General features: G+C 61.7%; 52 protein-coding genes and 1 tRNA gene (2 of these 53 only partly in view). 38 read left to right on the top strand and 15 right to left on the bottom strand.

Going from position 1 to position 56,761, the window contains the following annotated elements:
• From der to WG899_RS07950, 9 genes are all read left to right on the top strand, one after another.
• Window positions 1-725, top strand: the 3' portion of a protein-coding gene (gene der, locus WG899_RS07990; RefSeq protein WP_339595089.1) for a ribosome biogenesis GTPase Der. Its footprint begins 610 nt before the window's first position; the window shows 725 of its 1,335 coding nt (coding positions 611-1,335); its start codon lies off the left edge, out of view; its stop codon occupies window positions 723-725.
• Between the two features lie 98 nt (window positions 726-823).
• Window positions 824-1,069, top strand: coding sequence for an RNA chaperone Hfq (gene hfq / locus WG899_RS07985; RefSeq protein WP_263537065.1), 246 nt, complete (start codon window positions 824-826; stop codon window positions 1,067-1,069).
• 102 nt (window positions 1,070-1,171) lie between these two features.
• A complete protein-coding gene (gene hflX, locus WG899_RS07980) occupies window positions 1,172-2,446 on the top strand; it encodes a GTPase HflX (RefSeq protein ID WP_444718825.1) in 1,275 nt (424 codons plus the stop codon).
• Between the two features lie 2 nt (window positions 2,447-2,448).
• A complete protein-coding gene (hflK, locus tag WG899_RS07975) occupies window positions 2,449-3,765 on the top strand; it encodes an FtsH protease activity modulator HflK (protein WP_339595088.1) in 1,317 nt (438 codons plus the stop codon).
• Window positions 3,766-3,785: 20 nt separating this feature from the next.
• The gene (hflC, locus tag WG899_RS07970; protein ID WP_339595087.1) at window positions 3,786-4,685 is read left to right on the top strand and encodes a protease modulator HflC; all 900 of its coding nucleotides are present in this window, start codon (window positions 3,786-3,788) and stop codon (window positions 4,683-4,685) included.
• 12 nt (window positions 4,686-4,697) lie between these two features.
• On the top strand, window positions 4,698-4,886 hold the full coding sequence (locus WG899_RS07965; protein ID WP_339595086.1) for a DUF2065 domain-containing protein: 189 nt from the start codon (window positions 4,698-4,700) through the stop codon (window positions 4,884-4,886).
• An 89-nt stretch (window positions 4,887-4,975) separates the two neighbouring features.
• The gene (locus WG899_RS07960; protein ID WP_339595085.1) at window positions 4,976-6,139 is read left to right on the top strand and encodes an ATP phosphoribosyltransferase regulatory subunit; all 1,164 of its coding nucleotides are present in this window, start codon (window positions 4,976-4,978) and stop codon (window positions 6,137-6,139) included.
• Window positions 6,140-6,184: 45 nt separating this feature from the next.
• Entirely contained in the window at window positions 6,185-7,522 is a 1,338-nt protein-coding gene (locus WG899_RS07955) for an adenylosuccinate synthase (RefSeq protein WP_339595084.1), read from the top strand.
• 53 nt (window positions 7,523-7,575) lie between these two features.
• A complete protein-coding gene (locus tag WG899_RS07950; protein ID WP_339595083.1) occupies window positions 7,576-8,097 on the top strand; it encodes a phosphoribosyltransferase in 522 nt (173 codons plus the stop codon).
• A gap of 250 nt (window positions 8,098-8,347) precedes the next feature.
• On the opposite strand, the gene WG899_RS07945 is transcribed toward WG899_RS07950, so the two are convergent.
• Window positions 8,348-8,432, bottom strand: a tRNA-Leu gene (locus WG899_RS07945).
• A 79-nt stretch (window positions 8,433-8,511) separates the two neighbouring features.
• Between WG899_RS07945 and rnr the strand changes: the two genes are divergently transcribed.
• Complete coding sequence (rnr, locus tag WG899_RS07940; protein WP_339595158.1) at window positions 8,512-10,827, top strand: ribonuclease R; 2,316 nt, start codon at window positions 8,512-8,514, stop codon at window positions 10,825-10,827.
• Between the two features lie 69 nt (window positions 10,828-10,896).
• Here rnr and WG899_RS07935 read toward each other — a convergent pair whose 3' ends face one another.
• The 3 genes from WG899_RS07935 to WG899_RS07925 are packed head-to-tail and all read right to left on the bottom strand — an operon-like array spanning window position 10,897 to window position 15,148.
• Entirely contained in the window at window positions 10,897-12,468 is a 1,572-nt protein-coding gene (locus tag WG899_RS07935) for an NAD(P)H-hydrate dehydratase (protein ID WP_339595082.1), read from the bottom strand.
• Window positions 12,469-12,480: 12 nt separating this feature from the next.
• Complete coding sequence (locus tag WG899_RS07930) at window positions 12,481-13,785, bottom strand: FAD-dependent oxidoreductase (RefSeq protein ID WP_339595081.1); 1,305 nt, start codon at window positions 13,783-13,785, stop codon at window positions 12,481-12,483.
• 4 nt (window positions 13,786-13,789) lie between these two features.
• Entirely contained in the window at window positions 13,790-15,148 is a 1,359-nt protein-coding gene (locus tag WG899_RS07925; RefSeq protein WP_339595080.1) for an amidase, read from the bottom strand.
• Window positions 15,149-15,374: 226 nt separating this feature from the next.
• Here WG899_RS07925 and rpsB point away from each other — a divergent pair, with 226 nt between their 5' ends.
• The 16 genes from rpsB to WG899_RS07845 all read left to right on the top strand — a co-directional run bounded on the left by rpsB (window position 15,375) and on the right by WG899_RS07845 (window position 30,466).
• Window positions 15,375-16,121: a 30S ribosomal protein S2 gene (gene rpsB, locus WG899_RS07920; protein ID WP_339595079.1), complete on the top strand. Its 747-nt coding sequence runs from the start codon at window positions 15,375-15,377 to the stop codon at window positions 16,119-16,121.
• A gap of 119 nt (window positions 16,122-16,240) precedes the next feature.
• Window positions 16,241-17,137, top strand: coding sequence for a translation elongation factor Ts (tsf, locus tag WG899_RS07915; protein WP_339595078.1), 897 nt, complete (start codon window positions 16,241-16,243; stop codon window positions 17,135-17,137).
• A gap of 129 nt (window positions 17,138-17,266) precedes the next feature.
• Entirely contained in the window at window positions 17,267-17,977 is a 711-nt protein-coding gene (pyrH, locus tag WG899_RS07910) for a UMP kinase (protein WP_339595077.1), read from the top strand.
• 46 nt (window positions 17,978-18,023) lie between these two features.
• A complete protein-coding gene (gene frr / locus WG899_RS07905) occupies window positions 18,024-18,584 on the top strand; it encodes a ribosome recycling factor (RefSeq protein ID WP_263537053.1) in 561 nt (186 codons plus the stop codon).
• A gap of 34 nt (window positions 18,585-18,618) precedes the next feature.
• Window positions 18,619-19,350, top strand: coding sequence for a polyprenyl diphosphate synthase (gene uppS, locus WG899_RS07900; protein ID WP_339595076.1), 732 nt, complete (start codon window positions 18,619-18,621; stop codon window positions 19,348-19,350).
• A gap of 9 nt (window positions 19,351-19,359) precedes the next feature.
• Window positions 19,360-20,211 (top strand): phosphatidate cytidylyltransferase, encoded by an 852-nt coding sequence (locus WG899_RS07895; protein ID WP_339595075.1) that lies wholly within the window; start codon window positions 19,360-19,362, stop codon window positions 20,209-20,211.
• Window positions 20,208-21,407: a 1-deoxy-D-xylulose-5-phosphate reductoisomerase gene (ispC, locus tag WG899_RS07890; protein WP_339595074.1), complete on the top strand. Its 1,200-nt coding sequence runs from the start codon at window positions 20,208-20,210 to the stop codon at window positions 21,405-21,407. Before WG899_RS07895 ends, ispC begins: the two co-directional genes overlap by 4 nt.
• Window positions 21,404-22,768, top strand: a complete 1,365-nt coding sequence (gene rseP, locus WG899_RS07885) for an RIP metalloprotease RseP (protein ID WP_339595073.1) — start codon at window positions 21,404-21,406, stop codon at window positions 22,766-22,768. The genes ispC and rseP overlap by 4 nt, the downstream gene beginning before the upstream one ends.
• A gap of 40 nt (window positions 22,769-22,808) precedes the next feature.
• Complete coding sequence (gene bamA / locus WG899_RS07880) at window positions 22,809-25,085, top strand: outer membrane protein assembly factor BamA (RefSeq protein ID WP_339595072.1); 2,277 nt, start codon at window positions 22,809-22,811, stop codon at window positions 25,083-25,085.
• Window positions 25,085-25,594 (top strand): OmpH/Skp family outer membrane protein, encoded by a 510-nt coding sequence (locus WG899_RS07875; RefSeq protein ID WP_339595071.1) that lies wholly within the window; start codon window positions 25,085-25,087, stop codon window positions 25,592-25,594. The genes bamA and WG899_RS07875 overlap by 1 nt, the downstream gene beginning before the upstream one ends.
• 3 nt (window positions 25,595-25,597) lie before the next feature.
• On the top strand, window positions 25,598-26,665 hold the full coding sequence (gene lpxD, locus WG899_RS07870; RefSeq protein ID WP_339595070.1) for a UDP-3-O-(3-hydroxymyristoyl)glucosamine N-acyltransferase: 1,068 nt from the start codon (window positions 25,598-25,600) through the stop codon (window positions 26,663-26,665).
• Complete coding sequence (gene fabZ / locus WG899_RS07865; protein ID WP_263537045.1) at window positions 26,662-27,105, top strand: 3-hydroxyacyl-ACP dehydratase FabZ; 444 nt, start codon at window positions 26,662-26,664, stop codon at window positions 27,103-27,105. Before lpxD ends, fabZ begins: the two co-directional genes overlap by 4 nt.
• A gap of 24 nt (window positions 27,106-27,129) precedes the next feature.
• A complete protein-coding gene (lpxA, locus tag WG899_RS07860) occupies window positions 27,130-27,924 on the top strand; it encodes an acyl-ACP--UDP-N-acetylglucosamine O-acyltransferase (RefSeq protein WP_339595069.1) in 795 nt (264 codons plus the stop codon).
• Between the two features lie 16 nt (window positions 27,925-27,940).
• Window positions 27,941-29,089 (top strand): lipid-A-disaccharide synthase, encoded by a 1,149-nt coding sequence (lpxB, locus tag WG899_RS07855; protein ID WP_339595068.1) that lies wholly within the window; start codon window positions 27,941-27,943, stop codon window positions 29,087-29,089.
• Window positions 29,058-29,687, top strand: a complete 630-nt coding sequence (gene rnhB, locus WG899_RS07850) for a ribonuclease HII (RefSeq protein WP_339595067.1) — start codon at window positions 29,058-29,060, stop codon at window positions 29,685-29,687. Before lpxB ends, rnhB begins: the two co-directional genes overlap by 32 nt.
• Window positions 29,684-30,466: a TrmH family RNA methyltransferase gene (locus tag WG899_RS07845; RefSeq protein WP_339595066.1), complete on the top strand. Its 783-nt coding sequence runs from the start codon at window positions 29,684-29,686 to the stop codon at window positions 30,464-30,466. Before rnhB ends, WG899_RS07845 begins: the two co-directional genes overlap by 4 nt.
• 8 nt (window positions 30,467-30,474) lie before the next feature.
• Here the strand turns inward: WG899_RS07845 and ppsR are convergent, their stop codons facing one another.
• On the bottom strand, window positions 30,475-31,296 hold the full coding sequence (gene ppsR, locus WG899_RS07840) for a posphoenolpyruvate synthetase regulatory kinase/phosphorylase PpsR (protein WP_339595065.1): 822 nt from the start codon (window positions 31,294-31,296) through the stop codon (window positions 30,475-30,477).
• Window positions 31,297-31,527: 231 nt separating this feature from the next.
• On the opposite strand from ppsR, the gene ppsA reads away from it, so the two are divergent.
• The 9 genes from ppsA to WG899_RS07795 all read left to right on the top strand — a co-directional run bounded on the left by ppsA (window position 31,528) and on the right by WG899_RS07795 (window position 42,812).
• Entirely contained in the window at window positions 31,528-33,936 is a 2,409-nt protein-coding gene (ppsA, locus tag WG899_RS07835; RefSeq protein WP_339595064.1) for a phosphoenolpyruvate synthase, read from the top strand.
• Between the two features lie 117 nt (window positions 33,937-34,053).
• Entirely contained in the window at window positions 34,054-36,195 is a 2,142-nt protein-coding gene (locus WG899_RS07830; RefSeq protein ID WP_444718820.1) for a sodium:solute symporter family protein, read from the top strand.
• Window positions 36,196-36,373: 178 nt separating this feature from the next.
• A complete protein-coding gene (rpsF, locus tag WG899_RS07825) occupies window positions 36,374-36,736 on the top strand; it encodes a 30S ribosomal protein S6 (RefSeq protein ID WP_339595063.1) in 363 nt (120 codons plus the stop codon).
• A gap of 107 nt (window positions 36,737-36,843) precedes the next feature.
• Window positions 36,844-37,158 (top strand): primosomal replication protein N, encoded by a 315-nt coding sequence (gene priB, locus WG899_RS07820; RefSeq protein ID WP_339595062.1) that lies wholly within the window; start codon window positions 36,844-36,846, stop codon window positions 37,156-37,158.
• 17 nt (window positions 37,159-37,175) lie between these two features.
• Window positions 37,176-37,466: a 30S ribosomal protein S18 gene (rpsR, locus tag WG899_RS07815; protein WP_263531959.1), complete on the top strand. Its 291-nt coding sequence runs from the start codon at window positions 37,176-37,178 to the stop codon at window positions 37,464-37,466.
• Between the two features lie 13 nt (window positions 37,467-37,479).
• The gene (rplI, locus tag WG899_RS07810) at window positions 37,480-37,932 is read left to right on the top strand and encodes a 50S ribosomal protein L9 (RefSeq protein WP_339595061.1); all 453 of its coding nucleotides are present in this window, start codon (window positions 37,480-37,482) and stop codon (window positions 37,930-37,932) included.
• A gap of 170 nt (window positions 37,933-38,102) precedes the next feature.
• Entirely contained in the window at window positions 38,103-39,542 is a 1,440-nt protein-coding gene (dnaB, locus tag WG899_RS07805; protein WP_263537035.1) for a replicative DNA helicase, read from the top strand.
• A gap of 38 nt (window positions 39,543-39,580) precedes the next feature.
• A complete protein-coding gene (locus WG899_RS07800) occupies window positions 39,581-41,533 on the top strand; it encodes a 3'-5' exonuclease (protein WP_339595060.1) in 1,953 nt (650 codons plus the stop codon).
• A 112-nt stretch (window positions 41,534-41,645) separates the two neighbouring features.
• Window positions 41,646-42,812: a PA0069 family radical SAM protein gene (locus tag WG899_RS07795; protein WP_339595059.1), complete on the top strand. Its 1,167-nt coding sequence runs from the start codon at window positions 41,646-41,648 to the stop codon at window positions 42,810-42,812.
• A gap of 27 nt (window positions 42,813-42,839) precedes the next feature.
• Here WG899_RS07795 and WG899_RS07790 read toward each other — a convergent pair whose 3' ends face one another.
• The 7 genes from WG899_RS07790 to WG899_RS07760 all read right to left on the bottom strand — a co-directional run bounded on the left by WG899_RS07790 (window position 42,840) and on the right by WG899_RS07760 (window position 51,261).
• Entirely contained in the window at window positions 42,840-44,462 is a 1,623-nt protein-coding gene (locus WG899_RS07790; protein ID WP_339595058.1) for a response regulator, read from the bottom strand.
• Window positions 44,463-44,669: 207 nt separating this feature from the next.
• Entirely contained in the window at window positions 44,670-45,818 is a 1,149-nt protein-coding gene (dnaJ, locus tag WG899_RS07785; RefSeq protein ID WP_263537031.1) for a molecular chaperone DnaJ, read from the bottom strand.
• Between the two features lie 129 nt (window positions 45,819-45,947).
• Window positions 45,948-47,900, bottom strand: a complete 1,953-nt coding sequence (dnaK, locus tag WG899_RS07780) for a molecular chaperone DnaK (RefSeq protein ID WP_339595057.1) — start codon at window positions 47,898-47,900, stop codon at window positions 45,948-45,950.
• Window positions 47,901-48,027: 127 nt separating this feature from the next.
• On the bottom strand, window positions 48,028-48,543 hold the full coding sequence (grpE, locus tag WG899_RS07775) for a nucleotide exchange factor GrpE (protein WP_339595056.1): 516 nt from the start codon (window positions 48,541-48,543) through the stop codon (window positions 48,028-48,030).
• 90 nt (window positions 48,544-48,633) lie between these two features.
• Complete coding sequence (locus WG899_RS07770) at window positions 48,634-49,083, bottom strand: RNA-binding S4 domain-containing protein (RefSeq protein WP_339595055.1); 450 nt, start codon at window positions 49,081-49,083, stop codon at window positions 48,634-48,636.
• A 25-nt stretch (window positions 49,084-49,108) separates the two neighbouring features.
• Complete coding sequence (locus WG899_RS07765; protein ID WP_339595156.1) at window positions 49,109-50,533, bottom strand: sensor histidine kinase; 1,425 nt, start codon at window positions 50,531-50,533, stop codon at window positions 49,109-49,111.
• Window positions 50,534-50,574: 41 nt separating this feature from the next.
• Window positions 50,575-51,261: a response regulator transcription factor gene (locus WG899_RS07760; protein ID WP_339595054.1), complete on the bottom strand. Its 687-nt coding sequence runs from the start codon at window positions 51,259-51,261 to the stop codon at window positions 50,575-50,577.
• Between the two features lie 101 nt (window positions 51,262-51,362).
• Here WG899_RS07760 and WG899_RS07755 point away from each other — a divergent pair, with 101 nt between their 5' ends.
• The 3 genes from WG899_RS07755 to WG899_RS07745 are packed head-to-tail and all read left to right on the top strand — an operon-like array spanning window position 51,363 to window position 54,370.
• Window positions 51,363-52,322, top strand: a complete 960-nt coding sequence (locus WG899_RS07755; RefSeq protein ID WP_339595053.1) for a Bug family tripartite tricarboxylate transporter substrate binding protein — start codon at window positions 51,363-51,365, stop codon at window positions 52,320-52,322.
• 1 nt (window position 52,323) lies between these two features.
• Complete coding sequence (locus WG899_RS07750) at window positions 52,324-52,836, top strand: tripartite tricarboxylate transporter TctB family protein (RefSeq protein WP_339595052.1); 513 nt, start codon at window positions 52,324-52,326, stop codon at window positions 52,834-52,836.
• A gap of 10 nt (window positions 52,837-52,846) precedes the next feature.
• Window positions 52,847-54,370 (top strand): tripartite tricarboxylate transporter permease, encoded by a 1,524-nt coding sequence (locus WG899_RS07745; RefSeq protein ID WP_339595051.1) that lies wholly within the window; start codon window positions 52,847-52,849, stop codon window positions 54,368-54,370.
• 44 nt (window positions 54,371-54,414) lie between these two features.
• Here WG899_RS07745 and hemH read toward each other — a convergent pair whose 3' ends face one another.
• The 3 genes from hemH to rpoD form a co-directional block, all read right to left on the bottom strand.
• On the bottom strand, window positions 54,415-55,509 hold the full coding sequence (gene hemH, locus WG899_RS07740) for a ferrochelatase (RefSeq protein WP_339595050.1): 1,095 nt from the start codon (window positions 55,507-55,509) through the stop codon (window positions 54,415-54,417).
• A 31-nt stretch (window positions 55,510-55,540) separates the two neighbouring features.
• Window positions 55,541-56,509 carry an adenylate/guanylate cyclase domain-containing protein gene (locus WG899_RS07735; RefSeq protein WP_339595049.1) on the bottom strand — a complete coding sequence of 323 codons (969 nt, stop codon included), beginning with the start codon at window positions 56,507-56,509 and terminating at the stop codon, window positions 55,541-55,543.
• 179 nt (window positions 56,510-56,688) lie between these two features.
• Window positions 56,689-56,761 carry the end of an RNA polymerase sigma factor RpoD gene (gene rpoD / locus WG899_RS07730; protein WP_339595048.1) on the bottom strand. The gene runs 2,156 nt beyond the window's last position, so only the last 73 of its 2,229 coding nucleotides appear in the window; its start codon lies beyond the right edge, outside the window; its stop codon occupies window positions 56,689-56,691.

The following is a 56,761-nucleotide window of genomic DNA, read 5'->3' as shown; positions in this document are numbered from 1 at the left end:
TGGTCGCCTTCGATATGCCCGGCACCACGCGCGACGCCATCAGCGTGCCGTTTGAGCGCAATGGCCAGCAGTTCCAGTTGATCGACACCGCCGGCCTGCGCCGCAAGGGCAAGGTGTTTGAGGCGATCGAGAAGTTCTCGGTTGTCAAGACCTTGCAGGCGATTGCCGATGCCAATGTTGTGCTGCTGCTGCTGGACGCCACCCAGGGTGTGTCGGACCAGGACGCCCATATTGCCGGCTACATCTTGGAGAGCGGCCGCGCCGTGGTGTTGGCCGTTAATAAATGGGACGCGATCGACAGCTATCAGCGCGAGCAGTTGCAGCGCTCGATCGAGCAGCGCCTTGCCTTCCTGAAATTTGCCCCGATCCACAATATTTCGGCCTTGAAGCGCCAGGGCCTGGGCCCTTTGTGGAACGCACTGGCGGATGCCTACTCTTCGGCCTACCGCAAGATGACCACGCCGGTCTTGACCCGCCTGATTCAGGAAGCGGTTGAGCACCAAACGCCGAAACGCAGCGGGCATTTCCGACCCAAGCTGCGTTACGCGCACCAGGGCGGTATGAATCCGCCCTTGGTGATCGTGCACGGTAACTCCTTGGAAGGGGTGACCGAGGTCTATAAGCGTTATCTGGAAGGGCGCATTCGCGCTCACTACAAACTGGTTGGTACGCCAATGCGCATTGAAATGCGCTCGTCCAAGAATCCTTTCAGTGACAAAGACTGAAAGACGATTTGTCACAGACCTCACAGCGATGGCAAGTCCTAGCCTGTGTTAAGGTCGAAACTGTTACTTAGAAACCCTCTCACAACACGGAGCATATCGTGAGCAATAAAGGCCAACTCCTGCAAGACCCCTTCCTGAACCTGCTGCGTAAAGAGCATGTGCCGGTGTCCATCTATCTGGTCAATGGCATCAAGTTGCAAGGTCAGATCGAGTCCTTCGACCAGTATGTGGTGCTGCTGCGCAATACCGTGACTCAGATGGTTTACAAGCACGCCATCTCGACCGTGGTGCCGGGTCGTGCGGTGAACTTCCATGCTGCCGACGGCGCCGACGACGCTGCTTGATTCCGGGGCAACGCGCTCCTTGACTGGCCTCGGCCCGCCCAACACACCTTGACATCCTCTTCTTCCTCTCAACCCGCCCATGGCGCGCAGGCACCGACCGAGGTGGCTCGCGCCATTTTGGTAGGCGTTGACTTTGGTCGTTCGCCCAAAACCGCTTCGACCTTTGATGCCACGCTGGACGAGTTGGCCTTGTTGGCCGAATCAGCCGGTGATACGCCGGTAGCGCGCGTCATTGCGCGACGGCAGGCGCCCGATGCGGCCCTGTTTGTCGGTTCCGGCAAAGCCGATGAGATCAAACTCTTGGTGCAGGCTCACCAGGCACATACCGTGCTGTTTGATCAGGCGATATCGCCCGCGCAGCAGCGCAATCTGGAGCGTGTCTTGGGCGTGCCCGTGGCCGACCGCACTGCCTTGATCCTGGAGATTTTTGCCGCTCGGGCCAAGAGCCATGAGGGCAAGATGCAGGTCGAATTGGCCCGGCTACAGTACCTGGCAACCCGCCTGGTGCGGCGCTGGAGTCACTTGGAACGTCAAAGCGGCGGTATCGGCATGCGCGGCGGCCCGGGTGAAGCGCAGATCGAGTTGGATCGGCGCATGATCGATGATCGCATCAAGAACATCAAAGACAAGCTGAAGAAGGTCGAGCGCCAGCGCAGCACCCAGCAACGGGCACGCGCACGTAACAGCGTATTCCGTGTGTCGCTGGTCGGCTACACCAATGCAGGCAAGTCGACCTTGTTCAATGCCTTGGTGAAGGCTCGCACCTACGCGGCCGATCAATTGTTCGCCACGCTGGACACGACCACTCGCTCGCTTTATCTGGAGCAGGCCGGCACCAGCGTGTCCTTGTCCGATACGGTCGGCTTCATCCGAGATCTGCCGCACAAATTGGTGGTGGCTTTCCGGGCCACCCTGCAGGAGGCGGCCGATGCCGACTTGCTCTTGCATGTGGTGGACGCAGCCTCGCCCTTGCTGGATGAGCAGATGCTGGAGGTGGAGCGCGTCCTCGACGAAATTGGCGCGGCCGCGATTCCCCAGATTCTTGTCTACAACAAGCAAGACATGCTGGAAGAGAGCCAGTTGCCGCGTGAGCCGATGGATTGGATCGAGCGCCCGGGCGACGGCCTAGGTGGCGGCCAGCGGGTGCCTCGCGTGTTTGTCAGTGCTTTGGACGGCAGCGGCCTGGACCTGCTTCGGGCGCAGATCGTTGAGGCGATGCAACGCAAACCGATCCACGCCTTTGATCCCGAAGATCCCCGAGGCCTTGACTTGAATTCGACCGACACTCCCCCAGATGATGAGGCGGAGTTCGATCCCGAGAACTCTGCTGCGCAGTCCGATGTGGACCCAGCAGCTACCCACCCCACACAGGCATGAGCATGAATACCTTTGAGCCAGTGAGCCGCGAGCGGCGCCCCGAGAATCAGGCAGCCGGTCGTTTGAAACCGCTGGCCGAGGCCACATTGGCCTTGCTGGGCGGCTTGCTGCCCGCCGGTTGGCGCGCTGGGCGCCATTTGAACAATGGCCGCAATGACGGACCGCCCGATTTGGATGAGCTGTGGCGCGACTTCAACCGCAAGCTGTCCGGCATGTTTGGCGGCAAGCCTTCCGGAGGCAATGACTCCGGCGGCAATGGCAGCAATGGCGGCGGCAACAATTTCCAACCCGATATGAAGAGCGCCGGCATCGGCGCTGGTTTGATCGGTGGCGTGGTCTTGTTGGGTTGGCTGGGTAGTGGCTTCTTCATCGTGCAAGAAGGCCAGCAAGCGGTCGTGACCTCGTTTGGCAAATACAGCAAGACCGTCGAGGCGGGCTTCCAGTGGCGCCTGCCTTATCCCTTCCAGGCTGATGAAGTGGTCTCGGTGACGCAACTGCGCCAGGTCGAGGTGGGTCGTAACTCGGTCGTACAGGCCACAGGTTTGCGCGACTCGTCGATGTTGACCCAGGATGAAAACATCGTCGACATCCGCTTCACCGTGCAATACACGCTGAAGGATGCGCGCGACTATTTGTTCGAGAACCGCAACCCCGATGAGGCCGTGGTGCTGGCTGCCGAATCTGCCGTGCGCGAAATCGTTGGCAAGAGCAAGATGGACTCGGTGCTTTATGAGCAACGCGATGCGATTGCCGTGGACCTGGTCAAGTCTGTCCAAGTGCAGCTCGATCGTTTGAAGGCCGGCATTCAGATCAAAAACGTTAATGTGCAGAACGTGGCTCCGCCCGAGCAGGTGCAGGCCGCGTTTGATGATGCCTTCAAGGCCGGCGCCGACCGTGAGCGCCTGAAGAACGAAGGTCAGGCCTACGCCAATGACGTGATTCCGAAGGCCCAAGGCACCTCGGCACGTTTGCTGGAAGAGGCGGAAGGCTACAAGTCTCGCGTAGTGGCGCAGGCCGAGGGTGATGCGCAGCGCTTCAAAAGCGTCTTGAGCGAGTATCAAAAGGCGCCCGGCGTGACGCGTGATCGCCTCTACACCGACACCATGCAGCAGGTCTACTCGAACGTCAGCAAGGTGATGGTGGACAGCCGCAGCGGCTCCAATCTGCTGTACCTCCCTCTGGATAAATTGATCCAGCAAAGCACCGGCACGGTGACGGCATCGCCGCCAGTGGTCACGCCCGCGGCCGAGAGCACGGCGCCGGCGGTCAGCAACGATGTGCGTTCCCGTGACGGCTTGCGCAGCCGTGACGGCCGCTGATGAATCAGGGAGTTATGCAGATGAATCGTATTGCCGCCATTGTTGCTGGAGCCTTGGTCGCTCTGATGTTGGCCAGCTCGATGCTGTTTGTCATTGACCAGCGCCAGTTTGCCGTTGTTTATGCCCTGGGTGAGATCAAGGAAGTGATCACTGAGCCGGGCTTGAAGTTCAAGTTGCCGCCGCCCTTGCAGAACGTCGTCCTGCTTGACCGTCGAGTGCAGACCCTGGACAGCCCCGAGTCGCGCCCGATTTTCACGGCCGAAAAGAAGAGTCTGGTGATCGACTGGCTGATCAAATGGCGCGTCGCCGAGCCGCGTCAGTTCATCCGCAACAACGGTTCCGACATGCGCAATGTTGAGAACCGACTGAGCCCGGTGGTGCAGGCGGCCTTCAACGAAGAAGTCACCAAGCGCACCGTTTTGTCGGTGCTGGCGACCGAGCGTGAGAAGGTCATGAACGACGTGCGCAAGCGCCTCGAGGACGAGGCCAAGCAGTTCGGTATCGAAATCCTCGATGTGCGGATCAAGCGGGTTGACTTCGCCGCCAACATCACCGATTCCGTCTATCGCCGCATGGAGTCGGAGCGCAAGCGTGTCGCCAATGAGTTGCGTTCGACCGGTGGCGCTGATGGCGAAAAAATTCGTGCCGACGCCGACCGCCAGCGCGAAGTGATCGTTGCCGAAGCCTACCGCGATGCCCAAAAGATCAAGGGTGAAGGCGACGCCAAGGCCTCGGCCCTGTATGCCGACGCCTTTGGCCGTGATCCGCAATTCGCTCAGTTCTACCGTCAGCTGGAGGCGTATCGCAGCAGCTTCCGCAACAAATCGGACGTGATGGTGGTTGACCCGAGCAGTGACTTCTTCAAGTCGATGCGGGGTTCGGGCAGTGCCGGTGCGGCTGCTCCTGCGCCGCGCAAATAAGGCGACTCAATCTTGTCGCAGACCCTGCTGCTGGCATTGGCCTTGATGCTAGTGATCGAGGGTCTGCTGCCTTTTCTGAGTCCTCAGATGTGGCGGCAGGTTTTTGCGCGCATGCTGGCAATGACCGATGGGCAAATCCGCTTCATCGGCTTGGCCAGCATCTTGGCGGGGCTGTTGGGTGTGGTTTTGCTGTGGCGTTAGGCACAAGAGACCGTTCAAGTCTTCGGTGAAAGCTGGCCGCGGCGCTTGACGCCGGTACAATGCCGTTTTTAACCGGATCCCATACTCACATGGTCTCTGCTTGGCTGCTGCCTGAGCATATTGCTGACGTATTGCCCTCACAGGCGCGCCGTATTGAAGAGATCCGTCGCGAGCTCTTGGACATGGCCCGCAGCTACGGTTGCGAACTGGTGATGCCCCCGCTGTTGGAGCACCTCGAGTCCTTGCTGAGCGGTGCCGGCCATGAGCTGGATCTGCAGACCTTCAAACTGGTCGATCAGCTCTCGGGGCGCAGTTTGGGCGTGCGCGCCGACACCACCCCGCAAGTCGCTCGGATCGACGCCCATTTGCTCAATCGCGTCGGCGTGACCCGGCTTTGCTATTGCGGCCCAGTTTTACGCACGCGCACCAGTGGCCTGCATGCAACGCGCGAGCCGCTGCAATTCGGTATCGAAATCTATGGCCATGCCGGTCTTGAGGCCGACCTCGAAGTGCAGGAATTGGCGCTCGATGCGGTCAAGCGCGCCGGACTCCAATATGCGGTGCTGGACCTCGGAGACGCGCGCTTGCTGCGTGGCGTGTTGGCCGATGCCGAGCCTGCGCCTGCGGTCATGGATGCCTTGATTGCGGCGCTGGCAAGCAAGGATGGCGCTGCGCTGCGCCTGGCCAGCCGGGACCTGAGTTTGGGCGTGCAGCAAGGCTTGCTGCAGCTCTTGTCGCTTTATGGCGGCCTTGAGGTCTTGGTACGTGCGCGTCAGCAATTGCCGGCACACCCGCTGATTACCGCGGCGCTCGATGATCTGGAGTGGCTGAGCAAGCATTTGCAGCAGACGCACCCGGAGGTGTCGATCGGTGTTGATCTGGCCGACCTGACCGGCTTTGCCTATTACAGCGGCGTGCGATTTGCCTTGTATGCGGAAGGGGCCAGCGAGGCCGTGCTGCGTGGTGGCCGTTATGACGAGGTGGGTGCGGTGTTCGGACGGCGCCGTCCTGCGGTAGGCTTCAGCCTGGATTTGAAGGTGCTGGAGGCCTTGAGTCCGGCTGCGCCGCTGCGTGCGGCGGTGCGGGCACCGTGGGGTGAAAATGCCGAGTTGCGCGCTGCGGTGCGCAAGCTGAGAGAGGCGGGCGAAACCGTGGTCTGCATATTGCCGGGCCACGAGCATGAAGGCGAAGAATTCGACTGCGACCGCGAGTTGGTGCGGGTCGACACTCAGTGGTTGGTGCGCGCGCTTTGAGCGTGGCCTGACTGACATCACTTTTTTGATCATCGGATTATCAAGATGCAAAGCGAAATCACGCGCGGCCGGAATGTGGTCGTTGTGGGCACCCAGTGGGGTGACGAAGGCAAGGGCAAGGTCGTCGACTGGATGACCGATCACGCTCAAGGCGTCGTTCGTTTTCAGGGTGGCCATAACGCGGGCCATACGCTGGTTATCAAGGGCGTCAAGACTGCCTTGCAGTTGATTCCGTCGGGCATCATGCGTGACGGCGTGGCCTGCTATATCGGCAATGGCGTGGTGGTGGACCCGACCCATTTGCTGGGCGAGATTGAACGCCTGGAAAAGGCAGGTGTGGAAGTTCGCTCGCGCCTGTTCATCAGCGAGTCCTGCCCCTTGATCCTGCCCTTCCATGTGGAAGTGGACAAGGCTCGCGAAGCGCTGCGTGAAAGCAGTGGCGCCGGCAAGATCGGCACCACCGGCAAGGGGATCGGCCCAGCCTATGAAGACAAGGTGGCGCGTCGTGCTCTGCGCGTGCAAGATTTGAAGCACCCCGAGCGTTTCGCCAAGAAACTGCGCGAGTTGCTGGACTTGCACAACTTCGCACTCAGCGGCTATTTGAATGCCAAGGCCTTGGAGTTCCAGCCCGTCTTCGATCAAGCCATGAAGATGGCCGAGGTCATCAAGCCGATGATGGCGGATGTGGGCTACATGATCCACAAGGCCCACCAGGGTGGCGCCAATATCTTGTTCGAGGGCGCCCAAGGGACGCTGCTGGACATTGACCACGGCACCTATCCCTATGTGACGTCCAGCAACTGCGTGGCCGGCAATGCCGCAGCGGGCGCCGGTGTTGGTCCGCAGATGCTGCATTACATGCTGGGCATCACCAAGGCCTACACCACGCGCGTCGGCTCGGGTCCGTTCCCGACCGAGTTGGAGTGGGAGAAGGAAGGCACGGTCGGTTATCACTTGTCTACGGTGGGCCAAGAGAAGGGTACCGTCACCGGCCGCGCCCGTCGCTGTGGCTGGTTTGACGCGGCGGCCCTGAAGCGCTCTGTCATCATCAACGGCATCACCGGCTTGTGTATCACCAAGCTGGATGTGCTTGATGGCCTGTCTGAGATCAAGATGTGCGTGGGCTACAAACTGGCCGACGGGCGCCTGCTTGATATCTTGCCCTTGGACGGCGACGAAATCGTGGGCAGCGAGGCGATCTATGAAACCTTCCCGGGTTGGAGCGAGGTCACGTTTGGCATTACCGATTGGGACAAACTGCCTGCCAATGCGCGCAGCTATCTGGCTCGCATCAAGGAAGTCATCGGCGCGCCGATAGACATGGTGTCCACAGGCCCCGATCGCGAGCACACCATCGTGCTGCGTCACCCTTACCAAGCTTGAGTCGCCAGCGGCGAATCATGACCTCTTTATTCATCTGACAGGAGTTGCCCTCTATGTTGACTGACGACGGCAAACATTTGTACGTGTCCTGGGACGAGTACCACATGCTGACCGAGCGCCTGGCGCTCAAGATCCATGCATCGGGCTGGGAGTTCGATCAAATCCTGTGTCTGGCGCGTGGTGGCATGCGCCCGGGCGATGTGCTGTCGCGTGTGTTTGACAAGCCTCTGGGCATCATGTCCACCAGTTCCTACCGTGCCGAAGCTGGCACGATTCAGGGACGTTTGGATATTGCCAAGTACATCACCATGCCCAAGGGTGAGTTGGCGGGGCGCGTGCTGCTGGTCGACGACCTGGCTGACTCCGGCGTGACGCTGAAGGCGGTGGTTGAGCGCCTGCGCGGCATGCCCTCGATCAGCGAGCTTCGCTCGGCAGTGATCTGGACCAAGGGTGTTTCGGCTTACACACCCGACTACTACGTCGAGATGCTGGACACGAGCCCGTGGATTCATCAGCCCTTCGAGGAGTACGACGATATGCGGCCGGATGCGCTGGCCAAGAAATTCGTCGTCTGAAGCGCTCTGAAGCACTGATTGAGCTTCAACTGATGCACGCAAAACAAGCCGGCAACGTGAGAACGGGTCGGCTTGTTGCTTTCAGAGTTGGAACTATTGCAGGCCGCTTTGTGACCCTGGCGCAGGGTGGGGTGCGCGGCAATCGATTGGATATCCTGTATCGGAAATCGATTGGGATTTCCCGGCCCACAAAGCAAAATGGCCGCATGTCGTTCAACATGCGGCCATTCTTTTGGATTTATTTCAATCTTGGTGCCCAGGAGAGGACTCGAACCTCCACGGAGTTACCCGCTAGTACCTGAAACTAGTGCGTCTACCAATTCCGCCACCTGGGCATCTCAGGAAAGCAAGGATTCTATCATCAAAAATATTAAGAATGCAAGCGCCCCCGTGGCGCAAGAAGGCGGATCGCTGCTGAGCGAGGTCGAGGGTGTGGTGCAGGGGCACCGGGATGGACATGGCTTCTTGCTGCCCGATGTGGGTCAGCAAGACATTTATCTGTCTTCGCAGGAGATGCATGCGGTCATGCATGGCGATCGGCTGCGGGTGCGCATCGTGCGGATGGACAAGCGCGGGCGCCCCGAGGGTCGTGTGCTGGAGATCCTGGAGCGCAAGAAAAAGCCAATCATTGGCCGCTTGCTGCTGGAGTCCGGTATTTGGCTGGTGGCGCCGGAAGACAAGCGCATGGGACAGGACATCCTGATCCCCAAAAACGGGCTTGCCAATGCGGTGGCCGGGCAGGTGGTGGCGGTCGAGTTGATCGAGCCGCCGTCGCTGTATGCACAGCCGGTGGGCCGTGTGGTTGAGGTGTTAGGTGAAATTGATGACCCGGGCATGGAGATCGAGATCGCCGTGCGCAAATACGAGGTGCCGCATCGTTTCAGCGCCGAGACTCTGGCGCAGGCGGCCAAGCTGCCGGATAAATTGCGCGCTGCCGATTTGAAGCATCGCATTGATCTGCGCGATGTTCCCTTGGTGACGATTGACGGCGAGGACGCGCGCGACTTTGACGATGCCGTCTATTGCGAGCCCCACAAGCAGGGGCGCGGCAAGAATGCCTTTACGGGCTGGCGCTTGTTGGTTGCCATTGCCGATGTCAGCCACTACGTCAAACCGGGCGACCCGCTCGATGCTGACGCCTACGAGCGCGCCACCTCGGTCTACTTCCCGCGCCGCGTCATTCCGATGCTGCCGGAAAAACTCTCGAATGGGCTGTGTTCGCTGAACCCTTATGAGGATCGCCTGTCGATGGTCTGCGACATGCTCGTCACCGAGGGTGGCGAGGTGCAGGCTTACCAGTTCTATCCGGCGGTGATCCGCTCGCATGCGCGTTTCACCTACAACGAGGTGGCGGCGATTTTGGGCAATACCCATGGACCCGAGGCGGCCAAGCGCAGTGATCTGGTGCCGCATTTATTGCATCTACACGAGGTGTATCGGGCCTTGTTGGCTGAGCGCTCACGGCGCGGCGCGATTGACTTCGATACCACCGAGACGCAGATCGTCTGCGACGACAACGGCCGCATCGAGAAGATCATTCCGCGCACCCGTAACGAGGCTCATCGATTGATCGAGGAGGCCATGTTGGCAGCCAATGTCTGCGCGGCCGATTTCATCGCGCAGTCCAAGCATGGCTCGCTGTTCCGGGTTCATGAGGGCCCGACGCCCGAGAAGCGAATTGCCCTGCAGGCCTATCTGCGCGCCTTGGGTCTGGGTCTGTCGATCAGTGACGATCCCAAGCCGGGTGAGTATGCGGCGATTGCCGCGGCCACCAAGGACCGGGTCGATTCAACGCAGATCCACGCGATGTTGTTGCGTTCCATGCAGCAGGCGATCTACACCTCGGCCAATGCCGGGCATTTCGGCTTGTCTTATTTGGCCTATACCCACTTCACCAGCCCGATCCGGCGTTACCCCGATCTCTTGGTGCACCGTGTCATCAAGGCCATTCTGGCCGACAAGCGTTACCACCTCGATGCCGGCAAGATGGAGGTGCCGATGGCGGCCAAGCGGCCGGGTCGGGCCGCGCCGATCGATCCGGCAAAAGCCTCCACCGAGGTCGAGCGTTGGGAGGTGGTGGGGGCGCATTGCAGCGCCAACGAGCGACGCGCTGATGAGGCCTCGCGTGATGTCGAAGCGTGGCTCAAGTGCCGCTATATGCGCGAGCACCTGGGTGAGGAGTTTGCCGGCACCGTCAGCGCGGTGACCAGCTTTGGTCTGTTTGTGCAACTCGACGCGCTTTATGTGGAGGGGCTGATCCACATCACCGAACTTGGCGGCGAGTACTTCCGGTTTGACGAAGTCCGGCAGGAGTTGCGCGGCGAGCGTACCGGCATCCGTTATGCCACCGGCGCCCGAGTTCAGGTGCAGGTCAGCCGTGTTGATCTGGATGCCCGCAAGATTGATTTCCGGCTGGTGCAAGACAGTGACGAAGCCAAGTTGCTGGCGCGCGCGCAGCGCGATAAGGCGGGCCTTGGCGCGGCGGAGCGTCAGCCGATGTCGGCTGTGGCCGAGTTGGAGCAGGTGCGGCGTGAAGACCGGGCCTTGAAGAAGGCTGGCAAAGGTGGCCGCAAGGGCAAGCCCCCGCGCGGTGCAGGGGCAGGCGTTGCGGGGGCTTCGGCGGGCGCGGCGGCGCATCCGATCAAGGCTGCCCGGCAGGCTGCGCGTGGCAAGGGTGAGGTCAAGTCGACAAGTGCAGCCATGGAGCCGCGTACCCGTAAGCGCCGCTAAGCGCTACTAAGCGTCAACAAGGGCCGGCACGTGCCGGCCAGTTCAGCCAATAAGCCGCGCGCGGATGGGTCAGTGATCCGGTTGATCTTGCGCGAGCGGGTGGAGTGCATGCATGCGCTCCACCAAATCGGCGGCACGCAAGGGGCCGGCCGATTGTCTCTCCGCGGCGCGACCGTGCCAAAAACAGGCGGCGCAGGCCAGCGCGTGAGGGTCTGCGTCCGGGTGTTGCGCCCAGAGGCCGCCCAGCCAACCGGCCAGCACATCGCCGCTGCCGGCGGTGGCCAGGGCTGCTGTGCCGCTGCTGTTGATGGCGGGCAACCGATCTGGGCTTGCAACGATGCTGCCCGAGCCTTTCAGAATCACGGTGCTGTTGAATTTTGCGGACAGCTGCTGTGCGGCCGCCAAACGATTCGCTTGAATCTCTGCTGTATCGCAAGCCAGCAAGCGGGCGGCTTCAAGCGGGTGTGGCGTCAAGGCAGTGGCCAGACCTCGTGACTGCCTTTTGCCGAGCAGGGTTTGCAGGGCGGCTGAGGCGGCGATCGCATTGAGTGCGTCTGCGTCCAGCACCAGTCTTTGGCCGTGCTCGAGCAGGGTGGGCAAGAGCTCGGCCACGCCGGGTCCGGCGCCGCAGCCGCAGACCAGTATCTTCTGGTGCCAATCTACGGGGTTGTTCAGCCGCTGTTGCGCATACCGCATCAATTCCGGGCGCTGGCTATCGGCCTCTGTCTCGGCGCCAGTATTCACTGCACCTTCTGCGTTTTTTGCATCTTCTGCGGCTTGACCCAACAGGCAAACATAGACACGCCCGGCGCCGGCGGCCAAGGCTGCGCGAGCGGCCAAGCGTGCCGCGCCGCGCATGCCGGCGGCGCCGCCCAGTACCAATACATCGCCCTGACTGCCCTTGTGCTTGGCATGGTTGTAGGGAGTGGCATTCGTCCCGAGTCGCATGGTTTGTGCCCCGAGCAGGGTGGCGTCGGCCTTGAGCGATGTGTGTACGGCCAAGTCATCAAACCAAATCTCGCCGCAATGGGGGCGCCCTAATGCCGTGAACAGGCCGGGCTTCAGCGTAAGCAGGCTCAGCGTGTGCCGTGCCTGTACCGCCAGGCTGCCACCCAGGGCTCCACTGTCGGCCAGCAGGCCGCTGGGCAGGTCGACGGCCAGCACCGGCGCAGATAAAGCATTCAACGCCGCTATGGCGACTTCGAAGGCCGGCGCCGGGGCTCGGTTCAGGCCAAGCCCGAGCAGCGCGTCAATGACCAGCTGCGTGCCGGTTGGCGGTTGTTCGAGTTCGGCGCTGATGCGGACGCCGGCCTGCTGGGCGGCGCACAGCGCGGCCTGGGCATCGTCTGGGAGTGGGTGATCGGGCCTATGCCCGACCAGGCTGACCCGTACTTGCTGGCCGTTAGCGTGGAGCAGGCGAGCGGCCACCAAGCCGTCGCCGCCGTTGTTGCCGGGGCCGCACACAATCCAGATCGGACCTTGCGCTGGCGCCAGCGCCAGACTCAGGCGTGCCACGCTAGTTCCCGCGCGTTCCATCAAAATGTGAGTGGGCAGTTCGGCCAATCCCGCCGCTTCGATGGCCCGGCTGCTGGCCGCCGAGTGCAGCGGCCAGTTGAATTCGGCGGGCAAAAGCTTGTTCATGCCCTCAGCTTGTCAGGCCAAACGTGCGATGTCCAGCCCTGTGGTGTCGGGGGCGTCGACGTCCGTCTTGCGCTTGCAGATTTGATCGGCCAGCACCCGAGCCGCGCCGCAGGCGAGTGGCCAATCCAGGCTGTTGGCCGAGCCTTGGGCCAGGTTCAGCCAGACGCCGGCCAGCCCACTGGCGCCGAGCAGCGGCAAGCCGTCGGGCAGCAGGGCCTGGCTGCCTTTCCAGCGCTGTTCTTGGCCGACCTGCATGGCGCCAGGGAACCAGTCGTGCAAGACCTGATGCAGCAGTGCCAGCGTGGCAGGTTTGAAGTGGGTGGCCGATGTGCCTGTCTCGATGCCGCCGGCGATGCGCACGCGCTGACCGATGCGGCTGATTGAAACCTGATGGCGCAGGTCCAGCAGGCCGGCTCTGGGGCCGAGGTCGGGGTGGGCCTCGAGTTGCCGCAGCGGCGCGGTGATGGAGTAGCCGTGCACCGTACTCAGTGCGGGCTTGAGGCCCAGCGGCTGCAGCAGGGCCAGAGCGCCGGCGCCGGCGCAAATCAGTACGGCGTCAAAGCTTTCCTGAACGGGGCCCAGCGGGGCGGGCTGCGTGTCTCCGGCGTCTTGCTTGTCGGGCCCGCGGGTTGCTGCGCCGAGGCCTTCCGGGGGTATGGTGTGTTCGTGGATCAGCGATGCCGGCTGGCCGGGGGTGATGCTGCGCACCGTGGTGTGAAAACGGAACTGCACGCCCAGGCGCTGCGCTTCGATGCGCATCAGATGGCTGAACTGACGGCAGTTGCCGACCTCGGCCTGGCTCAACTGGATGCCGCCGTGCAACGGGGTCTCCGGGTTCAGGCCGGGCTCAAGTGCCAGGCATTGTTCAGGGCTCAGGAATTGATGCGGCAGGCCCAGGCTTTGCATCAGGTCCAATTGCGCTTGAATGGCGCGTAACTCGCGCTCATGACGCAAGAGTAACAACTGACCCTCTGTGCGCTCATAGTCCAGTTGCAGGCGTTTGCGCAGTTCTTGCAGGCGTCCGTGGCTGTAGCTCGCCAACTGCAGCAGCAGGGCTTGGCGCGCGGCATGGTCTTTGCTGCGTTCGGCGCGCCAGCGGCGCCATTGCCAGCTTAGTGCGCCTGCGCCGGGGCGCGGAAAGCGGGCCGCCGCCCAGGGCAGGGCCAGGGCCGGTGCGGCGAAGCCGGTGTTGGCAAAGCTGCCTTCGGCAGCCACGCTGCTGCGTCGCTCGAAAACGGTGACTTGGTGACCGTCGTTAGCGCACTCGAAGGCGCTGGTGACGCCGGCAATTCCGGCGCCGATGATGGCGATGCGCATGCGCTCAGTGTCTCGTGTTCAAAAGTTGTTCAATTTGCAGCGCAAGGCTGAGCAAGGAGTCGTCACGGCCGGCGCTGTTCCACAGCATCAGGCCGACCGGCAATTCTCCCTCCTCGTGACAAGGCAGCGATATGGCGCAGCCATCCAGCAGGTTCACGACCGATGGGTTGCGCAGCAAAAGAGCGTTACTGGCAAAGAAGTGTTCGTCGCTGGCCAGCAGCGGGGCCAGCAAGGGGGCGACCATCGGCACGGTGGGGCTGATGACCGCATCAAAGCCGGCCAACTCGGTCTCCATGGCCTGTATCCATGAGTGGCGGGCCTTCAGCAGGTCAATATAGTCGGCCGCGCCAATGGCCTCGCCGCGCCGGATGCGCAGGCTGACGCGGGGGGCGTAGCGGCCGGCCAGTTCGGGCTGTTGCAGCAAGGCGCGGTGCCAGGCCCAGCTTTCGGCGGCCGCAAAGCCGCCCAGGGCTTGCAGTTCGGGCAGTCGATTCAGCGGGGTCGGGGCAATCTCTTCAATCGTGCAGCCTGCCGCGCGCAGGCGCTTTAGGCTGCGATCGAAGGCGGCGGCGACCGTGCCGTCCAAATCATCTTGAAACAGCGGCTTGACCAGGGCGAGTCGCTGCGCTTTCAAAGGGCGAGGATTGAGTTGAACGCGGCGAGCGGCCAGCACCTCGTGCAAGAGGATGGCGTCGCGCACCGAGTGGCTGATGGCGCAGACCGTGTCCAGCGAGGTGGACAGTGGAATACATCCTTGGGCAGGCGTCAGGCGGGCGGTGTTCTTGAAGCCCACCAGGCCTTGCAGGGCGGCCGGGATGCGGATCGAGCCGCCGGTGTCGGAGCCAAGTGCCGCCCAGGCGGCGCCACATGAGACGCTGACCGCGCCGCCCGAGCTGGAGCCGCCGGGGATGCGCTGTTGACCATCGATGGCTCGTGTGACCGGGTTGATCGGCGTGCCGTGGTGGGGGTTGATGCCCACGCCCGAAAAAGCGAACTCGCTCATATTGGTGTGGCCGGTGAGCACGGCGCCGGCCTGGCGCAACCGGGCCACGGCAGGGCAGTCGGCGTGGGCGGGTGCGGCCGTGCCGAGCACGGTGGACCCGGCCGTGCTGGGTGCGCCCGCCACATCAAACAAGTCCTTGATGCTGATGCCGAGGCCGCCGAGAGCGGGGCGTGGCACGCCGGTTTGCGCCATGGCGTCGATCGCTGCCGCGCTCGCCATGGCGCTCGCAGCGAACTCGCGCACATAGACATGGCGAGCGCTTTCCGAGCGAGCCTGCCGTTGGTTTTCTTGCGCGGCTTCGCCGGCGCTCAGGCGTCCCTCTTGCAGTCGCTCCAGGGCGCTGCTCAGGTCATTGATCATGAATCGTGTATACTCTTTGGGTTTTGCCGGACGGCTCTGAGCATTTTGCTCGGCGCGACTGGTGAAATTTTGAAATGTTTCGCAAGACTTTTGCGAACAAATCGCAAACCGGCCACTGAGAGGTGTTGCTGCTGTATTCGAGTTCAATCGCCAGCTTGGTGATTGAGCGTCACTGCGCAGAGCAATTCGGGTCGGATTTTAGACACAACCTTCGGAGTAAATGAATATGTCCGTCACTATGCGCGAGATGCTGGAAGCCGGCGTCCACTTTGGTCACCAAACCCGTTTTTGGCACCCCAAGATGGCCCCGTACATCTACGGCCACCGCAACAAGATCCACATCATCAACCTCGAGAAGACGCTGCCTGCGTTCGAAGAGGCGATGAAGTTCATTCGTCAGTTGTCGGCCAAGCGCGGCAACATCATGATGATCGGCACCAAGCGCCAAGCCCGTGAAGTGATCGCTCTGGAAGCCCAGCGTTGCGGCATGCCTTACGTCGACCAGCGTTGGTTGGGCGGCATGATGACCAACTTCAAGACGGTCAAGACTTCGCTGAAGAACCTGAAGGACATGCAAGCTCAAGTTGATGCCGGCACTCAGCCCGCCATCAAGAAAGAAGCTTTGATGTTCCAACGTGATCTGGCCAAGCTGGAAAAGAACATCGGCGGCATCCAGGACATGGGCGGCCTGCCTGACGCCATCTTCGTGATCGACGTGGGCTATCACAAGATCGCCATCGCCGAAGCCAAGAAGCTGGGCATCCCCGTCATTGGCGTGGTTGACACCAACCACTCGCCAATCGGCATCGACTACGTCATTCCTGGTAACGATGACTCGGCCAAGGCCGTGGCACTGTATGCCCGGGCCGTCGCTGACGCCGTGCTGGAAGGCCGCGCAAACGCCGGTAACGAAGTCGTGCAAGCCCAGGCTCCTGCCGGCGACGAGTTCGTTGAAGTGAGCGAAGGCGCCTGAATTTCAGCTGCCTAACAAAGGGGCTGATTCAGCCCCTTTTTTTCAAATTTTTTTGAGCAGTAGCGTGGATTCCTCGGAGTCTTCTACTGCTAAACCCTGATAAACACCGGAGATTCAAGATGGTTGCAATTACCGCAAGCATGGTGGCCGAACTGCGTGCCCGCACCGATGCCCCGATGATGGAATGCAAGAAGGCGCTGACCGAGGCCGGCGGCGACCTCGACCGTGGTGAAGAAATCCTGCGCGTCAAGCTGGGTAACAAGGCCGGCAAGGCTTCTTCGCGCGTGACCGCCGAAGGCGTAGTGGCTGCTGCCGTGGTCGGCACGACCGGCGCACTGCTGGAAGTCAACTGCGAAACCGACTTCGTCACCAAGAACGACGCTTTCTTGGCTTTCGCCAATGCTTGCGCTGCCTTGGCTGCTGAGCACGGCGTGGCCGATGTGGCCGCTCTGGGCAATCTGCCGCTGTCGCAAGAAGGCTTTGGCCCGACCGTGGAAGAAGTGCGTCGCGGCCTGGTCGGCAAGATCGGCGAAAACATGTCGCTGCGTCGCGTCAAGTTGTACAACAGCGGCGCCAAGCTGGCTTCTTATCTGCACGGCACCCGCATCGGCGTGATGGTGGAGTTCGACGGTGACGAAGTCGCCGCCAAGGACGTTGCCATGCACGTGGCTGCCATGAAGCCCGCCGCTCTGTCGTCGGCCGAAGTGTCGGCTGAGCTGGTTGAGAAAGAGCGCAAGATCGCTGCTGAGAAGGCTGCCGAGTCTGGCAAGCCTGCCGACATCGTCGCCAAGATGGTTGAAGGCTCGGTGCAGAAGTTCCTGAAGGAAGTTTCGCTGCTGGACCAGGTCTTCGTGAAGGCTGCTGACGGCAAGCAAACCGTCGCTGCCATGCTGAAGGACAAGGCCACCAACGTGAAGAGCTTCACGCTGTACGTGGTCGGTGAAGGCATCGAGAAGAAGGTGGATGACTTCGCAGCCGAAGTGGCCGCGCAAGTGGCCGCCGCCAAGGGCCAATAAGCCCTGAAGCAAAAAAGGGCGCCGATGGCGCCCTTTACACTTGTGCCGCTGCTGATGGTCTGCTCACGAGGCGGGCCCCTCAGCGGCACAGGTCAAAACACCGCAGCAACACAGCATCAAGAGGTCCCTATGCCCGCCCATAAACGCATTCTGCTCAAGCTCTCCGGCGAAGCCCTGATGGGTGACGACGCCTTCGGTATCAATCGCGCCACCATCGTGCGCATGGTCCAAGAAATCCGGGAAGTGACGCAAACAGGCGTTGAGGTGGCTGTCGTGATCGGCGGCGGAAATATTTTCCGCGGCGTTGCCGGTGGTTCGGTCGGCATGGACCGGGCCACCGCTGACTATATGGGCATGCTGGCCACGGTGATGAATTCGCTCGCCCTGGCCGACACCATGCGCCAGGAGGGCATTGTGGCCCGGGTGATGTCGGCCATCGGCATCGAGCAAGTGGTGGAGCCCTATGTGCGCCCCAAGGCCTTGCAGTATCTGGAAGAAGGTAAGGTCGTGGTGTTCGCAGCCGGCACCGGCAACCCCTTCTTCACGACCGATACCGCGGCCGCTCTGCGCGGCGCCGAAATCGGTGCTGAGATCGTTTTGAAGGCCACCAAGGTCGATGGTGTGTACACCGCCGACCCCAAGAAAGACCCTAGCGCCACGCGTTACTCGCGCATCAGCTTCGATGAAGCGATCACCAAGAATTTGCAGGTCTTGGACGCCACCGCCTTTGCGCTGTGCCGTGACCAGAAACTGCCGATCCGCGTGTTCAGCATCCTCAAGCCAGGAGCCCTCAAGCGCGTGGTGATGGGCGAAGATGAAGGAACGCTGGTCCACGTTTGAGTGGCCTCATGCGTTAAGGTGAATCAGGTTATCAAGGTTTAGAAACATGAGCATTGCAGACATCAAGCAGAACGCCGAAACCAAGATGGCGAAATCGGTTGAGGCCCTGAAAAACGAATTGCACAAGATCCGCACTGGGCGCGCTCACCCGGGCATTCTTGATCAGGTCAGCGTCGACTACTACGGCTCCATGGTGCCGATCTCCCAGGTCGCCAACGTGACCTTGCTGGATGCCCGCACCATCAGCGTGCAGCCTTGGGAAAAAGGCATGGGCGCCAAGATCGAAAAGGCAATCCGCGAGTCGGATCTGGGCCTGAACCCGGCCTCGCAAGGTGAGTTGATTCGCGTGCCAATGCCTCCGCTGAACGAAGAGCGTCGCCGTGACCTGACCAAGGTGGTGCGCAATGCCGGTGAAGACGCCAAGGTTGCGGTGCGCAATCTGCGTCGCGAAGCGAACGAGCAGGCCAAGAAGTTGACCAAGGACAAGCTGATCAGCGAAGACGACGAGCGCCGCAGCCTCGACGAAGCGCAAAAGCTGACCGACCGTACCATTGCCGAGATCGACCGTCTGATCTCCGCCAAAGAAGCCGAAATTCTGGCCGTTTAAGCGCTGACGCGCCGAGCACGAGAGACAAGACGCAGTGAGCAATGACAGCAACAAAATCGTGCCGCGCCATGTGGCCATCGTCATGGATGGCAATGGTCGGTGGGCCAAGAAACGCTTCTTGCCGCGCTTCTTCGGCCACAAGCAGGGCGTGGACACCTTGGTCAAGGTGGTGCAGGCCTGCATCGATCGCGATATCGAGCACCTGACGGTTTACGCCTTCTCGTCCGAGAACTGGAAGCGTCCGAGTGATGAGGTGTCGGGCCTGATGGGCTTGGTGCTGGCGGCGGTCTCTCGCTACCTCGCGCGCATGGGCTCCATGGGCGTGCGCATCCGCATCATTGGCGACCGCGAAGCCGTTTCGGCCAAGCTGCGCAATGCCTGGAACGAAGCCGAGTCCGCCACGGCGCACAACAGCAAGCTGACCTTGTCGGTGGCCTTCAATTACGGCGGCCGTTGGGACATCGTGCAGGCCTGCAAGTCCGCCATACAGGCGGGCGTGCAGCCGCAAGACTTGACCGAAGCCAAGCTGTCCGAGTTCATGGCCATGAACTACGCGCCGGATCCGGATCTTTTCATCCGCACCGGCGGCGAGGTTCGCATCAGCAACTTCTTGCTCTGGCAGGTGGCCTACACCGAGTTCGTGTTTTCTGACTGTCTCTGGCCTGATTTTGGCGAGGCGCAGTTGGACGCGGCGATTGAGGCTTTCCGCGAGCGTGACCGTCGTTTTGGTGGTGTCAAAGAGGCGCCGGCTGCGGCCGAGACCTGAGCACGAACCATGCTGAAAACGCGCGTCATCACCGCAGTGCTCTTGCTCTTGGCATTGTTGCCTACCTTGTTGGCGGGCACGGCTTTGCCATTTGCCCTCTTGACCCTGTTGATGATTGCTGCCGCGGGATGGGAGTGGTCGCGGCTGAACGGCGTGGTGGGTCCATCGGCCTTGGTCTTTGGCGCAGTCACCGGTGCTTTGGCCTGGGGCTTGCATCTGCTCGTCGGCTGGGATGCTGCGCCGCCTTGGTGCTGGTTCATGGCCTCGCTGCTCTGGGTGCTGGGTGGTAGCTATGCGCTGCGCGGCGGGCCTGAGCAATGGCCTCACGCCACCAAGACGGCGCGCATGGTGCTGGGCATGGTGGCCTTGATCGCCGCCTGGCTGGCCATGGTGGAAGCCAAAAGCACCGGCATCAATTTCTTGCTGTCGATTTTTTGCCTGGTCTGGGTGGCTGACACTGCCGCCTACTTTGGTGGCCGTGCTTTCGGCCGTCGCAAATTGGCCAAATCCATCAGTCCAGGTAAGAGCTGGGAAGGCGTGTGGTCCGGCATGCTCGGTGTGATTGCGCTGGCTTTCTTCTGGACCTACTACATCGATGTTCAGTTCGCGGTGGATTCGCCCAGCCTGTACCAAATTCTGCTGCAGCGCAACGCCCTGCCATGGGGCCTGTTGGCCTTGGTCTTTTTGGCCAGCATGAGCGTCGTTGGCGATTTGTTTGAATCCCTGATCAAGCGCGCCGCTGGCGCCAAGGACAGCAGTCAATTGCTGCCCGGCCATGGTGGTGTCTTGGACCGTGTGGATGCCTTGTTGCCGGTCTTTCCGCTGGCCATGGCCTTGAGTTCTCTGAGCCCTCTCCAATGACTAGTTACTCCCGTCCTCAGCGCATCACGGTGCTGGGCTCCACCGGCTCCATCGGCGTCAACACGCTGGACGTGTTGTCCCGCCACCCGGAGCGTTACGAGGTCTTCGCCCTCACGGCGATGAGTCGAGTGGATGCCTTGCTGGCGCAATGCTTGACTTGGAAACCACGCTTTGCCGTGCTGCCGGATGCAGCGCTGGCCCAGCAGCTGCGCACCTTGCTGCGCGAGCAGGGCAGCAAGACTGAGGTCTTGAACGGCATGGACAGCCTCTCGGCAGTGTCGGCCCACGAAGACGTCGATATGGTGATGGCCGCCATCGTCGGCGCCGCTGGTCTGGCGCCCTGCCTAGCCGCTGCGCGCGCTGGCAAGCGACTGCTGCTGGCAAACAAAGAAGCCATCGTCGTCGGTGGCGCCTTGTTCATGCAGGCGGTGGAGCAGGGCGGTGCGACCTTGCTGCCCATCGACAGCGAGCATTCGGCCATCTTTCAATGCCTGCCCGAGGACCGCAAGACCTGGGCGCAGCGCATCGATCACATCGTGTTGACGGCGTCTGGCGGCCCCTTCAGACAACGTGACCCCGCCACGTTGGCCGAGGTCACGCCCGAGCAAGCCTGTGCGCATCCGAACTGGGTGATGGGCCGCAAGATCTCGGTGGATTCAGCCACCATGATGAACAAGGCCTTGGAGGTGATCGAGGCGCGCTGGTTGTTCAATCTGACGCCGGAGCAAATCAAGGTCATCATTCATCCGCAAAGCATCATCCATTCGATGGTGGTGTGCCGTGACAACTCGGTGCTAGCCCAGTTGGGCACGCCCGATATGCGGGTGCCGATTGCTTACGGCCTGTCTTTCCCCGAGCGCATCGAGGCAGGAGCCAGCCGGCTTGATCTCTTGACCGGCCCGTCGCTCGCTTTTGAAGAAGCCGACGAAGCACGGTTCCCGGGCCTGTATCTGTCGTGGCAGGCTTTGCGGGGGCCTGAGGGGGCCACCGCAGTGCTGAACGCGGCCAATGAAGAAGCGGTCGAGGCTTTCCTCGCGCGCCGCTTGCGCTTTGATCAAATCCACCGCGTCAACAGCCAAAGCTTGATCAATCTGCAGCCTGAGCGCGGCGAATGCAGCAGCGTCGAAGGACTCTTGGGTCTCGACGCTCGTGCCCGGCGTTATGCCCGTGACTTGATTGCCGGAATGGCTGCATGACCACGCTGCTGGCTTTCCTGCTGACCCTGGGTGTCTTGGTGGCCGTGCACGAGTACGGCCATTACCGAGTAGCCCGAGCCTGCGGCGTGAAAGTGCTGCGCTTCTCGGTCGGCTTTGGCAAGGTGATTTGGCGTCGCCAAAATGGGCCGGACGCCACCGAGTTCACGCTGTGTGCCTTGCCACTGGGTGGCTATGTGCGGATGCTGGACGAGCGCGAAGGGCCGGTTGCCCCTGAGTTGCGCGATCAAGCTTTTAACAATCGTCCACTGCGTCAACGTGTCGCCGTCGTAGCCGCTGGGCCTTTGGCCAATCTTTTGCTCGCGGTGCTTTTGTTTGCCGCCGCGATGTGGGTGGGGACGCAGGAGCCGAAGGCGGTGCTGGGCACGCCCACGGCGCAGTCCTTGGCTGCCCGCGCTGGCCTGCAGGCTGGTGATTTGGTACGAGCAACATCCGCAGATGGTCAGAGCTGGCGGGAGATTCAGTCCTATTCGGAACTGCTGTCGCGTGCGTCCGAAGCTATTGCGAAGGGCGAGCCCTTGCATCTGGATGTGGGTGGGCGCAATGGCCAGGGTCATCGCAGCTTGATGCTTGAAACCGACCGCATGGGCGCGCATGAGTTTGATGCGTCTACCGTGCGCAAGCTGGGCTTTTCACCCTTGGGCGAGGCCGTGCTTGGCAAGGTCTCTCCGGGAGGCGCGGCCGATTTGGCTGGACTGCAGGCCGGTGACCGGGTCTTGGCGGTTGATGGGCTTGCGGTTGCAGACGCCTCCGGCTTGCGTGAGTTGATTCGTCAGTCCTTGCGCGATGGGCAGGCTCAGGCTTCGGTTTGGCGGATCGAGCGTGCCGGTCGTGCGCTTGAGATTGAGGTTACGCCTAAGCGGGTGGATGAGGGCGGCAAGCCAATCGGCCGTATTGAAGCCATGGTGGGCGGTGCGCCGGAAATGGTCAAAGTCAGCCGGGGCTTTTTTGAAGGGCTGTTGGGCGGGGCGCAGCGCACCTGGGATGTGTCCAGCATGACGCTGAAGGTCTTTGGCCGCATGCTGGTGGGCGAAGCGTCGCTGAAGAATTTGAGCGGCCCGCTGACCATTGCCGACTATGCCGGACAGTCGGCCCGCTCGGGCCTGTCGCAGTACCTGAGCTTTCTCGCGCTGGTCAGTGTGAGCCTGGGTGTACTCAATCTGCTGCCGCTGCCGATGCTCGATGGCGGGCACCTGATGTATTATCTTTTCGAGGGTTTGAGCGGCCGCCCCGTATCGGAGTGGTGGCAAACGCAGCTGCAGCGCGCAGGTGCGTTGATCCTGATGCTGATGATGGTCCTCGCCCTTTCCAACGACGTGGCCCGCTTGACGGGCCTGCATTGACTCTATCTGCATGTCCTCATCTCTAAGAATGGGCGCGCGTATGCGCCCCACAGCCCTGACCTTGGCCCTGGTGGCCGCCCTGCAGTCAGGCGCCGCCTGGGCGGTGGATCCCTTTGTGTTGAAAGACATCCGCGTCGAGGGCCTGAAGCGCACGGACCCCGGCACCGTCTTTGCGTCGCTGCCATTCCGTATCGGCGACAACTACAACGATGACAAGGGTGCCGCAGCGATTCGCGCGCTGTTCGCCACCGGCCTGTTCAAGGATGTGCGCATCAGCGTCGACGGCGGCGCCGTGGTCGTGATGATCGAAGAGCGGCCCATCATTGCCAACGTCAGCTTCGTTGGCTTGAAGGAGTTCGACACCGAGGCCTTGACCAAGTCGCTGAAGGAAGTCGGCATTGGCGAAGGCAAGCCCTTCGACAAGGCTTTGGCCGACCGCGCCGAGCAAGAATTGAAACGCCAGTACCTGACGCGCAGCCTTTACGGCGCCGAGGTCACCACCACGATCACGCCGCTGGAGCGCAACCGCGTCAACGTCAGCTTCACGGTCAGTGAAGGTGAGCCCGCCAAGATCGGTGAAATCCGCATCCAGGGCAGTTCGGTGTTTTCAGAAAGCACCCTGGTCGGCCTGTTGGAGCAAACCAGCAGTGGCTGGCTGACCTGGTACACCAAGACCGACCGCTATTCACGCGCCAAGCTGAATGCCGATCTGGAAACGCTGCGCTCTTACTACCTGAATCGGGGTTATCTGGAGTTTGCCGTTACTTCGACGCAAGTGACGATCTCGCCCGATAAGCAAAGCATCAATATCGCCATCACCGTCAATGAAGGCCAGCAATACACGGTCACTGGCGTCAAGCTGGAAGGCGAGTTCCTGGGTCGAGATGAGGACTTTAAACGCTTGATCGTGTTGAAGCCCGGCCAGCCCTATCAAGGCGAAGCGGTGGCCCAAACCACGCGCGGCTTCTCCGATCTGTACGGTACCTTTGGCTATGCCTTTGCGCGTGTCGATTCGCGTCCCGAAATCGATCGTGCCACTGGCCAGGTTGTGGTGACCTTCACCGGTGAGCCGCAACGCCGCGTCTATGTGCGCAAGGTGATCGTGTCCGGCAATACACGTACCCGTGACGAAGTGATCCGACGCGAGTTCCGCCAGTTCGAATCGGCCTGGTACGACGGCCAGAAGATCAAGGCATCGCGTGATCGCGTCGAACGTCTGGGTTACTTCAAGGAAGTCACCATCGACACCAGCGAGGTTCCCGGCGCACAGGATCAAGTCGATGTGGTGCTGAATGTGGTGGAGCGCCCGACCGGCAATATCCAGGTCGGCGCAGGCTACTCCAGCCAGCAAAAGCTCTCCTTTACCGGCGCGATTCGGCAAGACAACGTTTTTGGTTCGGGCAACTATCTGGGCGTGGAAGTCTCCACCGCCTCGACCGGCCGCACGCTGGTGCTGAGCACGGTGGACCCGTACTTCACCGTCGACGGCGTGTCGCGTGCCCTCGATGTGTTCTACCGGACGCAAAAGCCGTATAACAATTTGGGCGAGCAGTTTGAGTTGGTGACCCAGGGTGGCTCGATTCGATTCGGCGTGCCCTTCTCGGAACTCGACACGGTGTTCTTTGGCCTCGGCTATGAGCGCACCAAGATGACCACCTCGGCCGGTTTGCCGAACAGCTACCTGTTGTACGGCCGCTTGTTTGGACAGGACAGCGTGTCCTATCCCTTCACCATTGGCTGGCAGCGAGACAACCGCGACAGCGTGATTTCCCCGACCGCCGGTAAGTACCAGCGCGTCAATATGGAGACCAGCGGCTTGGGTGATGCCCGGTATGCGCGACTGAATATGCAATACCAGCAGTTCATTCCGGTCACCAACAAGATCACGGTCGGCGTGAACGGTGAGTTGGGCTGGGGCGTGGGCTTGGGCAACAAGCCCTATCCCATCTTCAAGAACTTCTATGCCGGCGGCTTGGGTTCGGTGCGCGTGTTTGAGGCCGGCTCGCTGGGCCCGGTTGACGTGACCGGTACCCGTATCGGTGGCAATCGTCGTGTCAACTTGAATGCCGAGTTGTACCTGCCGGTGCCCGGCAGTGGCAATGACAAGACTTTCCGGATTTACACTTTCATTGATGCGGGCAATGTGTGGGGCCCGAATGAAAAGGTCGACTTTGACACGGTGCGCTCCTCGGTGGGTATCGGTCTGAGTTGGATCTCGCCGATGGGCCCGCTGCGCCTCAGCTACGGCAAGCCCTTGCGCAAGAAACCCACAGATAGAATAGAACCATTCCAATTCCAGATCGGGAACGCATTCTGATGAAGAGCAAGCTGTTGAATTCGGTGGCCTTGGCCGCCCTCATGTCTGTGTCGGCACTGGGCGTGCAGGCGCAAGATATCAAGATCGGCTATGTCAACAGTGAGCGGGTGCTGCGTGAGGCCAATCTGGCCAAGACGGCTCAGCTGAAGTTGGAGGCCGAGTTTGGCAAGCGCGAGAAGGACCTGAAGGATCAGGAAAACAAGCTGCGCCAGTCGGCCGAAAAGCTGGAAAAGGATGCACCGACCTTGGCCGAAGCCGAACGTAATCGCCGTCAGCGTGATCTGGTCGAAGTGGACCGTGACCTGCAGCGCAAGCGCCGCGAGTGGCAAGAAGACCTGAACCAGCGCAAGAACGAAGAGCTGGGCGCGGTGGTTGAGCGTGCCAATCGCGTCATCAAGCAGATCTTCGAAGCCGAAAAATACGACCTGATCGTGCAGGACGCGTTGAATGTCAGCGCCCGCGTCGACATCACCAAGAAAGTGATCGACACGCTGAACGCCCAGAAGTGATCGGTGGTTGCCGTCACACTGGCTGAAGTTATCGCCGCCTTGGGCGGCGATCTTCATGGTGCAGCCGAAACTGTAGGGCAGTTAGCGATCGAGCGGATAGGCCCGTTGGAAGGGGCCACGCCGGCGACTTTGAGCTTTCTGGCCAACCCGCGTTACCAAGCGCAACTGGCCACGACTGCGGCGGCCTGTGTGATCGTGGCTCCGGCATTTGCCGAAGCGGCCGCTGCACGCGGAGCAGCGATCGTCACGCCCGACCCCTATCTTTACTTTGCACGGCTGACCCAGTGGTGGGCGGCGCGCGTTCGACCGGTGGCCGAGGCTCGCATCCATCCGAGTGCGGTGATCGATCCGAGCGCTCGCCTGGGGCAGGGGGTCGATGTTGGCGCCTTGGCGGTGATCGAAGCCGACGCCAGCATCGGTGATGGCGCCCGCATCGGCGCGCATTGCGTGGTCGGCCGTGGCGCCAGCGTCGGGGCCGGTACGCGACTGGCTGCGCGTGTCACGCTCGGTTTTGATTGCCGCATCGGTGAACGCTGCATCGTTCATAGCGGCGTCGTGATCGGCGCCGATGGCTTCGGTTTTGCCCCGAGCGCCGGGCGCTGGGAAAAAATCGAGCAACTCGGTGCAGTGCGTATTGGCGATGATGTCGAAATTGGTGCCAACACCTGTATCGACCGCGGTGCGCTGGATGACACGGTGCTCGAAGACGGTGTCAAACTCGATAACCTGATTCAGATTGCCCATAACGTGCATATCGGTCGGCATACGGCGATTGCCGGTTGCACGGCGATTGCAGGCAGTACGCGAATCGGTGCGCATTGCACGATTGCCGGAGCTGCCAATATCGTTGGGCATTTGACGATTGCCGATCATGTCAATGTGTCGGCCGCGACTCTGATCAGTCGCAGCATTCATAAGCCGGGCCTGTACAGCGGCGTTTTTCCCTTCGACGACAATGCGAGTTGGGAAAAGAACGCTGCCACCCTGCGAAACCTGCATGCCTTGCGCCAGCGTGTGCAGGCCGTTGAAAAAGCGCTTGAAAAGTCGCTAGAAAAGAAGAATTCATCATGATGGACATTCACCAGATTCTCAAGAAGTTGCCCCACCGCTATCCCATCCTCTTGGTGGATCGGGTGCTTGAGATTGAAAAAGGCAAACGCATCCTGGCCTTGAAAAATGTCAGCATCAACGAGCCGTTTTTTCTCGGCCATTTCCCGCATCGTCCGGTGATGCCGGGCGTGTTGATGCTGGAAGCGATGGCGCAGGCGGCGACCTTGTTGGCGCTGGAAAGCTCGGACATCGTCTTGGACGACAGCACCGTGGTCTATTTCGCCGGCATTGATAACGCCCGTTTCAAGCGGCCCGTGGAGCCCGGCGACCAGATCTTGTTGGACGTGACCCTGGACCGCGCCAAGGCCGGCATCTTCAAGTTCTCAGGCAAGGTGATGGTTGGTGACCAGTTGGCCGCCGAGGCACAACTGCTGTGCACTATGCGCCGCATCGACGGTTGATCCATCGACTCCTAGGCCTACAGCATGACGATGATTCACCCCAGCGCGATCGTCGACCCTGCGGCCGAGCTTGACGGCTCGGTCAGCGTGGGCGCCTTCAGCCTGATTGGCCCGCATGTGCGTATTGGCGCCGGCACCAGTATCGGTTCGCATTGCGTGATCGAGGGCCACACCACCATCGGTCGGGACAACAAGATTTTCCAGTTCAACTCGATCGGCGCCGCACCGCAGGACATGAAGTACGCGGGCGAGCCGACCCGTCTCGTGATCGGTGACCGCAACACCATCCGCGAGTACTGCACCTTCAATACGGGGACGGTGCAGGACAAGGGTGTGACCGAGCTGGGCGACGACAACTGGATCATGGCCTATGTGCACTTGGCGCATGATGTGCTGCTGGGCAATCACAATGTGCTGGCCAATGGGGTGACCTTGGCTGGCCATGTGGAGATTGGCGATTGGGTGACCGTCGGTGGTTTGACGGGCATGCTGCAGCGCATGCGTGTCGGCTCGCATGCCATGATTGGTTTCCAGGCCCATGTGGCCCAGGACGTGCCACCCTATATGACCGTGGATGGCAACCCGCTGACGGCGCGTGCAGTCAATCAGGTGGGCTTGCGTCGGCGTGGCTTTTCGGCCGAGCGAATCGGCGTGATCAAGCAGATGCACAAGCTGTTGTACCGCTCGGCGCTGACCTTGCAGCAGGCGCAAGACGCCATGGCTGAGTTGCGCGGCGGGAATGCCGAGGCCGAGGCGAATGCCGACATTGATTTGATGTTGACCTTCCTGGCCGCCGCCTCGCGCGGCATCGTGCGCTGACTTGAATACCGCAGCGATGACCATGACCGCGCCGCGCTTTGGCATGGTGGCCGGCGAGGCCTCCGGTGATCTGTTGGCCAGCCTCTTGCTGGGCGGTATGCAGTCGCGCTGGCCGGAGTTGCGCGCACAGGGGATTGGCGGCCCCAAGATGATGAGCCAGGGCTTTGCGCCTTGGTGGCCGAGCGAGAAGTTGTCGGTGTTTGGTTATGTCGATGCCTTGCTGAATATCCGTGAGTTGCTGTCGATCCGCAAGCAATTGGGTAACCGTCTGCTGCAAGACAAGCCGGACGCTTTCATTGGCATCGACGCTCCTGACTTCAATTTTGGCCTCGAGCAGCGACTGCGCGAGGGCGGCATCAAGACGGTGCATTTCGTCTGTCCCTCGATCTGGGCCTGGCGGGCCGAGCGGGTCGAAAAGATCAAACGTTCTGCCGATCATGTCTTGTGCCTGTTCCCCTTTGAGCCGGAGTTGCTGCGTGCGCATGGCATTGGCGCCAGCTACTGCGGCCATCCCTTGGCCGATGCCATCCCCTTGACGCCGCCCAAAGCCCAGGCTCGCAGTGCGATTGGGCTGGCTGAGTCGGACGTGGTGGTGGCGCTCTTGCCCGGCAGCCGCCGCAGCGAGATCGGCTATATCGCCGAGCCTTTGTTGAAGGCCGCCGTCTTGATGGCCAAGGCCAGGCCGGACCTGCGCTTCGTGATGCCGATGGCGCCGGGTCTGCGTGAATTGATCGCGCCCTTGGTGGCCCGACATGCGCCAGACTTGGGTCTGCACTTGCTGGACGGCCGCTCTCACGAGGCCTTGGCGGCTTGCGATGTGACGCTGGTCGCCAGTGGCACCGCCACCCTGGAGGCGGCGCTGTTCAAGCGCCCGATGGTGATTGCCTACCGCATGCATGCGCTCAATTGGTGGCGCATGAAGGGACGCAATTACCAGCCTTGGGTGGGCTTGCCGAATGTGTTGGCGCGCGAGTTTTTGGTGCCTGAGTTGATCCAAGACGCGTGCACGCCCGAGGCACTGGCACGCGAAGGTTTGGCTTGGTTAGATGATGGCGCGCGCTATGCGCGCGTGCAGCAGGTCTTCGAGCAACAACACCATCTGCTGCGCTGTGACACTGCCCAGAAGGCTACCGATGCGATCGCGCAAGTCATTGGCCGCGCCTGAGCAACTCGGCCTGGCCTGGAATGTCAGCGGGCTGGTGGCGGGCGTGGATGAAGCCGGGCGAGGGCCCTTGGCAGGCCCAGTGGTGGCCGCAGCGGTGATTCTGGATGACGTCAATCCCATTGCCGGTCTGGCCGACTCCAAGGTCTTGACCGAGAAGAAGCGCGAGCGTCTGTTCGACGAAATCCGCGCCAAGGCCTTGTGTTGCTGCATCGCCGAGGCCAGCGTTGAAGAGATCGATGCTTTGAATATTTTGCAGGCCACCATGCTGGCGATGCGTCGTGCGGTGGAAGGGCTGCGCCTGAAGCCGAATCTGGTGCTGGTGGACGGTAATCGCTTGCCGGTCTTGAAGATTCCGGCCGAGGCCATCGTCAAGGGTGATGCCAAGGTGCAGGCGATCTCGGCGGCCTCCATCTTGGCCAAGGTGACGCGCGATCGGCAGTGCCTGACCATGCACGAGGCTCACCCTGAATACGGATTTGCCGGGCACAAGGGCTACCCCACGGCCGAGCATCTGGCCGCCTTGCGTCAGCATGGTGTGACCGCCTGGCACCGACGTACTTTTGGCCCGGTGCGTGAGATTTTGTTGGAGAAACTATGAGCCAGGTCATGCACATCACCTCGCGTGACAATCCGGCCTTGCAGCGGCTGCGCAAGCTGAGCCAGGACGGCGGCGCTTATCGCAAGCTGGGCTCGATCTGGCTAGAAGGCGATCACTTAGTGCGCGCCTGTCTGCAGCGTGGCTACCCGGTTACCTTGGCGGTGCTGACCGAGGCGGCCGCTGCCGACCCAGCGCTGCGAGCGCTGGCCGATGCGGCGCCGCGCCAATTGGTCGTGCCGACAGAATTGTTCAAGAGCATCAGCGGCCTGGAGTCGCCGGCGCAGATCGGCTTCGAGGTCCCGCATGACGCCGAGCAGCAGCTCAGCCCCATGGTGGACTCGGTAGTGCTCGATCGCCTGCAAGACGCCGGCAATGTGGGCACCATTTTGCGCAGCGCGGCGGCCATGGGCTTTCGTCAGGTCTTGGCCTTGAAGGGCACGGCGGCGCTATGGTCACCCAAAGTCTTGCGGGCCGGCATGGGCGCGCACTTTGGCCTGCGCTTGATCGAAGGCCTGGCGCCGGCCGATCTGGCCGCTTTGCAGGTGCCGATGGTGGCGACCAGCTCCTACGCCGAGGCGCAGCTGCACCAGCTCCTCCTGCCCAGCCCCTGTGCTTGGGTGATGGGGCACGAGGGGCAGGGCGTGCAAGCCGATCTGATGCAGCGCTGTGCCTTGACGGTGGGAATTCCTCAGCCGGGCGGTGAGGAGTCGCTCAATGTGGGCAGCGCCGCGGCGATTTGCCTTTATGAGTCGGCGCGGCAGCGCCTGCTGCCGCCCTGAGCCGTCACTCAGTAAATCAAACGATCCGGTCGCAGGTCGCGCAGGATGGTGGTGGCGATCTCTTCGATTGACTTGTGCGTGGATGACAGCCAAGAAATGCCGTCGCGCTTCATCATCATTTCGGCCTCGTTGACCTCGTAACGGCAGTTCATCAGATCGGCGTATTTGCTGCCGGGTCGGCGCTCGTTGCGAATCTGGCTGAGGCGTTCCGGGTCAATGGTCAAGCCGAAGCATTTGCGTTTGTGGGGCGCTAGCGTGTCAGGCAAGCGCCCGCGCTCAAAGTCCTCGGGGATCAGCGGATAGTTGGCCGCCTTGATGCCGTGTTGCAGCGCTAAGTAGAGTGAGGTGGGCGTCTTGCCGCTGCGCGACACGCCGACCAAGATCACATCGGCCACGTCCAAATTCTTGGCCGACTGACCGTCGTCATGGGCAAGTGAGAAATTGATCGCCTCAATGCGGTCGTGGTACTCCTGGCTGCGCGCCACATCCGAAAAGCGCCCGACCCGGTGGTTGGACTTGACCTCGAACTCTTCTTCCAGTGGCTCGATGAAGGTGCCGAACATATCGAGAACCCGCGCCTGGCAATGGTCGCGCACGATCTTCAGCACATCACGATCCACCAAAGTGGCGAAGACGATGGCACGCTTGCCTTCGCGCTCGCCGGTCTCGTTGATCTCGCGCACCACGGCATAAGCCTTCTCGGGCGTATCAACGAAAGGGCGGCGCACATGGCGCGGCTTGTTGGGGAATTGGGCCAGGATCGAGTTACCGAAGGTTTCGGCGGTGATCCCGGTGCCGTCCGAGACAAAGTACACGGTGCGATGGGGCATGGTTGAGTCGCTCTAGAGTCTTTGTTCATCATACGGCGATGTAACCCGTAGAATCCCTCGCAATCAACCGCCAGCCGTCATGCGCAGTTTTCAAACACTCAAGCCCGGGCTAGAACAAGAATGCAGAATTCTTGGGCTGAGTGACTGTGTGGACGACACGGGCAGCGCACGAGCCGAGACTCCAGGTGCTGCGGCGGGACTCAGGAATTTTCAACATCACGGAGTATTCCCATGTCCACACGCTTTGAGCCGACCGCCCTGGTCGTTCCCTTTGAGAATCTGAGGATGAGCGACGTCGAGGTCGTTGGCGGTAAGAACGCCAGCCTCGGCGAAATGATCTCGGAGCTTTCAAGTTCTGGCGTTCGCGTGCCGGGTGGTTTTGCCACCACAGCGCATGCTTTCCGCGAGTTCCTCAAGCACGAGGGCCTGGACAAGCGCATCGAAGCGCGCCTGGCCACCCTAAACACCGACGATGTGCGCGCTTTGGCCGAGGCCGGTGCTGAAATCCGCGGCTGGCTGGAGGCGCAGCCTTTCCCGGCCGATTTGGAAGCGCAGATTCGCAACTCATTCGCACAACTGACCGCCGACAACCCGGGCGTGTCCTTCGCCGTGCGTTCCTCGGCCACGGCCGAAGACTTGCCCGACGCGTCCTTCGCCGGCCAGCAAGAAACCTTCCTGAATGTGATCGGCATTGAAGAAGTGCTGCACAAGATGAAGGAGGTGTTCGCCTCCCTCTACAACGACCGAGCCATCAGCTACCGCGTGCACAAGGGCTTTGCCCACGCCGATGTGGCGCTGAGCGCCGGCGTGCAGCGCATGGTACGCTCCGACCTGGGCTCGGCCGGCGTCATGTTTACCATCGACACCGAGTCCGGCTTCAAGGATGTGGTCTTCATCACCTCCAGCTACGGCCTGGGCGAAACGGTGGTGCAGGGCGCCGTCAATCCCGACGAGTTCTATGTGCACAAGCCGGCGCTGGAGAAGGGGCGCCTGCCCATCATCCGACGTAACTTGGGTTCCAAGCTGATCCGCATGGAATTCGCCACGCCGGAAGAAAAGGCGGCCTCGGGCCGCCTGGTCAAGACCGTGGATACCGCGCCGGAGGCGCGCAACCGCTATTCGCTGGCCGATGCCGAAGTCATCGAATTGGCGCGTTATGCCCTGATCATCGAGAAGCACTATGGCCGCGCCATGGACATCGAATGGGGTCGTGACGGTGTCGATGGTCAGATCTATATCCTGCAGGCCCGCCCGGAGACGGTGAAGAGCCAGGCCGAAGGCCAGGTCGAACACAGCTACAAGCTCAAGGGCCACAGTGCCGTGCTGGCCGAAGGCCGCGCCATCGGCCAAAAGATCGGTACCGGCCCGGTGCGCTTGGTTTCCCACATCAGCGAGATGGACCGCGTTCAGCCCGGCGATGTGCTGGTGACCGACATGACCGACCCGAACTGGGAGCCGGTGATGAAGCGGGCCTCGGCCATCGTCACCAACCGCGGCGGCCGTACCTGCCACGCGGCCATCATTGCACGCGAGCTGGGTATTCCGGCGGTGGTCGGTTGTGGTGATGCCACTGAGAAGCTGAAGGATGGCCAACTGGTCACCGTGGTCTGCTCCGAAGGCGACACCGGCTTCATCTACGACGGCTTGCTCGAAACCGAGATCAGCGAGGTGCATCAAGGCGAATTGCCGTACTGCCCGATCAAGATCATGATGAACGTCGGCAATCCGCAGTTGGCTTTCAACTTTGCGCAGATGCCGGGTGCCGGCGTTGGATTGGCTCGCCTCGAGTTCATCATCAACAACAATATCGGCGTCCACCCCAAGGCCATCCTCGACTATCCGAATATCGATGCGGATCTGAAGAAGGCGGTCGAGTCGGTGGCGCGTGGCCATGCCTCGCCGCGTGCCTTCTATGTGGACAAGCTGGTGGAAGGCGTGGCGACGATCGCCGCGGCATTCTTCCCGCGTCCGGTGATCGTGCGTCTGTCGGACTTCAAGAGCAATGAGTACCGCAAGCTGATCGGTGGCTCGCGCTATGAGCCCGATGAAGAGAACCCGATGCTGGGTTTCCGTGGCGCTTCGCGTTACATCAGCGGTGAGTTCTCGGATGCCTTTGCCATGGAGTGCGAGGCTCTGAAGCGCGTGCGCAACGACATGGGCCTGACCAACGTCGAGATCATGGTGCCCTTCGTGCGTACCGTGCGCCAGGCCGAACGTGTCGTCGCCATGCTGGCCGAGCGCGGCTTGAAGCGCGCGGCCGCCGGTGGACAAGACGGTTTGCGCGTCATCATGATGTGCGAAGTGCCCAGCAACGCGATCTTGGCCGACCAGTTCCTGGAGCATTTCGACGGCATGTCGATCGGCTCCAACGACCTGACTCAGCTGACCCTGGGTCTGGATCGGGATTCGGGCCTGGAGCAGTTGGCGGGCGACTTCGATGAGCGCGACCCGGCCGTCAAGGCCTTGATCTCGCGCGCCATCACGGCTTGCCGCGCCACCGGCAAGTACATCGGTATCTGCGGCCAAGGCCCCAGCGATCATCCGGATTTCGCCGAATGGTTGGCGGGTGAGGGCATTGTGTCGATTTCGCTGAATCCTGATTCGGTGATCGCAACATGGCAGCGTCTCGCCAAGCGTTGAGTCTGGCGCCAACATAGGCGCCAAGCGCCTGAACCCCAAACGGCCCGTCAGGGCCGTTTTTTTATGGCCGGTGCGGATGCGGGTTCCTTGCTATCGACAGCGAGCAGCTCGCCTCGCATGATGCTGGGCTGGCCTTTGTCCATCGATATGACCCCGTCACCGCAAGCATCCAGTGGCGCCCGCCGTGGCACCACTCTGAACAGCCGTCTTCAACGAATTTACGCCTGGTACACCTTGGGCTTTGTGCTGTTCGTTTTGTTGCTGGCGGCCCTGGAGCAGTGGGGCTTGGCCAAGAACTGGATCGGCTTCTCATTCATGGCCGCCACGGTCAGCATCTACGCGGCCATTGGCCTGTTGTGCCGTACCACCGATGCCGAGGAGTACTACGTGGCCGGCCGCCGCGTACCCGCCATGTTCAACGGCATGGCGGCCGGCGCGGACTGGATGAGCGCCGCGTCCTTCCTCGGGTTGGCGGGCACGCTTTACCTCAGTGGCTATGGTGGCCTTGCCTTTGTGCTGGGCTGGACCGGTGGCTTTGTGTTGGTGGCGCTGTGTTTGGCGCCGTTTCTGCGCAAGTCCGGCCAGTTCACGATCCCGGATTTTCTGGGCGCGCGCTATGGCGGCATGGCGCCGCGTTTGATCGGGGCCTTCGCCGCTGTGCTGGTGTCCTTCATCTATGTGGTGGCGCAGATCTATGGAGTGGGGCTGATCACCGCGAGGCTGACTGGCCTGGGTTTTGAGATCGGCGTGTTCGTCGGTCTCGGCGGCGTCTTGGTGTGTTCATTCCTGGGGGGCATGCGGGCGGTGACCTGGACTCAAGTGGCGCAGTACATCGTTCTGGTGATTGCCTATTTGGTCCCGGTGGCTTGGTTGAGCATGAAGCAGACCGGCATGCCCTTGCCGCAGTTGGTCTATGGTCATCAGTTGGCCAAGCTGAGCGAGCGTGAGCAGCAGTTGATCAAGGATCCGCTGGAGTTGCAGGTTCGGGAGGTGTTTCAACAGCGCGCCGCGGTGTTTGAGGCCAAGCTCCGCGATGTGCCCGAATCGCTTGCACTTGAGCGAGGCCAGGCGGCCCGGCAGGTTGCGGCGCTGAAGGCCGATGACGCGCCTTTGGCAGAGATTCAGACGGCCGAAAAGCGCCAAGCGAGTTTGCCGCGCACGCCGGCGGAAGCGGGCGAGCAATGGCGCAGGGCCCAAATCGCCAACGAGGCGCGGGCGCAGCCCTTGGCAGGGATGCCGCCACATGCGCAGCAATTCGCCGGTGACCCTGACGGCACGCCGGCCCAGCGCAGGCAGTTTGATGAGTCGCGGCGGAATTTCATCGCCCTGGTGTTCTGCCTGATGGTGGGTACCGCCGGCCTGCCGCATTTGCTGACCCGCTACTACACCACGCCCACGGTTGGTGAGGCGCGCGAATCGGTCGGCTGGTCCTTGTTCTTCATCGCCTTGCTGTACTTCACCGCGCCGGCCTTGGCGGTGATGGTCAAGTACGAGGTGTTTACGCAATTGGTGGGCACGCCGATCGAGCAGTTGCCCAGTTGGATTTCGCAATGGGCGCGGCTCGATCCGGGCCTGCTGTCCATCAGCGATGTGAATGGTGACGGCGTGCTGCAACTGGGCGAGTTGCGCATCAGCAGCGACATCATCATGCTGGTCACGCCTGAGTTGGCGGGCCTGCCCTATGTGGTGTCGGGAATGGTGGCGGCCGGTGGCTTGGCTGCGGCCTTGTCCACGGCCGATGGTTTGCTGCTGACGATATCGGCCGCACTTTCACATGATGTGTATTACCGGTTGCTGAGCCCGCGGGCTTCGATGACCCGTCGGGTGACCCTGTCCAAGGCCTTGTTGCTGGCCACGGCCTTGGCGGCGGCGGCCGTGGCGGCGCACCGGCCGGCAGACATTCTTTATCTGGTGGCTGCTGCCTTCTCGGTGGCGGGGGCGGCCTTTTTCCCGGCCTTGCTGTTGGGGGTGTTTTGGCGGCGGGCCAATCGTTGGGGTGCGGTCGCTGGCATGTTGACCGGTCTGGCTGTGAGCATCTTTTATTTGGTGACCGCCAACCCGTCTTTGCGTGCGGCCTTTGGTATCCCAGGCGAGGCTCAGCTTTGGTGGGGCATTCAATCAAGCTCGGCCGGCGTGTTTGGTGTTCCGGCTGGCTTTTTGGCGCTGATCGTGGTCAGTTGGCTGACCCCGCCGCCAGCACCGGCCGAGGCCGCGATGCTCGGCCGACTGCGCAGCCCTTCCGCCGCGGCAAAGGCTTGATTCAGGCTGTTCTTGAAAGTTTCCGGCCCGGGTCTAGGAGGAAATCGGAACTTGCGCTAGAATCGCGGGTTCCCCCTTGCCGTGACCACGTGTAGACGCTGTGGCACGGCTTCCTCAGCGGTTGGCTGGGCTGTTCAATGGAGACGGCTCGGCTCGCTGGAATCCACAAGGAGTATTTATGCGTCACTATGAAATCGTTCTGCTGATCCATCCGGATCAAAGCGAACAAGTTCCGGCCATGCTGGAGCGTTACAAGAGCCTGATCACCACCGGTGGCGGCACTGTGCACCGCGTCGAAGATTGGGGTCGCCGTCAAATGGCTTACCTGATCCAGAAGCTGGCCAAGGCCCACTATCTGTGCGTGAACATCGAGTGCAGCAAGGAAACCCTGGTTGAGCTCGAGACCGGCTTCCGCTTCAATGACGCCGTGTTGCGTCACCTGACTGTGCTGAAGTCCAAGGCTGAAACCACCCCTTCGGTGATGATGAAGTCTGTGGATCGCGAAGACGCTCGCAAGGCGCCTCAGGTCGCGGCAGCCTAATTCAGCTTTCAAAGCTGAGTTGGCTAAAGCCTGGTGTTTGAATCGGTATTGAAGAAAAGTAAGGCCTGCTCCGAGTCATTCGCAGGCAAGCATTGGTGGGTTCTTCGGTGAATCAACTGATCTTGCAAGCGAGTCTGCAGGAGTTGGGACTTGTCAGATACACACCGGCCGGATTGATGGCCCTGGACTGTTGCTTGAAACATGAGTCCCAGGTGCAAGAAGCCGGCAGACCCCGCAAGGTTTCCATGGAAATCAAAGCGGTGGCGATTGGTGAAATCGGCAAGCGCCTGCAGGCCTTGGGTGTTGGCGGATCGGCTTGTTTCTCAGGCTTCCTCAGCGCTCAAAAAGCGGGGCGTGGAACGGTTTTCCACATCACCTCGATCAATACCAGCCAGACGCCGAATTGTTCGAATCCGGATTAAATTAAAGAGGTCACACGATGGCACCACCACGTGGAAAAGGTCGCTTCTCTAAAGACAAGAAGCCCAAGCGCAATACCCAATCATTGCTGTTCCGTCGCAAGCGTTTCTGCCGCTTCACCGTTACCGGTGTTGAGCAGATCGACTACAAGGACATCGACACGCTGCGCGATTTCGTCGGCGAAAACGGCAAGATCACGCCCGCTCGCCTGACCGGCACGCGCGCATTCTTCCAGCGTCAGCTGACTGTGGCGATCAAGCGTGCTCGCTTCCTGGCCATGCTGCCGTACAGCGATCAGCACAAGGTCTGAGGAGTAGCCAACCATGCAAATTATTCTGCTTGAAAAAGTGGCCAACCTCGGCAACCTGGGCGATGTCGTCACGGTTAAGAACGGTTATGCCCGCAACTTCCTGATCCCGACTCGCCAGGCACGTCGTGCCACCGAAGCGGCTATCAAGGAATTCGAAGCCCGCCGTGCTGAGTTGGAAAAGGCTGCCGCTGAAAAGCTGGCTGCTGCTCAAACTCTGGGCGAGAGCCTGACTGGCAAGACCGTGCGCATCAGCCAAAAGGCTGGCGTGGACGGCCGCCTGTTCGGTTCCGTCACCAACGCTGACGTGGCTGACGCCCTGAGCAAGCTGGGCTTCGCCATCACCAAGACCCAAGTGCGTATGCCTCTGGGCCCCTTGAAGGCGGTTGGCGAGTTCTCCGTGAACGTTGCCCCCCACACCGATGTGGTCGTGGAAATCAGCGTGCAAGTGGTTCGCGAGAACGACTAAGCGCTGCGCATTGAACTGACCTGCAAGGGTCAGCCAATAGAAAAGCCGACGCTGTCAAAGCCGTCGGCTTTTTGCGTTTCTGGGGATGATGTTATACAGAGGCATCCCCCGCCTTTCCACAGACTTGTCCACAGCTCCTGCCAGCGAACCCGTCCAGGGCAACACCATCCATGAGCGCAACTTTCTCCTCCACGCCTCTCCCGGGCTCTTCCATCGGCGCTGACCGTCGCGACGATGAGGTGGCGCGTCTGCGCGTACCGCCGCATTCGATCGAGGCCGAGCAAAGCGTGCTGGGCGGGCTCTTGATCGACAACTCGGCCTGGGACCGTGCCGGCGACTTGTTGACCGAATCGGACTTCTATCGCTTCGAGCACAAGCTGATCTTCGTGGCGGTGGGCAAGCTGATCAATGCCGGCAAGCCGGCCGACGTGGTGACCGTCTTCGAAGAGCTCACATCTCTGGGCAAGGCCGAGGAATGCGGTGGACTGGCCTATTTGAATGCCTTGGCGCAGAGCGTGCCCAGTGCCGCCAATCTGCGCCGTTATGCCGAGATCGTGCGCGAGCGCGCCGTGCTGCGCAAGCTGGTGACGGCCAGTGATGAGATCGCCAGCGCTGCGATGAACCCGCAGGGCAAGGCGGTGAAGGAAATCGTTGACGAGGCCGAAGGCAAGATCTTCCGCATCAACGAAGAAGGCAACCGCGGCGGCCAGGGGTTCCACAGCATGGACAACCTGGTGGTGGCGTTGATCGACCGCGTCAATGAGTTGGCCGAGAACGGCGCCGAAGACGTCACCGGCGTGCGTACCGGCTTTTACGATCTGGACAATATGACCGCCGGTCTACAGCCCGGCGACTTGATCATCTTGGCCGCGCGCCCCTCCATGGGCAAAACCGCGTTTGTGGTCAATATCGGTGAGAACGTGGCCATCAACGAAGGCCTGCCGGTCGTCATCTACTCGATGGAAATGGGCGCGGCTCAGTTGGCGCTGCGTATGGTGGGCTCGGTCGGTCGCATCGACCAGAGCCGCTTGCGTCTGGGCCGCTTGGCAGATGATGAATGGGGCCGTTTGTCCGAAGCGGTCGACAAGCTCGGCAAGGCGGCCATTTATATCGATGAGAGCCCCGGCCTTTCGCCCAGTGAGGTGCGCGCTCGCGCCCGTCGCCAGGCCCGTATCAGCGGCCAGTTGGGTCTCATCATCATCGACTACCTGCAGCTGATGAGCGGCAATGGTGGGAATGAAGAAAACCGTGCGACCGTGATTGGTGAAATCTCGCGCGGCTTGAAGGCGCTGGCCAAAGAGTTGAAGTGCCCGGTGATTGCGCTGTCGCAGCTGAACCGTTCGGTGGAAACACGGCCGGACAAGCGGCCGATGATGTCCGACTTGCGGGAGTCCGGCGCCATTGAGCAGGATGCCGACATCATCATGTTCATCTACCGCGACGAGTACTACACCAAGGAAGAGTGCAAGGAGCCGGGTGTTGCCGAGATCATCATCGCCAAGCAGCGTAACGGCCCGGTCGGCACGGTCAAGCTGGCCTTCCAGCGCATGCACACCAAGTTTGAGAACCTGGCGCCGGGCTATGTTGGCCCTGGTGGCGACGAGTACTGATTGCTGGTTTTTCTCGCCTCAGTTACTTGAGACTGCCGATGTCCGATCCGATTTTTGCCCCGAGCAGCTTCCGCCCGACGGACGAGCAAGTCACCATCCAGACGACGCGGGCTCGGCATGTGTTGATCGAGGCCAATGCCGGCGCCGCCAAGACCACGACCCTGGCCTTGCGCATCGCGCAGGCGCTGCAGCGCGGCGCACAGCCGGCCATGATTCTGGCGCTGACCTATACCGAGCCTGCCGTGCAGGCTTTGCGTCAGCAGCTGCGCTTTGTCGGCGTCTATGTAGAGCAGCTTCAAGAGATCCGCATCCACACCTTTGAGTCCTTCAGTGCGTGGCTGCTGGGGGCTATAGAGGGCGATGGCGTCTTGCAATTGCGCTCGGAAGAGCAGGTCAAGCCCTATGTGCTGCGGGCGATCGAGCGGGCCCAGACCTTGCCCCAAGAGCGCTATCCCGATGAGCTGTTGATTGGCGCTGCACCGACAGCCATGGTCGAGGGGCTGCTGCAGTCTTTTGCCGTGCTCAAAGGCCGCATGCTGATCGAGCAGTTGACGGCCGAGGCGCCGATGAGCCCGGACTTGGCCGAGGACTTGGGCTTTGATTACCTGACGCTGCGGGTGCGCAGCGCCTATGAGTTCATTCGCCGCGGCGGCCACCCCGATCGACCGGCCTTTCGATTTGAAGGCGATGCCACCTACGATCTGGCGCGCGCGCTCAGCGCGGAAGAGGGAGAGCTCGACAGCGGGTGCCTGGCACTGGGCCTGGCCCTGGTCGTCGTCGATGAAATGCACGACACCAACCGGGCCATGTTCACCGTGTTGAAGGGCTTGCTGGATCAGAACCGGCGCGCGGCTTTTGTCGGCGTAGGGGACCGCGATCAGGTGATTCACTCGCAGGCCGGCGCCGAGGCGGCCTTTATGCATGCCAGCTTCACCCAGGAAGTGGGCCAGCCAATTCGCCTGCCTTTGACGGCCAGCCATCGCTTTGGGCCCCAGTTGGCGCAAGCCGCAGGCGCGCTGGCCGGCGGCAAGCCTTACGCCGCTTTTCAGCAGCGTGAAACCGAAATCCGCAAACTGAGCTGCGAGTCACACCGCATCATGGCCCGCTTGGTGGCGGAAACGGCCCGCGACCATTTGCAGCAAAAAGAGCTGCATGAGTTGCGCATCTTGCTGCGGCAACCCGCTCATTCGATCTTGATCGAAAGCGAGCTGCTCAAACGGGGTGTGGGCTATCGGGTGGAGGGCTTTCAGCCCTTCCTGCGTCGGCCTGAAGTGCTGCTGGTGCGCGGGCTCTACGCCTTCTGTTTCGATGACTTCAGCGGCTTCGCGTCCAAAGTGCTGCGCGCCGAGACTTTGGCCGCGATGATGCAGTTTGCCGGTGCCTTGATCGACAGCACCGAGTTACGACACCTCGACGCTGTGACTGCACAGCGGCGGGCCATCGAGGAGGCTTGCGCGCACCCGGATGGCATGCGGGACTTCATCGAGGGTCAGGTCTTGCGCAACGCCTCCGGCGTGGCCTTGCCCAGGCTGCGCGCCGCAATGGCGCTGTTCAAGTCACAAGACCTGCACAGTTTTTCGGAAGGTTTTCTGAAAGCGTTGGATCCGGTGGGGCTCGCCGGCGCTGTGTTGGTGCGGCAGGCCGATATTCATCAGGTGCGCGACAACATTGCGCAGTTGGTGCAGGTGGTGGCCGGCGAAGACGAGGGCTTGGATGCGGGCTTCCGGCTGCTGCAAAAGTTGCAGGAGGGGCAGTCGCGCATGCAGGCCAATCAGCGCGTCACCCTGTCCAGCATCGAAGCCGCCAAGGGCCTGGAATTCGATCATGTGCTGATTCCGCATCTGTCTCGTGGCGAGTTCGTCGGCGAAGTGAGCGCAGCCGAGAATCGCAATCTCCTGTATGTCGCGATGACCCGGGCGCGGCAGCGTCTGACCTTGGCCTTCGATCCAGCCAAGCCCTCACGTTTTCTGCATGAGGCGGGGCTGCTTTAAGCACTTTAGCGCCCTAGCGGTTTAGCTCTTTAGCCGCTGACCCGCCGGCATCGCCTCGTCAATTCAGCGATGCGCCCTGGCAATGGAGATGAATACTGTATACATTAACAGTATGTCATTCAAGCCGAGCACCAACCGCAATCCAAGCCAAGCGCAGCCGCTGTATGTTGACGCGGCGACGCTGAAGGGACGGGGTAGCGCTTGGGCGATTGCACACCGCTTCCAGGCTGAGCAGCGCGAGCAGTACGACGACGGTTGGGGCTCTTTGGAGCAAGAGGCGCAGCAGGAGTACTGCCCGCCCAGTACTCAAATCATCGAAGAGCAGGCCGGCCGCATTCTCAGCAGCAATCAATCGCCGGACATCAACTTTGATCTGTCTATCAACCCTTATCGCGGTTGTGAGCACGGGTGCATTTATTGCTTTGCCAGGCCGACCCATAGCTACCTCAATCTGTCGCCGGGGCTCGACTTCGAGACCCGCATCATTGTCAAGGTGAATGCGGCCGAGCGTTTGCGTGCCGCCTTTGCGAATCCACGTTACCAGCCGCAATTGCTATGTCTGGGCACCGCCACCGATGCCTATCAGCCTGTCGAGCGCAAGCTGGCCATCACCCGCGCTTTGATCGAGGTGCTGAGCGCACATGCTCACCCCTTTTCCATCGTGACCAAGTCGGCCGGCATTCTGCGCGATCTGGATTTGTTGGCGCCCATGGCCGCACAGAGCCTGGTGGCCGTCTATGTGTCGGTCACCACGCTGGATGCGGAGTTGGCGCGTCGATTGGAGCCGCGTGCCGCTTCCCCTCTGCGGCGTTTGCAAACGATCAAGGCGCTGGCCGACGCGGGCATCCCGGTGGGGGTGAGTGTTTCGCCCCTGATCCCGTTTTTGAATGAGCCAGAGTTGGAGCAAATCCTGGAGGCCGCCGCAGCGGCCGGCGCGCGTGCCGCTTTCAGCATTCCCTTGCGCCTGCCCTGGGAGGTCAACCCCTTGTTTCAAGACTGGCTACAAAAGCATGTGCCCGAGCGGGCCTCCCGCATCATGGCCAGGCTTCGCGATATGCGCGGCGGTCGAGACAATGATGCGCGCTTCAATACGCGCATGAAGGGTGAGGGTTTGTGGGCCGAATTGAACCGCCAGCGCATGCTCAAGGCCTGCGCAAGGCTGGGCCTTTCGCGTGAGCGAATGGATTTGGATCTGGGGCGTTTTCAGCGGCCCGCTGCTTCGGGCGCCCAGGAACAGCCGGCGCAGTCAGCGCTGTCGCGCCAGATTGAGTTGTTCTGAAAAGGCCGCGTACCGTGTGGGCGTGCGTCAGACACGCAAGGCCATGCCGCCCGCCGCCCGGTTGCGGTTGATGGTCGCCCCAAGCGGCAAGATGTAGCGGTTTTGCAGCTGGGTGATTTGCTCCGTCAACTGCTCGGCGTCGTCAATTTTGTCGGTGTGCCGCTTGAGCACCAGGCTGGCCATATCGATCAGCTTGGCGTTGCGGGTGGCTCCACCCTGTTGAATCAGCAGTTCAACGCCGGTGCGCGCCGTGCCTCGCATCGAGTGGCGCATCGCCGTTTCGGCGATTCCGAAGATGCGCGCATGGCAGTTACGTAACTCTTCCGCCACCGCCTCGTTGCCTTCACTCATGGCAATCAGTACCTCGGTGCTGGACTTGGTGGTGCAAAAGCGCAGGCCGATTTGACTGACCATCTGGCCCATCTCTTCCAGCTCGATCATGGCCGCCAGCCGCACCCAGACCGCCAGCAAAAGGCTGGCCGCCTCGAAGTCAAAGTCTTCCTGATCCATCGCCTGGCGGCTGAACTCACGGGTCAGCTCCAAGCCATCGGCGACCCGTTTGTCTGCCATATAGCGCAGGCCCTGCAGCACTTTGTCGAAGCGCTGCAAGCGCTTGGAGTTGGGGTGGCGATCCAACTCGTTCATCATGGCGTCTTGGGCGTACTTCAGGCCCTTGCTGTCCTTGTTGTCGAAGCGCATTAAGGCGATCAAGATCAGGCTCAGCATGTCAAAAAGCTTGGAGCGCAGGCCTTGCGCCATCGCCCTCTCCAGCATCTTCAGCGCCTCCGCGCGCTGGCCGGCGTAAAAGGCCAGGCTGCCTGCGCGTTGCGCGCGCAACAAGCAACCCGGCGTCAGGTTGACGGCGGTCCGATAGGTGGCCAAGGCGGCTTCAATCTCACCTTGTTCCATTTGCACGCGACCCATCACGTCGTAGGAGTCGGCGTGGTCGGGGATCTCGCCGATCAAGGTCTCCAGCGTGCGGCGGGCGGCGGTCACATTGCCGGCACCTAGCTCAGTGCGTGCCACGCCCAAGCGAGCCCAGGGCACGGTTTTGGCTTCGATGATGGCGTCGTAGAGTTTGCGGGCGTCTTCGAATCGGTTCAAGCGCAGCAGCAACTCGGCGCCGATGCGCGCCGCGTAAAGCCAAAACTGGGCGCGTGCTTCAAATCGCTTCAGGCAATGCCCTGCGGCGGTTTCGAAGTCCTGCCGTTCGATGGCTTCAAAAATGTCCTTTAGCACCCGCTTGCGGTGCCTTGCGCTGGCTAGGCGGTCGGCCAGCGAGGTGGTGGTGTAGGGCTTGACGAGATAGGCGTCGAGGGCGGCCTCGGCGGCCTCGGCCACCTTGGCGTAGGACGCCTCACCGGTAACCATGACGAAGACGGTGGAGTAGGGCAGCAGTTGTTCCCGGCGCAACTCGTCCAGCAGGTCTTGGCCAGACATCTCGGTACCGTCGAAGTGGTAGTCGCACAGCACGATGTCGTAGGCCTTGTGCTCCAAGATCACCCGGGCATCGTTGATCCGCGTGGCCTGGCGGACATGAGCCACGCCAAGGTCGCGCAGTTGCGCTGCCATCAAGCTGCGCGAGGTGGCATTGCTGTCAATGACGAGCGCGCAGGCTTGCTGGATCTCACTGTCCATCATCGTCGCCATCGCCACTCCAAACTGGGTCCTGTCATTTCTCGCCGGGGTACAAGGGGCTGAGGGCTGTTCTACACCCGCTTATCGGCCATGGTGCGACAAAGCTTTAACTTGTGCATGGCAAGTGTTTGATTCATGCCGAAAAAACGTGAAAAAAGGCGCCAAAACCCGGAGGTTTGTGGCGCCTTTTGAGGGAGCGAGCGACTGAGTGGACTTCGCTTACTTGAAGATGTCCTTGACCCGATCGGTCCAGCTCTTGGCATTGGGCGAGTGGCGCTCGCCGCCGTCACGGAAGGACTTGTCCAGCTCCTTCATCAGCTTGCGCTGGTGCTCGGTGAGCTTGACCGGCGTTTCCACGCTGATGTGGCAGTACAAATCGCCGGGGTAGCTGCTGCGCACCCCCTTGATGCCCTTGCCGCGCAGGCGGAAAGTCTTGCCGTGCTGGGTGCCCTCGGGCAATTCGATCTCGGCCTTACCGCCCAGCGTCGGCACTTCAATCGTGCCGCCCAGGGTGGCCGTGGTCAGGCCCACCGGCATGGTGCAGTGCAGATCGTCGCCGTCGCGCTCGAAGATCTCGTGTTGCTTGATGCGGATCTCGATGTAGAGGTCGCCCGCTGGGCCGCCGTTGACGCCGGGCTCACCATTGCCGGCCGAGCGGATGCGCATGCCTTCGTTGATGCCGGCCGGGATCTTGACTTCCAGCGTCTTGCTCTTCTTGACCTTGCCTTGGCCGTTACAGGCGGTGCAGGGGTCGGGAATGATCTTGCCGGTGCCGTGGCAGTGCGGGCAGGTTTGCTGCACTGAGAAGAAGCCCTGGCGCATATGCACCGTGCCCGAGCCATTGCAAGAGCCGCAGGTCTTGGCGCTGGTGCCGGGTTTGGCGCCTGAGCCGCCGCAGGTTTCGCAACCTTCCCAACTGGGAATGCGGATCTGCGACTCCTTGCCGCGCGCGGCTTCTTCCAGCGTGATCTCCATCGCATAGGACAGGTCGCTGCCACGGTAGACCTGCTGGCCGCCGCCACGGCGTCCTGCGCCGCCAGCTCCGCCATTGAAGATATCGCCAAAGATGTCGCCAAAGGCCTCTGCGAAGCCGCCGAAACCTTCCGCGCCTGGGCCGCCGCGGCCGCCCATATTCGGGTCGACACCGGCATGGCCGTATTGGTCATAGGCCGCGCGCTTTTGCGCGTCGGACAGCATTTCGTAGGCCTCTTTGACCTCCTTGAACTGCTCTTCGGCCTTCTTCGCACCCTCGCCCTGGTTGCGGTCCGGGTGGTACTTCATGGCCAGCTTGCGGTAGGCCTTTTTGATCTCGTCCTCGTTGGCGCTTTTGGCCAGGCCGAGAACTTCGTAATAGTCACGCTTTGCCATGGGCGGGGTCCGTGCTTGTCAAAACAACAGCGCCGCGTCGAGCGTGGGAGGCTTCACAAAACCTCTTGGCTGCGGCGCGGCGGCGAAACGCGGCCGGATCTTTACTTCAATCCGGCGCGCCTGAAGGACTTACTTGCTGTCCTTGACTTCCTTGAACTCGGCGTCGACGACGTTGTCGTCCGCAGGCTTGGCCGACGCTTGAGCGGCTTGCGGCTGCTCGGCGGCGCCTGCTGCAGCACCGGCTGCGGCTTGGGCGGCTTGCGACTCGGCATACACCTTCTCGCCCAGCTTCTGGCTGGCGGTCATCAGCGCTTCGGTCTTGGCTTCGATGTCGGCCTTGTCGTCGCCCTTGATGGCTTCTTCGGCATCCTTCAAGGCGGCTTCGATCTTCTCCTTCTCGCCGGCTTCGAGCTTGTCGCCATGCTCACCCAGGCTCTTGCGCACCGAGTGGATCATGCCGTCAGCCTGGTTGCGGGCTTGCACCAGTTCGACCTTCTTCTTGTCCTCGCCGGCGTTGGCTTCGGCGTCCTTGACCATCTTCTCGATCTCGGCCTCAGACAGACCGGAATTGGCCTTGATGGTGATCTTGTTTTCCTTGCCGGTGCCCTTGTCCTTGGCGCCGACGTGCAGGATGCCGTTGGCGTCGATGTCGAAGGACACTTCGATCTGCGGCGTGCCGCGCGGTGCCGGCGGGATGCCTTCCAGATTGAACTCGCCCAGGCTCTTGTTGCCGGAGGCCAGCTCACGCTCGCCTTGGTAGACCTTGATGGTCACGGCCGGCTGGTTGTCGTCGGCGGTGGAGAAGGTCTGGCTGAACTTGGTCGGGATGGTCGTGTTCTTGGCGATCATCTTGGTCATCACGCCACCCAGGGTTTCGATGCCCAGCGACAGCGGGGTCACGTCCAGCAGCAGCACGTCCTTGCGCTCGCCGCCCAGCACCTGGCCTTGAATCGCAGCGCCCACGGCCACGGCTTCGTCAGGGTTCACGTCGCGACGTGGCTCCTTGCCGAAGAACTCCTTGACCTTGTCTTGCACCTTGGGCATGCGGGTCATACCGCCGACCAAGATCACGTCATCGATGGCGCTGACGGCCACGCCAGCGTCCTTGATCGCGGTGCGGCAAGGGGCGATGGTGCGCTCGATCAGTTCGTCCACCAGCGACTCCAGCTTGGCGCGGGTCAGCTTGACGTTCAAGTGCTTGGGGCCGGTCGCGTCAGCGGTGATGTAAGGCAGGTTGACGTCGGTCTGGGCCGAGTTCGACAGCTCGATCTTGGCCTTTTCTGCGGCTTCCTTCAGGCGCTGCAGCGCCAGCACGTCCTTGGTCAGGTCCACGCCTTGTTCCTTCTTGAACTCGGCCACGATGTAGTCAATGATGCGCTGGTCGAAGTCTTCACCGCCCAGGAAGGTGTCGCCGTTGGTCGACAGCACTTCGAACTGCATTTCGCCGTCCACGTCAGCGATTTCAATGATGGAGACGTCAAACGTGCCGCCACCCAAGTCATACACCGCGATCTTGCGGTCGCCCTTGCCATGCTTGTCCAGGCCGAAGGCCAGGGCCGCAGCGGTAGGCTCGTTGATGATGCGCTTGACGTCCAGGCCGGCGATGCGGCCGGCGTCCTTGGTGGCTTGGCGCTGGGCGTCGTTGAAATAGGCCGGCACCGTGATCACGGCTTCCGTCACTTCTTCACCGAGGTAGTCCTCGGCGGTTTTCTTCATCTTGCGCAGGATTTCGGCCGAGACTTGCGGAGGGGCCAGCTTCTTGCCGCGCACATCTACCCAAGCGTCACCGTTGTCGGCAGCAGCGATGGTGTAGGGCATCAGGTCGATGTCCTTTTGCACTTCTTTCTCGCTGAACTTACGGCCGATCAGACGCTTGACGGCGTAGATGGTGTTCTTGGGGTTGGTGACGGCCTGGCGCTTGGCCGAGGCGCCGACCAGGATCTCGCCATCTTCTTGGTAAGCAATGATGGACGGGGTGGTGCGAGCGCCTTCGGCGTTCTCAATCACGCGCGTCGAGTTACCTTCCATGACGGCCACGCACGAGTTGGTGGTGCCCAAGTCAATACCGATGATCTTTCCCATATTCTTTCTCCTGAAGATTTGTCTGTGACCGGCGGGGCTCTGCGCTTGCTTGGCCGCCGCGGTCGTTCAAAAACTGATGCTTATAAGCTGTGGATAACTTCGAGGCTTTCAAGCCCCAGCAGCAAAATTATTTCGGCGCGGTGACCGTCACCAAGGCCGGGCGAAGCACGCGCTCGGCGATGGAATAGCCTTTTTGCAGCACCATCACCACGGTGTTGGGCTCTTGCTCGGCGGGCACCACCGAGATGGCTTGGTGCTGGTGCGGGTCGAACTTGGTGCCGGTAGCCGGGTTGATCTCCAACACCTTGTTGCGCTCCAGCGCGGAGGCCAGTTGGCGCTTGGTGGCGTGCACGCCTTCCAAAACGGTTTCAACCTTGGCGTCCGGCAGCGCAATCGCGGCTTCCATGCTGTCCATCACTGGCAGCATCGATTCGGCAAAAGACTCCACCGCAAATTTGCGGGCCTTGGCCATTTCTTCTTCCGAGCGGCGGCGGATGTTCTCAACTTCGGCCTTGGCGCGCAGGTAGGCGTCCGACATTTCCGCCAAACGGGCTTCCGTTTCGGCCAATTTGTCGACCGCTGGTGCGGCTGCGACCTCGTCGGGGATGTTTGGCTCTTGGGGTGGGGTATTGGATTGGGTCATGATGCAAAAAGAAGCAATGGCGCCCATATGAGCGCCACACCTGGGATTTCAAGAGGGCTTTTTGGAAGGATTGATGCGGAAATCCGTGAATTACTCTGCATCGGCGGCGGCTGACCAGCGATTCCAGTCCGACAAGCGGCGTCGGTCTTGCTTGGTCGGGCGGCCTTGCGCCAGGCTGTGGGCCGGCTCGGGCGCCAAGCGGCGGGCTTCGCTGAGCTTTTCGCGCAGCGCAAGGTTCTCCGGCGTTTCTTCATACAGCGCTTGCGCCTGCGGGGCCGGGCCACGAATATGGCTCAAACCTCGCACCCAAACTTCGCGTGGCACCTCGCCTTGGCGAAACTTTAGCAAGTCACCCAGCTTCAGCTCCCGCGAAGCCTTGGCGACTTGGCCGTTGACCTGCACCCGGCCGTGACCAATATCTTCGGCTGCCAGCGAGCGGGTCTTGTAGAACCGCGCGGCCCAGAGCCATTTATCCAGGCGCAGGCCTGCGTCTTGCGTGTCGGATTGAGACTTGGCGTTCGCGGACTTGGCGGATTTCATCGGGCGAGGTTTTCCTGGATTCGACTTACGGCACGCCAAGTTCGGGGTCACGCCCCGGTCCAGTGGCGCTCAAGGGCAGGTCGACGATGGCGTTCAAGCCCTCCATCTGAGCCCCATGGACCCGGTTTTCAAGGGCAATTTTTCCGCCCAGCGATTGCACAATGCCTTGGCAAATGGCCAAACCCAGGCCCGAGCCCTGACTGCCCGGCCCAGTGGCAAAAGGCAGAAACAGCCGGGCTTGCTGCGCGGCCGAGATGCCGGGGCCGGTGTCGGCAATCAGCAGCCGCGCCCAGGCGTCTGTTTTGCTGAGTGTGATGCGCAGGCTGCCGCCGCTGGGGCTGTGGGAGATTGCGTTGTGCAATAGATTCCGGGTCAGCTCGCGCAAGGCCCAGGCATGGCTGTCGACCCAGGCGGTTTCGGTTTCAATGTCGAAATCCAGTTGATGGTCGGCAATCAAGGGCGCCAGATCGAGCGCCACGTCGCGCGTCAATGCCGCCCAGTCCTGGGTCGGCAGGGGCTCCAACTCTTGGTGAAGCTGCTCCACCTTGGCCAGGGCCAGCATTTGATTGGCGACTTGGGTGGCCCGGCCGACGGTTTGGTCAATCTCCGCCAAGCCTTGCATCGCATCCACATCGCCAAGCCGCGCCGATTGCACTTGCAGCTTCAAGACTGCCAACGGTGTCTTCAGCTGGTGCGAGGCGTCGCGCACAAAGCGCTTTTGCGATTCGAGCAGATGAGACAGCCGCGCCACCACCTGATTGGTGGCTTCCACCAGCGGCTGCCATTCGCGTGGGGCATCGGGGGCTTGCACGGGGGACAAGTCATCCTCGGTGCGCTCTCGCAACTGCCGGCTCAAGCGCCGCACCGGCGCGGTGGCTCTTTGCACCACCACGACCACGACGACGCCAATCACCAAGACCAACAAGGCCTGGCGCCAGACGGTTTCGATCAAGATCTGGCGTGCCAGGGTGCGGCGTAGTTCCAGAGTCTCGGCCACTTGGATGGTCGCCATGCCCTGGCCGCTGGCGCCCGCCACCGGCTGCAAAAGCACCGCCATGCGCACCGGCTCGCCGCGAAACTCCGCATCAAAAAAGGTCACCAAAGCGGCATAAGGGCCTTGGTCGGGCAGCTTGCCCTGCCAGGCGGGCAGGTCCTCAAAGCCCGACACCATCTCACCGGCAAAGCCGCTGACGCGGTAATAAATGCGGCTGCGGTTGTCGGCTTCAAAAGGTTCCAAAGCCGAGTAGCTGAGCTTGGCCAGCAACTGCGGTTTGCCTCCGTCACTTCCGTCTTTGCTGCCGGCGCTGACTTCCAGCAATTCGCCAATCGACTTGGCCGTGGCCAGCAAGGTGCGGTCATAAGCGGTGTCGGCCGCTTGCAGCGCTTGGCGATACAGGCTGACGGTGTTGAAGCCAATCAAGAGCATCACTGGCAACAAGATGCCGACCATCAGCTGCCGGCGTAACGAACTGGCGCGGGGCAAGGAAGGGCTCACGCGGGCGCTTTCAGCAAATAGCCCAGGCCGCGCAGGCTGACCAGCTGAGCCCCGGTGGGCGCGATGCGTTTGCGCAGCCGGTAGGCCACCACCTCGATGGCTTCCAGCTGGACCTCACTCTCGCCGGGAAAAACCAGATCAAAGAGCCGCTCTTTGGCCATGGCGTGCCCTGGGCGGGCCAGCAAGGCGCGCAGCAAAGCACCTTCGCGGGGAGTCAACTCCAGCAACTGCTCTTGGTGGTAGACGGCGCCACTGTCGGCGTCTACCCGCATGCCGCAAAACATCGGTGCGGCCGAGGACGAAGCAAGCGTACCAACGTTGCCGCCAGCGCGTCGACCCAGGGCTTGAACGCGCGCCATCAGCTCGTCCAAGTCAAAAGGCTTGGGCAGATAGTCGTCGGCGCCGACATTCAGGCCCAAGATGCGGTCGCCCACGGTGCCGCGGGCGGTCAAGATCAGCACCGGTGTGCTCAAACCGGCTTTGCGGGCCTGCGCCAAGACGTCGAGTCCATCCACATGGGGCAGGCTCAAGTCCAAGAGCACCACATCCGGCAGGCTGGACTGCCAGCGCTGCAGGGCCAAAGCTCCGTCGGCGCAGGTCACCACCTGCAGGCCACGGCGCTCGAAACTGCGTGTGAGGCTCAGTTGCATGGCGGGGTCGTCTTCGATCAACAGCAGTTTCATGGGCGAATGATGGGCGGGTTTGTCCTAGGGTTTTGGACAGCGAACTGACAGGCTTGACGGCGACGATAGCGGGGCAGATCAATAAAACCGGAGACAAGCTGATGCGTCGCGATACCTTTTTGAAGTCCCTCGCTGCTCTCGCTGCTGTGGGCGCCTTGCCATTGTCGGCCCAAGCTGCCGCCAATTTGAAGATGATGATCCCGGCCAACCCCGGTGGCGGCTGGGACACCACCGGCCGTGCCTTGGGCAAGGCTTTGCAAGACGCCGGTCTGGCGTCCTCAGTGCAGTTCGAGAACAAGGGCGGTGCCGCCGGCGCCATCGGCCTGGCGCAGTTCGTCAACGCCGCCAAGGGTGACCCGAACGCCTTGATGGTGATGGGCGCGGTGATGTTGGGCGGCATCATCACCGGCAAGCCGCCGGTCAATCTGAGCCAGGCCACGCCGATTGCGCGCCTGACCACTGAATACAACGTCTTTGTGCTGCCGGCCAGCTCGCCTTTGAAGACCATGCAAGATGTGGTCGAGCAGATGAAGAAAGACCCCGGCAGCGTCAAGTGGGGCGGTGGCTCGCGCGGTTCGACCGAGCACATTGCGGCCGCCATGATTGCGCGCGCCACCGGCGTGGATGCGGCCAAGATCAACTACGTACCTTTCCGTGGCGGCGGTGAGGCCACAGCGGCCATCTTGGGCGGCAATGTCACCGTTGGCGGCAGTGGTTACTCCGAGTTTGCGCAGTACATCGAGAGCGGCAAGATGCGCGCGATTGCGGTGACGTCCGAGCAGCGCTTGAAGGGGGTCAATGTGCCCACGCTGCGTGAGATGGGTATCGATGTGGTGATCGGCAACTGGCGCGGCGTCTATGCCCCTCCGGGCATCAGCCCTGAACAGCAAAAAGCCCTGACTGGCTTGATCACGGCCGTGTTCAAGAACAAGAGCTGGATCGAGGCTCTGGAGAAGAACAACTGGACGCCGGCCTTGATGACCGGCAAGGCTTTTGCAGAGTTTGTGGACCAAGAGTTCGCAATGCTGCGCGCCATCATGGTCAAGTCCGGGATGATTTGAGATGACGGTGACTTCTTCCGCACAGCGCCACCAGTCGCTGGTGGGTGCTGGCGCCTTGGTCGTCGGCGCGCTGATGGCTTATGGCGCCACGTTCATCTCATCCGATGCCGGCTATGCAGGCATTGGCCCCAATGCCATGCCTTGGCTGGTCAGCGTGGTGCTGATGGTTTGTGGCGCTTGGTTGGTCTGGGAGGCGCGCACCGGCGGCTACCGCGAGATGGAAGTGCCTTCGGGAGCCGTGGACGCCGACTGGCGCGCGGCGGCTTTCGTGATCGCGGGCGTGGTGCTCAACGCTGCGCTGATCACGGTGATCGGCTTTGTGCTGGCCTGCTCCCTGTGCTTCACGCTTGCGGTGCGCGGCCTGCGCATGGCCGAAGGCCGCCCCGGCGGCAATCTGCGTCAATGCCTGTTGGACGGGCTGACCGGCCTGATCATCGCTGCGCCGGTGTTCTGGCTTTTCACCAAGCTGCTGGCCATCAATCTGCCTGGTTTGACCAGCTCCGGCTGGCTCTGAAAGACACACCATGGAACTTTGGAACCAGTTGCTGGGTGGCTTTGCCACGGCCGGCACTCCGATCAATTTGCTCTGGGCCTTTTTGGGCTGCGTGATCGGCACCGGTATCGGTGTATTGCCAGGGCTGGGCCCGGCGGTGACGGTAGCGATGTTGCTGCCCATCACCTCGCAGGTCGAACCGACCGCTTCGATGATTTTCTTCGCTGGCATTTACTACGGCGCCATGTATGGCGGCTCGACCACCTCGATCTTGCTGAACACTCCCGGTGAAACCGGCACCATGGTGACGGCGCTGGAAGGCTTCAAGATGGCCAAGAGTGGCCGTGCCGGTGCGGCCTTGGCCACCTCGGCGATCGGCTCCTTTGTGGCAGGCACCATCGCTACCGTGCTGGTCACGCTGTTTGCCCCGGTGATGGCCGACTTCGCCGTGACCTTAGGCCCCCCGGAATATTTCTGCCTGATGCTGCTGGCCTTCACCACCGTCAGCGCCGTGCTCGGCAAGAGTACCTTGCGCGGCATGACGGCGCTCTTCATCGGCTTGGCGATGGGCTTGGTGGGGCTGGATCAGATCACCGCCCAGGTGCGCTACACCGGCGGCATCCCCGAGTTCATGGACGGCATCGAAGTGGTGCTGGTGGCCGTTGGCCTGTTCGCCGTGGGAGAGACCTTGTACAACGTGATGTACGAGGGCCGCAGCACGCAAGAGATCAACAAGATGAGCTCGGTGCACATGACACGCAGCGAATGGCGTCGTTCTTGGCCCGCTTGGCTGCGCGGCACGGTGATTGGCTTCCCCTTCGGCACCATTCCCGCTGGCGGCTCGGAGATCCCGACTTTCCTGAGTTACGCCGCTGAGCGTAAGTTGTCCAAGCACCCACAGGAGTTCGGTACGGTCGGCGCCATTGAAGGCGTGGCGGGGCCCGAGGCCGCCAATAACGCTGCAGTCACCGCCACCCTGGTGCCGCTGTTGACGCTGGGCATCCCGACCTCGGTGACGGCGGCTATTTTGCTGAGCGCTTTGCAGAACTACGGCATCCAGGCCGGGCCGCAACTGTTCCAAACCTCGTCGACTTTGGTGTGGGCGCTGATCGCCTCGCTGTACATCGGCAATGTGATGCTCTTGGTGCTGAATCTGCCGATGGTGGGCCTGTGGGTGAAGCTTTTGAAGATCCCCAAGCCGCAGTTGTACGCCGGCATTCTGATCTTTGCGACCGTCGGGGTCTACGGCATGCGCCAGAGCTCCTTCGATCTGTTCTTGATGCTCTTGATCGGCCTCGTGGGCGTGGTGATGCGGCGCTTTGACTTCCCGACCGCGCCGGTGGTGGTGGGCATGATTCTGGGACCGATTGCTGAGGCTCAGTTCCGCAATGCGCTGTCGATTGGCGAGGGGCACTGGGGCGTCTTCCTGCAGCGCCCGATGTCGGTGGGCCTGCTGGTGATCGTCGCCTTGGTGCTGATCTTGCCGCGCGCCTGGCCTTGGGTGGTGCGCTGGCGCGAGGTGCGCTTGGCGGCGCAACGCAACGCCGCCCACTGAAGCTGACTGAACTGGGAGTGGCTCTGCGCAGCAGAGCCACTCCCTTAGTTGCTGGCGCCGAGGGCCAAAGCGCGTTCGCGCTGGCTCTGCAGTTCGGCAGTAGTCCGCGCCACGCTTTGCGTTGGCCAGCCTTGTAGATGACGCTCTGCCAGCGCGGTCAAGGCGCGCATGCCGGCTGGACTGTCGTTCAGGCAGGGGATGTAGCTGAAGTGGCTGCCACCGGCGTGCAGGAACGCTTCGCGCGCTTCCATGCTGATTTCTTCCAGCGTTTCCAGGCAGTCGGCGCTGAAGCCGGGGCAGATCACGGCCACGTTTTTGACGCCTTCGCTGGCCAGCTTCTTCAGCGTCGGCTCGGTGTAGGGCTCCAGCCATTTGGCTTTGCCAAAGCGGCTTTGGAAGGTGACGACATAGTCGGTCTTTTGCAGGCCCAGCGCTTCGGCGAGCAGGCGGCCGGTCTTCAGACATTCGCAGTGGTAGGGGTCGCCCAAGGCCAGGGTGCGCGCCGGCATGCCGTGAAAGCTCATCACCAGTCGCTCGGGCCGGCCATGTTCGGCCCAGTGGGCGCGCACGCTGTCGGCGAGTGCTGCGATGTACTGCGGGTCATCGTGGTAACGGTTGATGAAGCGCAGCTCGGGCAGATGACGAGTCTTCAGTGCCCAGTGCGCCACATCGTCCACCACGCTGGCCGTCGTGGCGCCGGAGTATTGCGGGTAAGCCGGCAGCACCAGGATGCGGGTGGCACCTTCGGCGCGCAAAGCGTTCAAGGTGTCGGCAATCGAGGGCGAGCCATAGCGCATGGCATAACGCACCGTCACAGCGTGTCCGCGTTCGCCCAAATAGCCTTGCAAGAGTTTCGATTGCTTTTCGGTCCAGACCTTCAGGGGCGAGCCCTCGGAGGTCCAGACACTGGCGTATTTGGCGGCCGACTTGGCCGGGCGCACTCGCAAGATGATGCCGTGCAGGATGGCCTTCCAGACGATGCGCGGGATTTCAACCACGCGCGGGTCGCTGAGAAATTGCGCCAAGTAGCGGCGCAGCGCGGGCGCCGTTGGGGCGTCGGGCGTCCCGAGATTGCAATAGAGCAGGGCGGTCTTGTTGGGGCTACCGTGGGTGTAGGGCGCTTCGGGGCGGGTGCTCATGCGTCGATGTCTATTCTTGTTTTTGGGCGGATCAGCCGCTGCGGGTTCTGGTGTGGCCAAAACCGAGCGGTTCGGTGTCCGCAAAATGCAGTACTTCGAAGCTGACCGTTGGCGAGGTGGCGTCCACCGGCGGACTACCCAGGCCGATGACGCCGCGGCCATGCAAAGTGCAGCTGCCGCGCTTCAAACTGATGATGTCGCCACTATTGCCGAAGCGCACATAGGTGCCGTTGTAGCTGAGGTCAGTGACTGAAAAACTGCCGCCGTGCCAGTCGATGCGCGCATGTGAGCGCGACACGCGTGCATCGGTGATGCAATAGGTCGCCTGCACACTGCGGCCCAGGATGATGGGCATGCTGTGGATGTCAAAGACCCGGTCCAGGTCCAGCCAAACCAGGCGGATGCCATCCGGTTCAATCGCTTGCTGCACTTCGCCGAATTGGGTGGCGACCACATCGCCTTGCATCGGTTGGTCCAGCACATGCACATGCACCGGCTCGGCGCGGCCGCGAATAGCGATCAGGTCCAGGCTGCGAAATCGCAGCTTCTTGCTGCTGGGCAAGCCGGCCAGAACTTCCGCCGTGATCAGCGTTTCGTTGTCACCGGCATGGTTGAGCAAACGGGCGGCCACATTGACGGCATCGCCGAAGCAGTCGCCATTCATTTCCACGACTTCACCGCGGGCCAGCGCCACTTGCATGCGCAAGGCGCGCAGGCCCGGCGAGGCGCCGTGCTGCTTGCCGCGAGCGACAACACGCTCCAGCATCTCATGCATCAACACGGCGGAGTTGACGCCGTCGCGGGGCGTCTCAAACACCGCCATCAAGCCGTCGCCCAGGGTCTTGATCAACTTGCCGCCACATTCGTCGACGGCTTGTCCAATCAGCCCCACGGTATGCGTGACCACCGAGGTGGCCTCAGCATTGCCAAGCGTTTCGAAAAGCGCTGTGCTGCCACGAAGATCGGCAAACAAAACAGTGCGTTCCCGGATTTGGGTCATGGCAAACGGCAAAGGCTTGGGCTGTGAAATTGTTGGCAGTGTAGCCGCGGCTTGGGATGGTCTTGCGCTGTGGGGTCAAGTCGGGCCAGCAAATGAAAAAAGGGGCTGGATTGCCCCAGCCCCTTTCGGGTGTTTAGCTTGGCGTGCAAGCCTTGATCAGAGGTCGCCTATTCGTCCAATCAGAGATTGTCCAGATACGTGCGCAGCTTGTCTGAACGGCTCGGGTGCTTGAGCTTGCGGATGGCCTTGGCT

Source organism: Paucibacter hankyongi, assembly GCF_037482915.1.
GTDB lineage: Bacteria > Pseudomonadota > Gammaproteobacteria > Burkholderiales > Burkholderiaceae_C > Paucibacter_A > Paucibacter_A hankyongi.
The sequence above is the reverse complement of the archived record's forward strand: the minus strand, read 5'-3'. Positions and strand labels throughout refer to the sequence as shown.

Excerpts from the sequence above, each read along its gene's own strand:
- hflK (WP_339595088.1), top strand. The coding sequence starts at position 2,449 with ATGAATACCTTTGAGCCAGTGAGCCGCGAGCGGCGCCCCGAGAATCAG.
- hflC (WP_339595087.1), top strand. The coding sequence starts at position 3,786 with ATGAATCGTATTGCCGCCATTGTTGCTGGAGCCTTGGTCGCTCTGATG.
- WG899_RS07960 (WP_339595085.1), top strand. The coding sequence starts at position 4,976 with ATGGTCTCTGCTTGGCTGCTGCCTGAGCATATTGCTGACGTATTGCCC.
- WG899_RS07955 (WP_339595084.1), top strand. The coding sequence starts at position 6,185 with ATGCAAAGCGAAATCACGCGCGGCCGGAATGTGGTCGTTGTGGGCACC.
- WG899_RS07950 (WP_339595083.1), top strand. The coding sequence starts at position 7,576 with ATGTTGACTGACGACGGCAAACATTTGTACGTGTCCTGGGACGAGTAC.
- WG899_RS07935 (WP_339595082.1), bottom strand. The coding sequence starts at position 12,468 with ATGAACAAGCTTTTGCCCGCCGAATTCAACTGGCCGCTGCACTCGGCG.
- WG899_RS07930 (WP_339595081.1), bottom strand. The coding sequence starts at position 13,785 with ATGCGCATCGCCATCATCGGCGCCGGAATTGCCGGCGTCACCAGCGCC.
- WG899_RS07925 (WP_339595080.1), bottom strand. The coding sequence starts at position 15,148 with ATGATCAATGACCTGAGCAGCGCCCTGGAGCGACTGCAAGAGGGACGC.
- rpsB (WP_339595079.1), top strand. The coding sequence starts at position 15,375 with ATGTCCGTCACTATGCGCGAGATGCTGGAAGCCGGCGTCCACTTTGGT.
- tsf (WP_339595078.1), top strand. The coding sequence starts at position 16,241 with ATGGTTGCAATTACCGCAAGCATGGTGGCCGAACTGCGTGCCCGCACC.
- pyrH (WP_339595077.1), top strand. The coding sequence starts at position 17,267 with ATGCCCGCCCATAAACGCATTCTGCTCAAGCTCTCCGGCGAAGCCCTG.
- frr (WP_263537053.1), top strand. The coding sequence starts at position 18,024 with ATGAGCATTGCAGACATCAAGCAGAACGCCGAAACCAAGATGGCGAAA.
- WG899_RS07895 (WP_339595075.1), top strand. The coding sequence starts at position 19,360 with ATGCTGAAAACGCGCGTCATCACCGCAGTGCTCTTGCTCTTGGCATTG.
- ispC (WP_339595074.1), top strand. The coding sequence starts at position 20,208 with ATGACTAGTTACTCCCGTCCTCAGCGCATCACGGTGCTGGGCTCCACC.
- rseP (WP_339595073.1), top strand. The coding sequence starts at position 21,404 with ATGACCACGCTGCTGGCTTTCCTGCTGACCCTGGGTGTCTTGGTGGCC.
- bamA (WP_339595072.1), top strand. The coding sequence starts at position 22,809 with ATGCGCCCCACAGCCCTGACCTTGGCCCTGGTGGCCGCCCTGCAGTCA.
- WG899_RS07875 (WP_339595071.1), top strand. The coding sequence starts at position 25,085 with ATGAAGAGCAAGCTGTTGAATTCGGTGGCCTTGGCCGCCCTCATGTCT.
- fabZ (WP_263537045.1), top strand. The coding sequence starts at position 26,662 with ATGATGGACATTCACCAGATTCTCAAGAAGTTGCCCCACCGCTATCCC.
- lpxA (WP_339595069.1), top strand. The coding sequence starts at position 27,130 with ATGACGATGATTCACCCCAGCGCGATCGTCGACCCTGCGGCCGAGCTT.
- lpxB (WP_339595068.1), top strand. The coding sequence starts at position 27,941 with ATGACCATGACCGCGCCGCGCTTTGGCATGGTGGCCGGCGAGGCCTCC.
- rnhB (WP_339595067.1), top strand. The coding sequence starts at position 29,058 with ATGCGATCGCGCAAGTCATTGGCCGCGCCTGAGCAACTCGGCCTGGCC.
- WG899_RS07845 (WP_339595066.1), top strand. The coding sequence starts at position 29,684 with ATGAGCCAGGTCATGCACATCACCTCGCGTGACAATCCGGCCTTGCAG.
- ppsR (WP_339595065.1), bottom strand. The coding sequence starts at position 31,296 with ATGCCCCATCGCACCGTGTACTTTGTCTCGGACGGCACCGGGATCACC.
- ppsA (WP_339595064.1), top strand. The coding sequence starts at position 31,528 with ATGTCCACACGCTTTGAGCCGACCGCCCTGGTCGTTCCCTTTGAGAAT.
- WG899_RS07830 (WP_444718820.1), top strand. The coding sequence starts at position 34,054 with ATGATGCTGGGCTGGCCTTTGTCCATCGATATGACCCCGTCACCGCAA.
- rpsF (WP_339595063.1), top strand. The coding sequence starts at position 36,374 with ATGCGTCACTATGAAATCGTTCTGCTGATCCATCCGGATCAAAGCGAA.
- rpsR (WP_263531959.1), top strand. The coding sequence starts at position 37,176 with ATGGCACCACCACGTGGAAAAGGTCGCTTCTCTAAAGACAAGAAGCCC.
- rplI (WP_339595061.1), top strand. The coding sequence starts at position 37,480 with ATGCAAATTATTCTGCTTGAAAAAGTGGCCAACCTCGGCAACCTGGGC.
- dnaB (WP_263537035.1), top strand. The coding sequence starts at position 38,103 with ATGAGCGCAACTTTCTCCTCCACGCCTCTCCCGGGCTCTTCCATCGGC.
- WG899_RS07800 (WP_339595060.1), top strand. The coding sequence starts at position 39,581 with ATGTCCGATCCGATTTTTGCCCCGAGCAGCTTCCGCCCGACGGACGAG.
- WG899_RS07795 (WP_339595059.1), top strand. The coding sequence starts at position 41,646 with ATGTCATTCAAGCCGAGCACCAACCGCAATCCAAGCCAAGCGCAGCCG.
- WG899_RS07790 (WP_339595058.1), bottom strand. The coding sequence starts at position 44,462 with ATGGCGACGATGATGGACAGTGAGATCCAGCAAGCCTGCGCGCTCGTC.
- dnaJ (WP_263537031.1), bottom strand. The coding sequence starts at position 45,818 with ATGGCAAAGCGTGACTATTACGAAGTTCTCGGCCTGGCCAAAAGCGCC.
- dnaK (WP_339595057.1), bottom strand. The coding sequence starts at position 47,900 with ATGGGAAAGATCATCGGTATTGACTTGGGCACCACCAACTCGTGCGTG.
- grpE (WP_339595056.1), bottom strand. The coding sequence starts at position 48,543 with ATGACCCAATCCAATACCCCACCCCAAGAGCCAAACATCCCCGACGAG.
- WG899_RS07770 (WP_339595055.1), bottom strand. The coding sequence starts at position 49,083 with ATGAAATCCGCCAAGTCCGCGAACGCCAAGTCTCAATCCGACACGCAA.
- WG899_RS07765 (WP_339595156.1), bottom strand. The coding sequence starts at position 50,533 with ATGGTCGGCATCTTGTTGCCAGTGATGCTCTTGATTGGCTTCAACACC.
- WG899_RS07760 (WP_339595054.1), bottom strand. The coding sequence starts at position 51,261 with ATGAAACTGCTGTTGATCGAAGACGACCCCGCCATGCAACTGAGCCTC.
- WG899_RS07755 (WP_339595053.1), top strand. The coding sequence starts at position 51,363 with ATGCGTCGCGATACCTTTTTGAAGTCCCTCGCTGCTCTCGCTGCTGTG.
- WG899_RS07750 (WP_339595052.1), top strand. The coding sequence starts at position 52,324 with ATGACGGTGACTTCTTCCGCACAGCGCCACCAGTCGCTGGTGGGTGCT.
- WG899_RS07745 (WP_339595051.1), top strand. The coding sequence starts at position 52,847 with ATGGAACTTTGGAACCAGTTGCTGGGTGGCTTTGCCACGGCCGGCACT.
- hemH (WP_339595050.1), bottom strand. The coding sequence starts at position 55,509 with ATGAGCACCCGCCCCGAAGCGCCCTACACCCACGGTAGCCCCAACAAG.
- WG899_RS07735 (WP_339595049.1), bottom strand. The coding sequence starts at position 56,509 with ATGACCCAAATCCGGGAACGCACTGTTTTGTTTGCCGATCTTCGTGGC.